52 protein-coding genes and 2 pseudogenes (1 of these 54 only partly in view) are annotated in these 56,556 nt (G+C 63.9%); 26 read left to right on the forward strand and 28 right to left on the reverse strand.

Annotated features, from left to right (window positions below):
* The 4 genes from VSR34_RS19225 to fdhA form a co-directional block, all read left to right on the forward strand.
* On the forward strand, nucleotides 1–947 hold a 947-nt coding region (locus tag VSR34_RS19225; RefSeq protein ID WP_342963207.1), incomplete at its 5' end, for an aminomethyltransferase family protein.
* Complete coding sequence (locus VSR34_RS19230) at nucleotides 937–1,572, forward strand: sarcosine oxidase subunit gamma (protein ID WP_028212540.1); 636 nt, start codon at nucleotides 937–939, stop codon at nucleotides 1,570–1,572. The genes VSR34_RS19225 and VSR34_RS19230, both read left to right, overlap by 11 nt.
* Nucleotides 1,569–2,039 carry a dihydroneopterin aldolase gene (locus VSR34_RS19235; RefSeq protein WP_042293109.1) on the forward strand — a complete coding sequence of 157 codons (471 nt, stop codon included), beginning with the start codon at nucleotides 1,569–1,571 and terminating at the stop codon, nucleotides 2,037–2,039. The genes VSR34_RS19230 and VSR34_RS19235 overlap by 4 nt, the downstream gene beginning before the upstream one ends.
* A gap of 159 nt (nucleotides 2,040–2,198) precedes the next feature.
* Nucleotides 2,199–3,395: a formaldehyde dehydrogenase, glutathione-independent gene (gene fdhA / locus VSR34_RS19240; RefSeq protein WP_028212542.1), complete on the forward strand. Its 1,197-nt coding sequence runs from the start codon at nucleotides 2,199–2,201 to the stop codon at nucleotides 3,393–3,395.
* A gap of 671 nt (nucleotides 3,396–4,066) precedes the next feature.
* Here the strand turns inward: fdhA and VSR34_RS19245 are convergent.
* Nucleotides 4,067–5,089 carry a GlxA family transcriptional regulator gene (locus VSR34_RS19245; RefSeq protein WP_028212543.1) on the reverse strand — a complete coding sequence of 341 codons (1,023 nt, stop codon included), beginning with the start codon at nucleotides 5,087–5,089 and terminating at the stop codon, nucleotides 4,067–4,069.
* A 459-nt stretch (nucleotides 5,090–5,548) separates the two neighbouring features.
* Here VSR34_RS19245 and VSR34_RS19250 point away from each other — a divergent pair, with 459 nt between their 5' ends.
* The 13 genes from VSR34_RS19250 to VSR34_RS19310 all read left to right on the forward strand — a co-directional run bounded on the left by VSR34_RS19250 (nucleotide 5,549) and on the right by VSR34_RS19310 (nucleotide 21,201).
* Complete coding sequence (locus VSR34_RS19250; RefSeq protein ID WP_028212544.1) at nucleotides 5,549–6,832, forward strand: serine hydroxymethyltransferase; 1,284 nt, start codon at nucleotides 5,549–5,551, stop codon at nucleotides 6,830–6,832.
* Nucleotides 6,833–6,883: 51 nt separating this feature from the next.
* Complete coding sequence (locus VSR34_RS19255; protein ID WP_028212545.1) at nucleotides 6,884–7,855, forward strand: dipeptidase; 972 nt, start codon at nucleotides 6,884–6,886, stop codon at nucleotides 7,853–7,855.
* A gap of 101 nt (nucleotides 7,856–7,956) precedes the next feature.
* Nucleotides 7,957–8,490, forward strand: a complete 534-nt coding sequence (locus VSR34_RS19260) for a DUF5943 domain-containing protein (RefSeq protein ID WP_342963208.1) — start codon at nucleotides 7,957–7,959, stop codon at nucleotides 8,488–8,490.
* 62 nt (nucleotides 8,491–8,552) lie between these two features.
* Nucleotides 8,553–10,616 (forward strand): NADH:flavin oxidoreductase, encoded by a 2,064-nt coding sequence (locus VSR34_RS19265; RefSeq protein ID WP_028212547.1) that lies wholly within the window; start codon nucleotides 8,553–8,555, stop codon nucleotides 10,614–10,616.
* Between the two features lie 3 nt (nucleotides 10,617–10,619).
* The gene (locus VSR34_RS19270; RefSeq protein ID WP_342963209.1) at nucleotides 10,620–12,548 is read left to right on the forward strand and encodes a (Fe-S)-binding protein; all 1,929 of its coding nucleotides are present in this window, start codon (nucleotides 10,620–10,622) and stop codon (nucleotides 12,546–12,548) included.
* A 4-nt stretch (nucleotides 12,549–12,552) separates the two neighbouring features.
* Entirely contained in the window at nucleotides 12,553–13,722 is a 1,170-nt protein-coding gene (locus tag VSR34_RS19275) for an electron transfer flavoprotein subunit alpha/FixB family protein (protein ID WP_342963210.1), read from the forward strand.
* Nucleotides 13,719–14,522 (forward strand): electron transfer flavoprotein subunit beta/FixA family protein, encoded by an 804-nt coding sequence (locus VSR34_RS19280; RefSeq protein ID WP_342963211.1) that lies wholly within the window; start codon nucleotides 13,719–13,721, stop codon nucleotides 14,520–14,522. The genes VSR34_RS19275 and VSR34_RS19280 overlap by 4 nt, the downstream gene beginning before the upstream one ends.
* A 50-nt stretch (nucleotides 14,523–14,572) precedes the next feature.
* Nucleotides 14,573–15,814 carry an aromatic ring-hydroxylating dioxygenase subunit alpha gene (locus VSR34_RS19285; protein ID WP_342963212.1) on the forward strand — a complete coding sequence of 414 codons (1,242 nt, stop codon included), beginning with the start codon at nucleotides 14,573–14,575 and terminating at the stop codon, nucleotides 15,812–15,814.
* 34 nt (nucleotides 15,815–15,848) lie between these two features.
* Nucleotides 15,849–17,003: a hybrid-cluster NAD(P)-dependent oxidoreductase gene (locus VSR34_RS19290; protein ID WP_028212552.1), complete on the forward strand. Its 1,155-nt coding sequence runs from the start codon at nucleotides 15,849–15,851 to the stop codon at nucleotides 17,001–17,003.
* Nucleotides 17,004–17,115: 112 nt separating this feature from the next.
* Nucleotides 17,116–17,976, forward strand: a complete 861-nt coding sequence (locus VSR34_RS19295; RefSeq protein ID WP_028212553.1) for a glycine betaine ABC transporter substrate-binding protein — start codon at nucleotides 17,116–17,118, stop codon at nucleotides 17,974–17,976.
* Between the two features lie 137 nt (nucleotides 17,977–18,113).
* Entirely contained in the window at nucleotides 18,114–19,283 is a 1,170-nt protein-coding gene (locus VSR34_RS19300; protein ID WP_028212554.1) for a glycine betaine/L-proline ABC transporter ATP-binding protein, read from the forward strand.
* Nucleotides 19,276–20,172 (forward strand): choline ABC transporter permease subunit, encoded by an 897-nt coding sequence (gene choW / locus VSR34_RS19305; RefSeq protein ID WP_028212555.1) that lies wholly within the window; start codon nucleotides 19,276–19,278, stop codon nucleotides 20,170–20,172. Before VSR34_RS19300 ends, choW begins: the two co-directional genes overlap by 8 nt.
* Before the next feature lie 36 nt (nucleotides 20,173–20,208).
* Entirely contained in the window at nucleotides 20,209–21,201 is a 993-nt protein-coding gene (locus tag VSR34_RS19310) for a GlxA family transcriptional regulator (RefSeq protein WP_028212556.1), read from the forward strand.
* A gap of 515 nt (nucleotides 21,202–21,716) precedes the next feature.
* On the opposite strand, the gene VSR34_RS19315 is transcribed toward VSR34_RS19310, so the two are convergent.
* The 3 genes from VSR34_RS19315 to VSR34_RS19325 form a co-directional block, all read right to left on the reverse strand.
* Complete coding sequence (locus VSR34_RS19315) at nucleotides 21,717–22,925, reverse strand: GNAT family N-acetyltransferase (protein WP_342963213.1); 1,209 nt, start codon at nucleotides 22,923–22,925, stop codon at nucleotides 21,717–21,719.
* Nucleotides 22,926–23,633: 708 nt separating this feature from the next.
* Complete coding sequence (locus VSR34_RS19320) at nucleotides 23,634–23,933, reverse strand: leucine zipper domain-containing protein (protein WP_081723395.1); 300 nt, start codon at nucleotides 23,931–23,933, stop codon at nucleotides 23,634–23,636.
* A gap of 180 nt (nucleotides 23,934–24,113) precedes the next feature.
* Complete coding sequence (locus VSR34_RS19325; RefSeq protein ID WP_342963214.1) at nucleotides 24,114–25,232, reverse strand: GlxA family transcriptional regulator; 1,119 nt, start codon at nucleotides 25,230–25,232, stop codon at nucleotides 24,114–24,116.
* A 255-nt stretch (nucleotides 25,233–25,487) separates the two neighbouring features.
* Between VSR34_RS19325 and VSR34_RS19330 the strand changes: the two genes are divergently transcribed.
* Complete coding sequence (locus VSR34_RS19330) at nucleotides 25,488–25,877, forward strand: hypothetical protein (RefSeq protein ID WP_342963215.1); 390 nt, start codon at nucleotides 25,488–25,490, stop codon at nucleotides 25,875–25,877.
* Here VSR34_RS19330 and purU read toward each other — a convergent pair.
* Nucleotides 25,770–26,651, reverse strand: coding sequence for a formyltetrahydrofolate deformylase (gene purU, locus VSR34_RS19335; protein WP_028212559.1), 882 nt, complete (start codon nucleotides 26,649–26,651; stop codon nucleotides 25,770–25,772). The genes VSR34_RS19330 and purU overlap by 108 nt on opposite strands.
* A 224-nt stretch (nucleotides 26,652–26,875) precedes the next feature.
* Nucleotides 26,876–27,475: a LysE family transporter gene (locus tag VSR34_RS19340; RefSeq protein WP_342963216.1), complete on the reverse strand. Its 600-nt coding sequence runs from the start codon at nucleotides 27,473–27,475 to the stop codon at nucleotides 26,876–26,878.
* 138 nt (nucleotides 27,476–27,613) lie between these two features.
* On the opposite strand from VSR34_RS19340, the pseudogene VSR34_RS19345 reads away from it, so the two are divergent.
* Nucleotides 27,614–28,323 (forward strand): annotated as a pseudogene (locus VSR34_RS19345) (beta-ketoacyl synthase N-terminal-like domain-containing protein); the annotation flags it as partial.
* 35 nt (nucleotides 28,324–28,358) lie between these two features.
* Entirely contained in the window at nucleotides 28,359–28,811 is a 453-nt protein-coding gene (locus VSR34_RS19350) for a signal peptidase (RefSeq protein WP_342963217.1), read from the forward strand.
* Nucleotides 28,812–28,815: 4 nt separating this feature from the next.
* On the opposite strand, the gene VSR34_RS19355 is transcribed toward VSR34_RS19350, so the two are convergent.
* Nucleotides 28,816–29,580 (reverse strand): class I SAM-dependent methyltransferase, encoded by a 765-nt coding sequence (locus VSR34_RS19355; protein ID WP_342963218.1) that lies wholly within the window; start codon nucleotides 29,578–29,580, stop codon nucleotides 28,816–28,818.
* A gap of 172 nt (nucleotides 29,581–29,752) precedes the next feature.
* Here VSR34_RS19355 and VSR34_RS19360 point away from each other — a divergent pair, with 172 nt between their 5' ends.
* Nucleotides 29,753–31,018 carry an NAD(P)/FAD-dependent oxidoreductase gene (locus tag VSR34_RS19360; RefSeq protein ID WP_342963219.1) on the forward strand — a complete coding sequence of 422 codons (1,266 nt, stop codon included), beginning with the start codon at nucleotides 29,753–29,755 and terminating at the stop codon, nucleotides 31,016–31,018.
* A gap of 57 nt (nucleotides 31,019–31,075) precedes the next feature.
* Here VSR34_RS19360 and VSR34_RS19365 read toward each other — a convergent pair whose 3' ends face one another.
* The 8 genes and pseudogenes from VSR34_RS19365 to VSR34_RS19400 form a co-directional block, all read right to left on the reverse strand.
* Nucleotides 31,076–31,351, reverse strand: coding sequence for a DUF883 family protein (locus VSR34_RS19365; protein ID WP_028212579.1), 276 nt, complete (start codon nucleotides 31,349–31,351; stop codon nucleotides 31,076–31,078).
* 160 nt (nucleotides 31,352–31,511) lie between these two features.
* Nucleotides 31,512–32,099 (reverse strand): YSC84-related protein, encoded by a 588-nt coding sequence (locus VSR34_RS19370; protein WP_342963220.1) that lies wholly within the window; start codon nucleotides 32,097–32,099, stop codon nucleotides 31,512–31,514.
* Between the two features lie 640 nt (nucleotides 32,100–32,739).
* The gene (locus VSR34_RS19375; protein ID WP_342963221.1) at nucleotides 32,740–33,486 is read right to left on the reverse strand and encodes a glucose 1-dehydrogenase; all 747 of its coding nucleotides are present in this window, start codon (nucleotides 33,484–33,486) and stop codon (nucleotides 32,740–32,742) included.
* 171 nt (nucleotides 33,487–33,657) lie between these two features.
* On the reverse strand, nucleotides 33,658–34,299 hold the full coding sequence (locus VSR34_RS19380) for an HD domain-containing protein (RefSeq protein ID WP_028212582.1): 642 nt from the start codon (nucleotides 34,297–34,299) through the stop codon (nucleotides 33,658–33,660).
* A gap of 36 nt (nucleotides 34,300–34,335) precedes the next feature.
* The gene (locus VSR34_RS19385; protein ID WP_342963222.1) at nucleotides 34,336–35,805 is read right to left on the reverse strand and encodes a catalase; all 1,470 of its coding nucleotides are present in this window, start codon (nucleotides 35,803–35,805) and stop codon (nucleotides 34,336–34,338) included.
* Between the two features lie 260 nt (nucleotides 35,806–36,065).
* Nucleotides 36,066–36,917 carry an AraC family transcriptional regulator gene (locus VSR34_RS19390; RefSeq protein WP_342963223.1) on the reverse strand — a complete coding sequence of 284 codons (852 nt, stop codon included), beginning with the start codon at nucleotides 36,915–36,917 and terminating at the stop codon, nucleotides 36,066–36,068.
* A gap of 385 nt (nucleotides 36,918–37,302) precedes the next feature.
* The gene (locus VSR34_RS19395; protein WP_342963224.1) at nucleotides 37,303–37,644 is read right to left on the reverse strand and encodes a hypothetical protein; all 342 of its coding nucleotides are present in this window, start codon (nucleotides 37,642–37,644) and stop codon (nucleotides 37,303–37,305) included.
* Nucleotides 37,645–37,708: 64 nt separating this feature from the next.
* Nucleotides 37,709–37,976: pseudogene (locus VSR34_RS19400) on the reverse strand (SDR family oxidoreductase); the annotation flags it as partial.
* A gap of 93 nt (nucleotides 37,977–38,069) precedes the next feature.
* On the opposite strand from VSR34_RS19400, the gene VSR34_RS19405 reads away from it, so the two are divergent.
* Entirely contained in the window at nucleotides 38,070–38,522 is a 453-nt protein-coding gene (locus VSR34_RS19405) for an AraC family transcriptional regulator (protein ID WP_342963225.1), read from the forward strand.
* Between the two features lie 361 nt (nucleotides 38,523–38,883).
* Here the strand turns inward: VSR34_RS19405 and VSR34_RS19410 are convergent, their stop codons facing one another.
* Together VSR34_RS19410 and VSR34_RS19415 are read right to left on the reverse strand one after the other, a co-directional pair.
* Nucleotides 38,884–39,426, reverse strand: a complete 543-nt coding sequence (locus VSR34_RS19410) for a cysteine hydrolase family protein (RefSeq protein ID WP_342963226.1) — start codon at nucleotides 39,424–39,426, stop codon at nucleotides 38,884–38,886.
* 391 nt (nucleotides 39,427–39,817) lie between these two features.
* Entirely contained in the window at nucleotides 39,818–40,303 is a 486-nt protein-coding gene (locus VSR34_RS19415) for an ASCH domain-containing protein (RefSeq protein WP_028212586.1), read from the reverse strand.
* A gap of 675 nt (nucleotides 40,304–40,978) precedes the next feature.
* Here VSR34_RS19415 and VSR34_RS19420 point away from each other — a divergent pair.
* Nucleotides 40,979–41,194 (forward strand): DUF3820 family protein, encoded by a 216-nt coding sequence (locus VSR34_RS19420; protein WP_028212589.1) that lies wholly within the window; start codon nucleotides 40,979–40,981, stop codon nucleotides 41,192–41,194.
* Nucleotides 41,195–41,569: 375 nt separating this feature from the next.
* Nucleotides 41,570–41,980, forward strand: a complete 411-nt coding sequence (locus tag VSR34_RS19425) for a hypothetical protein (protein ID WP_028212590.1) — start codon at nucleotides 41,570–41,572, stop codon at nucleotides 41,978–41,980.
* Between the two features lie 68 nt (nucleotides 41,981–42,048).
* On the opposite strand, the gene VSR34_RS19430 is transcribed toward VSR34_RS19425, so the two are convergent.
* From VSR34_RS19430 to tssB, 11 genes are all read right to left on the reverse strand, one after another.
* The gene (locus VSR34_RS19430; protein ID WP_028212591.1) at nucleotides 42,049–43,035 is read right to left on the reverse strand and encodes a GNAT family N-acetyltransferase; all 987 of its coding nucleotides are present in this window, start codon (nucleotides 43,033–43,035) and stop codon (nucleotides 42,049–42,051) included.
* 260 nt (nucleotides 43,036–43,295) lie between these two features.
* Nucleotides 43,296–43,691, reverse strand: a complete 396-nt coding sequence (locus VSR34_RS19435; protein ID WP_028230800.1) for a DUF4280 domain-containing protein — start codon at nucleotides 43,689–43,691, stop codon at nucleotides 43,296–43,298.
* Between the two features lie 36 nt (nucleotides 43,692–43,727).
* Nucleotides 43,728–44,273 carry a toxin-antitoxin system YwqK family antitoxin gene (locus VSR34_RS19440; RefSeq protein WP_342963227.1) on the reverse strand — a complete coding sequence of 182 codons (546 nt, stop codon included), beginning with the start codon at nucleotides 44,271–44,273 and terminating at the stop codon, nucleotides 43,728–43,730.
* A gap of 13 nt (nucleotides 44,274–44,286) precedes the next feature.
* A complete protein-coding gene (gene tssI / locus VSR34_RS19445) occupies nucleotides 44,287–46,275 on the reverse strand; it encodes a type VI secretion system tip protein TssI/VgrG (protein ID WP_342963228.1) in 1,989 nt (662 codons plus the stop codon).
* Between the two features lie 67 nt (nucleotides 46,276–46,342).
* A complete protein-coding gene (gene tssH, locus VSR34_RS19450; protein WP_342963229.1) occupies nucleotides 46,343–49,027 on the reverse strand; it encodes a type VI secretion system ATPase TssH in 2,685 nt (894 codons plus the stop codon).
* Nucleotides 49,024–50,142: a type VI secretion system baseplate subunit TssG gene (tssG, locus tag VSR34_RS19455; protein WP_342963230.1), complete on the reverse strand. Its 1,119-nt coding sequence runs from the start codon at nucleotides 50,140–50,142 to the stop codon at nucleotides 49,024–49,026. The genes tssH and tssG overlap by 4 nt, the downstream gene beginning before the upstream one ends.
* Nucleotides 50,106–51,893, reverse strand: a complete 1,788-nt coding sequence (gene tssF, locus VSR34_RS19460; protein WP_342963231.1) for a type VI secretion system baseplate subunit TssF — start codon at nucleotides 51,891–51,893, stop codon at nucleotides 50,106–50,108. Before tssF ends, tssG begins: the two co-directional genes overlap by 37 nt.
* Entirely contained in the window at nucleotides 51,877–52,371 is a 495-nt protein-coding gene (tssE, locus tag VSR34_RS19465) for a type VI secretion system baseplate subunit TssE (protein WP_051390944.1), read from the reverse strand. Before tssE ends, tssF begins: the two co-directional genes overlap by 17 nt.
* Nucleotides 52,372–52,383: 12 nt before the next feature.
* On the reverse strand, nucleotides 52,384–52,890 hold the full coding sequence (locus tag VSR34_RS19470; protein WP_028212597.1) for an Hcp family type VI secretion system effector: 507 nt from the start codon (nucleotides 52,888–52,890) through the stop codon (nucleotides 52,384–52,386).
* A 133-nt stretch (nucleotides 52,891–53,023) separates the two neighbouring features.
* The gene (gene tssC / locus VSR34_RS19475; RefSeq protein WP_342963232.1) at nucleotides 53,024–54,499 is read right to left on the reverse strand and encodes a type VI secretion system contractile sheath large subunit; all 1,476 of its coding nucleotides are present in this window, start codon (nucleotides 54,497–54,499) and stop codon (nucleotides 53,024–53,026) included.
* A gap of 21 nt (nucleotides 54,500–54,520) precedes the next feature.
* Nucleotides 54,521–55,114: a type VI secretion system contractile sheath small subunit gene (gene tssB / locus VSR34_RS19480; RefSeq protein WP_028230805.1), complete on the reverse strand. Its 594-nt coding sequence runs from the start codon at nucleotides 55,112–55,114 to the stop codon at nucleotides 54,521–54,523.
* Between the two features lie 545 nt (nucleotides 55,115–55,659).
* Here tssB and VSR34_RS19485 point away from each other — a divergent pair.
* Both VSR34_RS19485 and tssK read left to right on the forward strand, forming a co-directional pair.
* Nucleotides 55,660–56,151 carry a hypothetical protein gene (locus VSR34_RS19485; protein WP_342963233.1) on the forward strand — a complete coding sequence of 164 codons (492 nt, stop codon included), beginning with the start codon at nucleotides 55,660–55,662 and terminating at the stop codon, nucleotides 56,149–56,151.
* Between the two features lie 35 nt (nucleotides 56,152–56,186).
* Nucleotides 56,187–56,556: the start of a type VI secretion system baseplate subunit TssK gene (tssK, locus tag VSR34_RS19490; RefSeq protein ID WP_342963234.1), read on the forward strand. The gene runs 998 nt beyond the window's last position; 370 of the gene's 1,368 nt are visible here — the first part of the coding sequence; it begins with the start codon at nucleotides 56,187–56,189; its stop codon lies off the right edge, out of view.

The raw sequence follows: 56,556 nt of genomic DNA on the forward strand, positions 1-56,556 counted from the left end.
CGTGGCTCAAGCTCGAAGTGGGCAAGTGCCGCTATGGGCTGATGCTCGACGAAAACGGCATGGTGTTCGACGACGGCGTGACGGTGCGCCTCGGTGAGCAGCACTACATGATGACGACCACCACGGGCGGCGCCGCGCGCGTGCTCACGTGGCTCGAACGCTGGCTGCAGACCGAATGGCCCGACATGAAGGTGCGCCTCGCTTCGGTCACGGATCACTGGGCGACCTTTGCTGTGGTCGGCCCGAAGAGCCGCAAGGTGCTGCAGAAGGTGTGCAAGGACATCGACTTCGACAATGCCGCGTTCCCGTTCATGTCGTACCGCAACGGCACGGTCGCCGGGGTGAGGTCGCGCGTCATGCGCATCAGCTTCTCGGGCGAGCTGGCCTATGAAGTGAACGTGCCGGCCAACGCGGGCCGCATGGTGTGGGAAGCCCTCATGGAAGCGGGCGCCGAATTCGACATCACGCCATACGGCACGGAAACGATGCACGTGCTGCGCGCGGAGAAGGGCTACATCATCGTTGGGCAGGACACGGACGGTTCGGTCACGCCATTCGATCTCGGCATGGGCGGCCTCGTCTCGCAGACGAAGGACTTCCTCGGCCGCCGCTCGCTCAAGCGCTCGGACACGGCGAAGGAGGGACGCAAGCAGTTCGTCGGACTGCTGACCGATGACGCGCAGTACGTGCTTCCCGAAGGCGGACAGATCGTCGCGCCCGATGCGCAAGCGCGGTCCGACGGCACGACCGCGATGATCGGCCACGTGACGTCGAGCTATTACAGCCCGATTCTGCAGCGCTCCATCGCGCTCGCGGTCGTGAAGGGCGGCCTGAACAAGATGGGCGAGCGCGTGGTGATTCCCATGGCCGATGGCCGGCGCGTCAGTGCGCAGATCGCAAGCCCGATTTTCTACGACACGGAAGGAGTGCGTCAGCATGTTGAATGATACGAAAGACCGCTTGCAGGTCGCTGAGCGCATCGTCGGCGTGCGGCTGGAGTCGCCGCTCGTTGGGGCCGCGAATCTGCTGAAGGCGCAGGAGGGGCGCGCCTCGAAGGCGTTCGCCATGCGCGAGCTGCCGTTTCGCGACCTCGTGAACGTGCGTGGCGAACTGGGCGATCCGGCGTTCGTCGCGGCGTTCGCAAGCGTCGTGGGCTGCCCGCCGCCTTCCACGCCGAACACCGTCGCGCGCAGCGACCAGTACGACGTGCTCTGGCTCGGCCCGGACGAGTGGCTCGTGCGCTCGCTCGCGCCGGTACAGACCGGCATGCTCGAAGCGAAGCTCGTTGCCGTGCTGGGCGAGGCTTATGCGGCGGCCGTGGATGTGGGCAGCGGCTACACGGTTGTCGAGATCGAAGGCACGCGTGCGCGTGACGTCCTCTCGCGCGGCTGTCCTCTCGATCTGCATCCGCGCATGTTCCAGCCCGGTCAGTGCGCGCAGAGCGTCTATTTCAAGGCATCGATCGTGCTGATTCCGACGGGCGACGACCGCTTCGAGATCGTCGTGCGCCGCAGCTTCGGCGACTACTTCTGCCGCATCATGGTCGACGCCGCGGCGTCGGTCGCGCCATGAAGATCGTCGACGCGGCGTTCGAGCCGGCGTCGAGGGCGCTCGATGCGTTCGGCGAGCCGCGCGGGCGCGGCTGGAGCGTGTTCGTCGAGGGCTTGAGCGTGCCGGCGTGCATCGGTATCTATCCGCACGAACATGGCGCGCCGCAGCCGGTCATGATCGACGCGCAGCTCGGGTATCGCTGCATGCCGCGCGAGAACGACGAAGAGAGCGGCTGGATCGATTACGACGGCTATTGCACGCGCATAGCGGACTTTCTCGGACGCAAGCCGCACACGCGGCTGCTCGAGACGCTGGTGGCGGATATCGCGGCGTTCTCGTTTCGCGAATGGGCGGCGCTGGACACGCTCAGGATCGAGGTGCACAAACCGAAGATCCGGCCGGGCACGCGGCGCGTGGGCGTGGCGCTCGAGTGGACGCGTGGCGATTATCGGCAGTGGATGCTGGGTGACGGAGGCAAGCGGCCGTAACGCGCATAGCGCCTGCCCGGATGGCGGTGCCGGTCAAACGCGCGTCGTTTTTTGCACATCTTCGGTGGGGAGCGGCAGGCTACGCTGGGAACATCGTTGCGTCGCGTGATTGATCGAGGCAACGGGTTCCAAGTCAAGCATCGAAAAGGAGACAGCGAGATGAGCGGTAATCGAGGCGTTGTGTATCAGGGACCGGGCAAGGTCGAGGTGCAGAAGATCGCATATCCGAAGATGGTCGATCCGAGCGGGCGCGCCATTGGCCATGGTGTCATTCTCAAGGTGGTCAGCACCAATATCTGCGGTTCGGACCAGCACATGGTGCGCGGGCGCACCACGGCGCCGCTCGGACTCGTGCTCGGCCACGAAATCACGGGTGAAGTGGTGGAGGTGGGCGGCGACGTCGAAACATTGAAGATCGGCGATCTCGTTTCCGTGCCGTTCAACGTGGCCTGCGGGCGCTGCGCGATGTGCCGTGAGCAGCACACGGGCGTGTGCCTGAACGTGAATCCCTCGCGCGCGGGCGGCGCTTACGGCTATGTCGACATGGGTGGCTGGATCGGCGGCCAGGCGGAATACGTGCTCGTGCCGTATGCGGACTTCAACCTGCTCAAGTTCCCGGACCGCGACCAGGCCATGTCGAAGATTCGCGACCTCACATGTCTCTCGGACATTCTGCCCACGGGTTATCACGGTGCCGTCACGGCGGGCGTGAAGCCTGGATCGACCGTTTATATCGCGGGCGCGGGGCCGGTGGGCATGGCGGCGGCCGCTTCGGCGCGGCTGCTTGGCGCGGCGTGCACGATCGTTGGCGACATCAATGCCGAGCGTCTCGCGCATGCGAAGGCCATGGGTTTCGAAGTCGTCGATCTGTCGAAAGACGCGACGCTCGGCGAGCAGATCGAACAGATTCTCGGCAAACCGGAAATCGATTGCGCCGTGGATTGCGTGGGGTTCGAGGCGCATGGGCACGGCGCTTCTGGCCATGCGGAGGAAGCGCCGGCAACCGTGCTCAATTCACTCATGGAAATCACGCGGCCTGCGGGCATGATCGGTATTCCGGGGCTTTATGTGACCGACGATCCCGGCGCACGGGACGTGGCCGCGCAGCATGGGAGCCTGAGCATTCGCTTCGGCCTGGGCTGGGCGAAGTCGCATACGTTCCATACGGGGCAAACGCCCGTGCTCAAGTACAACCGCAATCTCATGCAGGCGATTCTTTTTGACCGGTTGCCGATTGCCAAGATCGTTAATGTCACGGTGATTTCGCTTGATGAGGCGCCTGAGGGCTACAAGAAGTTCGATGGCGGCGCGCCGCGGAAGTTTGTGATCGATCCGCATGGGTTGTTGGCGGCATAGGTTCTATTTTTGCGCTTCGCGGCGCGTGCTTGAACCTTGTTTTCGCGCCGGTATATTAGCGTTGCCCCTGTGCGGGGCGGCACCTACTTTTCTTTGCCGCGGCAAAGAAAAGTAGGCAAAAGAAAGCCGCTCACACCGCCAGCGCCAGCCACCATTGAGATCTCGCCGTTCATGGTGAATGGCTCCGGAGCGTCCGTCACCACTCGCCCACAGACGGAGTGACAAGGCGCTCATCCTTCCGGCGGCGCTGCGCGCCCCGAAGGGCATAACGAAAACCATTGGGGCGCGTGCGTTCTCGTGACACTAGCCATGCCCCACTGTTTCCCATGCAGACCCTTCCGCAGCGCGCGTAGCGAGCAGCGGGATGAATGAGCGCCTTGTCACTGGCTTAGAAGGGTGCGAGGTGACAGACGCTCCGGAGCCATTCACCAACTACGACGAGAGGTGAATGGTGGCAGGCATTGGCGGTGTGAGCGGCTTTCTTTGCCTACTTTCTTTGCCGCGGCAAAGAAAGTAGGTGCCGCCCCGCACAGGGGCAACGCTAATAGACCGACGTGAACACAAGTTTCAAGCGCATGCGCCGCGTTCTTGGCCACTGCAAAGCAAAGCAAAGCAAAGCAGGCGCCGCCTCGCGCAGGGCGAACGCTAATAGACCGCCGCGAAAACAAGCTTCAGGCATGCACCGCTGCAGAAACAGCAACAACCGCAGGCGAATCCAACCCAGAAAGCGGCGCGATCCGCTTCCGCCGTTCCCCGGTAGGCGCACTGCCAAACGCATCCCGATAGCTCTTGCTGAAGTGACAAGCCGACTGAAAACCGCAGGCCATCGTGATCTGCATGATCGACATATCGGTCTGCAACAACAGCTCACGCGCACGCCGCAAGCGCAGCGTCAAATAGTAGTGCGTCGGCGTCATCCCGAGATGCTCGTGAAAGAGCCGCTGCAACTGCCGCTGTGACATGTTCGCAAGCCGCGCGAGCTCCTCGCGCGAAAGCGGCTCTTCGATATTGTTCTCCATGAGCGAGATGACTTCGAAGAGCGATTTGTTCGCCGAGCCGAGCCGCGCGACGAGCGGCATGCGTTGCTGCGCGGAGGTGTCGCGCACGTGCTCGACCACGAACTGCTCGGCGATCTGCGTGACGCGAGCGGTCCCCACGCGCGGCGTGATGAGATGCAGCATCATGTCGAGCGGCGCGACTCCGCCAGTGCAGGTCACGCGGTCCCGATCGATGACGAAGAGCTCCTTCAAAAAGCGCGTGGAAGGAAACTCTTCCTTCAGCGCCGACATGTTTTCCCAGTGAATCGCGCACGCATAGCCGGCCAGCAGGCCGGCCTTCGCCAGTGCATAGGTGCCCGTGCACAGGCTGCCGAGCGCTACGCCCATGCGCGCGAAACGGCGCAACGCGGCCAGATGCGCCGGCGTGGTGGCGCGCTGCACGTCGATACCGCCGCACACGAACACGATATCGGGCTGCCCCACGCACTCGGCCGGTCCGGTGTCGATGGAAAGGCCGTTGCTGGACGTGACAGGACCGCCTTCCGGGCTAATGATCGACCACCTGTAAAGCGGCTGGCCGCTCAGGTAATTAGCCATACGAAGGACTTCGATCGCGTTCGTGAAAGCGATCATCGTGAAGTCGGGCAGCGGCATGAACGCGAAGTGCGCCAGCGACGCTGTGCGATCCGGCAGCATGGGGAACGATTCCTTGTGATCAACGGCTTCTCGGCCGGTTCACCGGCGAGGCCCGGAGGCCGGGCGGGGGGCCGGCAACGCTACCGCAATTTTCGAATTTCGCGGGCCCAGTGTGCCATGCGGCAAAACCCTGAGTCATCTGGACAAAAATGCCGGCAGGAAAAAAGAACGAGAGTGCGGGATTGGTGCATCGCAATGCAGGGTAATTATTTCGGCTCGGGAAGCACGGGCGAACGGCGAACCGCCAATGGGCGAAGGCCGGCCACTTGTGAAAAATGGACGCGGATGGCGGAAAAGGAAAAGAACACGTCTGAATTTCGACGTTGGGCGCTTATTCGAACGACAAGAATATAACCGTCGGTCCCAGTCAGGCCAGCCGGTTTCAAAGGGCGTCAAAGCCAGTCACGACGGGGCCTCCAGCACTACAGGCAGTCTTTCATTCATCGTCACGGAAGCCCTATGTCGAACACTCAACCCTTCTTTTCGCAAACGCTCGCGCAACGTGACCACGCCGTGCGCAACAGCATCCTGAAAGAACTCGAGCGGCAGCAGTCCCAGGTCGAAATGATCGCGTCCGAAAACATCGTGTCGCGCGCCGTGCTAGAGGCCCAGGGCTCGGTGCTGACCAACAAGTACGCGGAAGGCTATCCGGGCAAGCGCTATTACGGCGGCTGCGAATTCGCCGACGAGGTGGAAGCGCTCGCCATCAGCCGCATCAAGCAGCTTTTCAACGCGGGTTTCGCCAACGTGCAGCCGCACTCGGGCGCGCAGGCCAACGGCTCGGTGATGCTCGCGCTCGCTAAGCCGGGCGACACCGTGCTCGGCATGTCGCTCGATGCGGGCGGCCACCTCACGCACGGCGCGAAGCCCGCGCTCTCGGGCAAGTGGTTCAACGCCGTGCAGTACGGCGTGAACCGCGAAACCATGCTGATCGATTACGACCAGGTCGAGGAACTCGCGCAGCAGCACAAGCCCAGCCTCATCATCGCCGGCTTTTCCGCCTACCCGCGTGCCCTCGATTTCGCGCGCTTTCGCGCCATTGCGGACTCGGTGGGCGCGAAGCTGATGGTGGACATGGCGCATATCGCGGGCATCATCGCCGCGGGGCGCCATCAGAACCCGGTCGAGCACGCGCACGTCGTCACGTCCACGACGCACAAGACGCTGCGCGGCCCGCGCGGCGGCTTCGTGCTCACCAATGACGAGGAGATCGCGAAGAAGATCAACTCGGCGGTGTTCCCCGGCCTGCAAGGCGGCCCGCTCATGCACGTGATCGCCGGCAAGGCCGTGGCGTTCGGCGAAGCGCTCGAAGATAGCTTCAGGACCTATATCGACAGCGTGCTCGCCAACGCGAAGGCGCTCGGCGAGGTGCTGAAGGCGGGCGGCGTGGACCTCGTGACAGGCGGTACCGACAACCATCTGCTGCTCGTCGATCTGCGCCCGAAGGGCCTCAAGGGCAATCAGGTCGAGCAGGCGCTCGAGCGCGCCGGCATTACCTGCAACAAGAACGGCATCCCGTTCGACACCGAAAAGCCCACGGTCACTTCCGGCATTCGCCTCGGCACGCCGGCAGGCACGACGCGCGGCTTCGGCGTGGACGAGTTCCGCGAAATCGGCCGCCTGATTCTCGAAGTGTTCGATGCACTGCGTACGCACCCGGAAGGCGACGCCGCTACCGAGCAGCGCGTACGCCGCGAGATCTTCGCCTTGTGCGAGCGCTTTCCGATCTACACGCAGGCTTGATTCGTCACACCACCGCCTTTCAATTCAATACGCGAGATCCGGAGCTGGCTAATGAGCACTCTGCACGACAACAGCATCATCATCGACGGCCTGAACATTTCGAAATTCGAGCGCTCGGTGTTCGAAGACATGCGCAAGGGCGGCGTGACGGCCGTCAACTGCACGGTTTCCGTCTGGGAGGACTTCCAGAAGACCGTGGACAACATCGCGCAGATGAAGCAGCAGATCCGCGAGTACAGCGAGATCCTCACGCTCGTGCGCACGACCGACGACATTCTGCGCGCCAAGAAAGAGAACAAGACGGGCATCATCTTCGGCTTCCAGAACTCGTATGCGTTCGAGGACAACCTCGGCTATATCGAGGTGTTCAAGGAACTCGGCGTGAACGTCGTGCAGCTTTGCTACAACACGCAAAACCTGGTCGGCACCGGTTGCTATGAACCGGACGGCGGCCTCTCCGGCTATGGGCGCGAAGTGATCCAGGAGATGAACCGCGTGGGCATCATGGTCGATCTTTCGCACGTTGGCGGGAAGACTTCCTCGGACGCGATTGCCTGCTCGAAGAAGCCGGTCACGTATTCGCACTGCTGTCCTTCGGGCCTGAAGGAGCACCCGCGCAACAAGACCGACGAGCAGCTGAAGGAGATCGCCGACGCGAACGGTTTCGTGGGCGTGACGATGTTCGCGCCGTTCCTCAAGAAGGGCGCGGATTCGACCGTCGAGGATTATCTCGAAGCTATCGAATACGTCGTCGATCTGATCGGCGAAGACCGTGTGGGCATCGGCACGGACTTCACGCAAGGCTACAGCACCGAGTTCTTCGACTGGATTACGCACGACAAAGGCCGTTACCGCCGCCTCACCAATTTCGGCAAGGTCGTCAACCCCGAAGGCATCCGCACGATCGGCGAATTCCCGAATCTCACGGCGGCGATGCAAAAGGCGGGCTGGAGCGAGTCGCGCATCAAGAAGGTGATGGGCGAGAACTGGCTGCGCGTGTTCGGCGAGGTCTGGGGCGGTTGAGCGTCGGGGCGTAAAGCCCCGAGCGCATCGCACAGAAGATCCAATCCAGCTACTTAGAAACCCTAAATAATTCGCTCACTGAATCACTGGAGCCCCACGAAATGCAACCGCAACTGCCCATCGATGTCGATCCCGCCACCGGTGTCTGGACCACGGACGCGCTGCCGATGCTGTACGTGCCGCGTCACTTCTTCACCAACAATCACACCGCGGTAGAAGAGGCGCTCGGCCGCGACGCGTATGCGGAGATTCTCTACAAGGCCGGCTACAAGTCCGCATACCACTGGTGCGCGAAGGAAGCCGAGAAGCACGGCATCGAAGGCATGGCCGTGTTCGAGCATTACCTGAAGCGCCTTTCGCAGCGCGGCTGGGGCCTCTTCACGATACGCGAGTCCGACCCGGCCGCGGCGCGCGCGAAGATCGAGCTGCGCCATTCGTCTTTCGTGCTCGCGCAGCCGGGCAAGGAAGGCAAGCTTTGCTACATGTTCGCGGGCTGGTTCGCGGGCGCGATGGACTGGGTCAACGACACCACGGCAAACGGCAAAAATGCGCCGCGTGCCCAGTCGAAGGAAGTGCAATGCGCCGCCGAAGGACACGCGCATTGCGTATTCGAAGTCTCGCCGATCGCTGCCTGAACGACCGCGCGCCCCGTAATACAGGACTTACCGAAAGACACGAACGCCAGAGGTCTTCTGCGATGCGCTACCCGAATCTCTTCAAACCCTTGACCCTCAATCAGCTCACGCTGCGCAACCGCATCGTCAGCACGGCTCACGCCGAGGTCTACGCGGAGCCGGGCGGCTTGCCGGGCGACCGCTACATCCGCTACTACGAGGAAAAAGCCAAGGGCGGCGTGGGCCTGGCCGTGTGCGGCGGGTCGAGCCCGGTGTCGATCGACAGTCCGCAGGGCTGGTGGAAGTCGGTGAATCTCGCGACCGACAAGATCATCGATCCGCTTGCGCGTCTCGCGGAAGCCATGCACCGGCACGGCGCGAAGATCATGATTCAGGCCACCCACATGGGCCGCCGCTCGGCGTTTCATGGCGAGCACTGGCCGCATCTGATGTCGCCTTCGGGCGTGCGCGAGCCCGTGCATCGCGGCAACGCGAAGATCATCGAAGTCGAGGAGATCCGCCGCATCATCGGCGACTTTGCGGCTGCCGCGAAGCGCGTGAAGGATGCGGGCATGGACGGCATCGAGATTTCGGCGGCGCACCAGCATCTGATCGACCAGTTCTGGAGCCCGCGCACGAACTTTCGCACCGACGAATGGGGCGGCTCGCTCGAAAACCGTCTGCGCTTCGGCGTCGAGGTGCTCAAGGCCGTGCGTGAGGCGGTGGGCAAGGACTTCTGCGTCGGCCTGCGCATGTGCGGCGACGAGTTCCACGAAGACGGCCTCGATCACGAGCAGTTGAAGGAAATCGCGCAGGCGATGGCGGAAACGGGGCTCATCGATTATCTCGGCGTGATCGGCTCCGGCGCGGACACGCACAACACGCTCGCGAACTGCATGCCGCCCATGGCACTGCCGCCCGAGCCGTTCGTGCATCTCGCGGCGGGCATCAAGTCCGTGGTCAAGCTGCCGGTCATGCATGCCCAGAGCATTCGCGACGCGGGCCAGGCCGAGCGCCTGCTCGCGAGCGGCATGGTCGATCTCGTCGGCATGACGCGCGCACAGATTGCGGACCCGCACATGGTCATCAAGATCCGTGACGGCCGCGAAGACGAAATCAAGCAGTGCGTGGGCGCCAACTATTGCATCGACCGCCAGTACAACGGCCTGGACGTGCTGTGCGTGCAGAACGCGGCGACCTCGCGCGAGGCGACCATGCCGCACGTCATCGAGAAGTCGCGCGGGCCGAAGCGCAAGGTCGTGGTGGTCGGTGCGGGCCCGGCCGGGCTCGAGGCCGCCCGCGTGGCGCGGCTGCGCGGCCATGACGTCGTGCTGTTCGAGAAGAACGACGCCGTGGGCGGCCAGATTCTGCTGGCGGCGAAAGCGCCGCAGCGCGAGCAGATGGCGGGCATCGTGCGCTGGTTCGACATGGAGACGAAGCGCATTGGCGTCGATCGCCGCCTTGGCGTGAGCGCCGACGAAAAGACGATTCTCGCGGAGAAGCCCGACATCATCGTGCTCGCCACGGGCGGGTCGAGCTTCACGAACCAGGTTCCGGCATGGGGTGTGGAAGACGGGCTCGCGGTCAGTTCGTGGGACATTCTGAGCGGCAAAGTCGAGCCGAAGCAGAACGTACTGGTCTACGACGGTGTGAGCACGCATGCAGGCGCCGGTGTTGCCGATTTCATTTCGAGCCGCGGTTCGAAGGTCGAAATCGTCACGCCCGACGTGAAGGTCGCCGACGATGTGGGCGGCACGACGTTCCCGATTTTCTATCGCCGTCTCTACGCGCAAGGCGTGATTCATACGCCGAATTACTGGCTCGATCGCGTGTACGAGGAAGACGGCAAGAAGATCGCGGTGCTGCGCAACGAGTACACCGAGGAGCAGGAGGAGCGCGCAGTCGATCAGGTGGTGATCGAAAACGGCAGCACGCCCAATGACAGCCTGTACTGGAAGCTCAAGCCCGAATCGGTCAACCGCGGCCAGGTGGACGTGCACAAGCTGTTCGCGGCCGAGGCGCAGCCTTGTCTCTCCGAAGAGCTCGGCAATGGCCGCTTCCTGCTGTTCCGCGTGGGCGACTGCATCTCCCTGCACAACATCCATGGCGCGATTTACGACGCGCTGCGGCTCGCCAAGGACTTCTGAACCATGAATCCGACCTGGCTCATTACCGCGCTGCTGTGGCTTTCGATGGCGGGGCTCGCGTTCGCGGTCGCGAAGCGCTCAGCCTGCTGGCGGGTGGGGCGCGCCGCTGTGCCTGGCTCCGTCGGCGTTGGCAAGCTGTTCAGCATCCCGAAGCGTTATTTCGTCGACCTGCACCACGTGGTGGCGCGCGATCCGTATATCGCGAAGACGCACGTCGCCACGGCGGGCGGTGCGATCGCGGCGCTCGCGCTCGTGTTCGTCAACTATGGGCTCGCGATCTATTCGCCGTGGCTCGACAAGCTGATCTTTCTCGCGGCGCTCGCCATGTTCATCGGCGCGGTGTTCGTGTGGCGCCGCCGTCATGCGAAGGATGTGCCGGCGCGGCTGTCGAAAGGTCCGTGGAATGCGCTGCCGTGGCTGCTCGGCTCGTTTGCGCTCGGGCTGATGCTGTACACGGTCGTGCCCGCGTCGGCGATGTCAAAGGCGTTCGCGGTGAGCTGCGCGGTCCTGATCGGCATTGGCGCGTTCGCGATGACGTTTGGCGCCGCGAAGGGCGGCCCGATGAAGCACGCAATTGCCGGCCTGCTGCACCTTGCATTCCATCCGCGTCAGGAACGCTTCGCGGCCACGCGCGAAGGCTGGACCGGCAACGGCACGGCTACGCCGCCGACGGCGCTGAAGCTCCCCGACATCGGGGAGAAGCAGGAGTATGGCGTGGCGAAGCCCGTGGAGTTTCGCTGGAACCAGTTGCTGAGCTTCGACGCGTGCGTGCAGTGCGGCAAATGCGAGGCCGCGTGCCCCGCGTTCGCCTCGGGCCAGCCGCTCAATCCGAAGAAGCTGATTCAGGATCTCGTGGTGGGCATGGCGGGCGGCACCGACGCCGCCTATGCGGGCAGCCCCACGCCGGGCATTCCCGTGGGCCAGCATCGCGGTGCGCCTGAAGGCCCGATCGTCTCGGGCCTGATCGAAGCGCAAACGCTGTGGTCGTGCACGACCTGCCGCGCCTGCGTGCAGGAGTGCCCGATGCTGATCGAGCACGTCGATGCGATCGTCGACATGCGCCGCAACCAGACCCTCGTCCACGGCGAAGTGCCGGGCAAGGGGCCGGAAGTGCTCGCGAACCTGCGCGAAACCGGCACGGCGGGCGGCTATGACAAGGCCGCGCGCTACGACTGGTCAGTCGATCTCAGCGCGCCCGTCGCGCAACCGGGCAAGCGCGTGGATGTGCTCGTGGTGGCGGGCGAAGGCGCATTCGATATGCGGTATCAGCGCACGCTGCGTGCGCTCGTGAAGGTGCTCAACAAGGCGGGCGTGGACTATGCGGTGCTGGGCGCGCGCGAGACGGACACCGGCGACGTGGCGCGCCGCCTCGGCGACGAAGCGACGTTCCAGCACATGGCGAAGCAGATGATGGCGACGCTCGCCACGCTGAACTTCGCGCGCATCGTCACCGCCGATCCGCACGTCATGCACAGCCTGCGCAACGAGTACCGCGCGCTCGGCGCGAGGTACGAGGTGCTCCATCACACGACTTTTCTCGCGGAGCTCGCCGCAACGGGACGCATCGCGCCGAAGGCCGTGCAGGCGCTCGCCGAAAAGCGCACGACGTACCACGACCCCTGCTACCTGGGCCGCTACAACGGCGAGACCGAAGCGCCGCGCAAGCTGCTGAAGACGATCGGCATCCAGGTCGTCGAGATGGAGCGTCACGGCATGCGCGCACGCTGCTGCGGCGGTGGTGGCGGCGCGCCGCTCACCGACATCCCCGGCAAGCAGCGCATTCCCGACATCCGCATCGCCGACGCCCGCGCGGTCCAGGCCGATGTGGTCGCCGTGGGCTGCCCGCAGTGCACGGCGATGCTCGAAGGCGTAGTCGGCCCGCGCCCTGATGTGCTCGACGTGGCCGAACTCGTGGCCGCTTCGCTGGAGTGAATCGATGAACAACCTCAAACGAGTCGATCCGCGCCGCCCATTCGTCGTCACGGCGGCCGGTCTCAGGCGCATCACGCTGGGCGAAACCGGCAGCGCTGACGCAAGCGGCGCGCACTGGCCGGCGCAACACGGCCACTCGAGTGCCGCGAAGCCCCGTCGTCTGATTAGCGATCCGAAGCATTACGTGCTCGTGGCCGCACATCCCGAACGCGGCGCACTCGACGATCACGCATGCCAGGCCATCGCGGCCGCCGCGCTGATTGCCGATGCGCAAACCGAAGTGGCGCTCCTCGTGTTCGGCGAACTGAAGGACGACGCAGCGGCGCTGGGCGTGGACAAACTGATCGAACTGCCCGGCTTCGATCGCCGCACGTTCGCGCCGGAAAGCGAACTGCGCGCGTTGCAGGCCTGCGCGGCGACGCTCGCACCGAAACATGTGTTCCTGCCCGACAACGCGAGCGGCGACGGCGACCTGGGCCGCCGTTACGCGGCTTCGGCCGGGGCGAGTGTGGCGACGCATGTGGTCGAGATCGATGCGAAGCATGTGGGCGTATTCGAACAGGCGAAGCGCGCATGGGCGTCGCGTTCGCTGCCCGACGTAATCCTGCTCGCGCCGAGTGCCGTCGATGCGAAGCTGCCGTTCGTCGGCGCCGGCGAGCGCCTCGCGGGCGATTTCATCCGGCCAGCGAACGACGTCGCGTCGCCATACAGGGATCTGGGCCTCGAAGCCATCGACGCCGCCCAGGTCGCGCTCGAAGAAGCCGATTTCATCGTGTCTGCGGGCAACGGCGTGACCGACATCGGCGCGTTCGAGCAGCTCGCGGGCACCTTCGGCGCCGCGATCGGCGCGAGCCGCGTGGCCGTCGACAACGGTCACTTCACGCGCGACAAGCAAGTGGGCGCGACCGGCAAGACGGTCGAGGCGAGCGTGTATATCGCGTTCGGCATTTCGGGCGCCGTGCAGCATCTGCAGGGCATCAAGGATTGCCGCCATGTGATCGCCGTGAATCTCGACGGCAGCGCGCCGATCGCGAAGCGCGCCAACCTGACCGTGGTTGGCGACGCGCAGGGCACGATCGCCGCCCTGATCGAGCAGGTGCAAGCGGCCCGCGCGAAACGTGGCGGGGCGAGCGCCGTAAGTGACGTAACGCATTCCGCAGGAGTCGCCGCATGAACGCGCGCAATTATCCTCAGCGCCGGGTCGAGCGCATCGCGGTGCTCGTCTCCGTCGGACGCCACCCCGTGAGCGGCATGCCGCGCTACAGCCGCAACGACGCGCTGGCGCTCGATCTCGGACGCACGCTCGCCGGGCGCCACCACGCGCGCCTCGACGTACTGCACGCGGGCGACCCCGCCGATCCCGCGCTCGCCGAATATCTCGCGCTCGGTGCACACGAAGTCGGGGTGCTCTCATGCACGCCGGCCGACGACGCGGCCCGCATGCTCGCCGAACGCGTGCGCGGCTACGACCTCGTCCTGACCGGCACGCGTGCCGAAGGCGCGCACGACAGCGGCATGCTGCCGTACCGCGTGGCGGCTGCGCTCGGCGTGCCGATCGTTGGCGGCGCGGTCGATATCGACGTGGACGAGGCCGCCGGCGCCGCCGTGGTCAGGCAATTCCTGCCCAAAGGCTTGCGCCGGCGCGTCCAGACGGCGCTGCCCGCCGTGATCGCCGTGCATCCGCTCGCCAACGCACAGCCCCGTTACGCCTATGCGCGCCTTCGTGCCGGCACGATAAAGCGCCAGGGCGCCACGCCCGTGAGCGCACACGAAGCCGCCGCATGGACGGTGGGCGCAGTCGAGCGCAAGCCCGTGCGCCTCGCCGCCGCGGAAAAGCGCTCGGGCCACGCACGCATGCTCTCGGCGACCACGACCGAAAGCCGGGGCGGAAACGTCGTAATTGAGGGGAGTTCGGTCGAAAAAGCACAAGTGATCCTCGCGTATTTGCGCGAGCATCAACTCATCGATTACTGATTTCACTGGTCTGTCGGCAACGAACTTGGATGAAAAATCCGGAGCATACGATGAAAGTATCGGCAGAAATTCGCGCGCTGATCGAGCGTCGCAAAGAGGGTTACAGCCTGGAAGCCCCTTTCTATTTGAGCGAGGAGATTTTCGCGCTCGATATGGAGGCGATTTTCCGGCAACACTGGATCGAGGTCGCCACGGAGGCGGAAATTCCGGAGCCGGGCGACTATGTGACCGTCGAGCTGGCGGGAGACTCGATCCTGATCGTGCGCGACGACGACATGCAGGTGCGCGCGTTCCACAACGTATGCCGCCACCGCGGCGCACGCCTGTGCAATGAAGACAAGGGCTCGGTGGGCAATATCGTCTGCCCGTATCACAGCTGGACCTACAACCTCACGGGCGAGCTGATGTTCGCCGAGCACATGGGCGAGCAGTTCGACCGCTGCAAGCACAGCCTCAAGCATGTGCATGTGGAGAACCTCGCGGGCCTGATTTTCGTGTGCCTCGCCGAGAATCCCCCCGACGACTTCGCGCTCATGCGCGCCGCGATGGAGCCGTATCTGCTGCCGCACGACCTCGCGGGCTGCAAGGTCGCCGCGCAGGTCGACATCATCGAGAAGGGCAACTGGAAGCTCGTGATGGAGAACAATCGCGAGTGCTATCACTGCGTGGCGAACCACCCCGAGCTCACGATCTCGCTCTATGAATACGGCTTTGGCTACGCCCGCACGGCCGCCAACGCGGAAGGCATGGACGCCTTCGTGCGCACCTGCAACGAGCGCGCGAAGCAGTGGGAAGCGATGGACCTGCCTTCGGTCGAAATCGAAAAATTGCTGGACGTCACCGGCTTTCGCACGCAGCGCCTGCCGCTCGACCGCTGCGGCGAATCGCAGACGCTCGATGCGAAAGTCGCCTCGAAGAAGCTGCTCGGCGAATTCCGCTCGGCCGATCTCGGCGGTCTCTCGTTCTGGACGCAGCCCAATTCGTGGCATCACTTCATGAGCGATCACATCGTTTCGTTTTCGGTGATTCCGCTTTCGGCCGGCGAAACGCTCGTGCGCACGCGCTGGCTCGTCCACAAGGACGCACGCGAAGGCATCGACTACGACGTGGATAACCTCACCGCCGTCTGGAACGCGACCAACAACCAGGATCGCACGCTGGTGGAGTATTCGCAGCGCGGCGCCGCGAGCAGCGCCTACGAGCCGGGACCGTATTCGCCGTACACGGAAGGGCTCGTCGAAAAGTTCTCGGCCTGGTATGTCGGCCGTCTCGCCGCGCAGATCGGCGCATGACGCAGCGTGCAAAGCAAAGGAAGCGGAGTTTGACATGATGCGAGATGCGGCCCAGTTTGACCCGCGCGACCCACTCGATCACCGCGAAAGCCGCGTGACGCGCCCCGCGTTCTGGGGCGCGCTGCCCGAGCGGTGGACGAGCGAAGTCGAGGAAACACTCGTGTGCTGCCACGTCTGGCAGGAAACGCACGACGTGAAGAGTTTTTTCCTGCGCTCGCCGCAGGGCCGCGCGTTCTCATTCGAGCCGGGGCAGTTCCTCACGCTCGAACTCGAGATAGACGGCGAACCGGTCAACCGGTGCTACACGATTTCGTCGTCGCCCGCGCGGCCCCATACGATCTCGATCACGGTCAAGCGCGTGCCGGGCGGCAAGGTCTCCAACTGGCTGCACGACAACCTGCGCCCAGGCATGGCGCTGCGTGTGCTCGGCCCGGCGGGCGAGTTCACCTGCGCACGGCATCCCGCGCCGAAATATCTGTTTCTTTCCGCGGGATCCGGCATCACGCCGCTGATGTCGATGAGCCGAGCGCATCACGATCTCGCGGAGGACCGCGACATCGTTTTCGTGCACAGCGCGCGCACGCCCGACGACATCATCTTCGCTCGTGAACTGGAGCTGATCGCGTCGAGCCGCGCGAACTTCCGCACGTCGTTCGTGTGCGAGCGGGTAGGGGGGCGCACCGGCTGGTCCGGCGTGACCGGGTTTCTCTCGCTGCCCCTGTTGAAGCTCATTGCGCCGGATTTCATGGAGCGCGAGATCTTCACCTGCGGCCCGGCGCCCTACATGAAGGCCGTGCGCGATCTGCTCGACGAAGCGGGGTTTGCGCGCGAGCACTATCACGAAGAGAGTTTTTCATTCGAATCGCTCGCGGGGCCAGGCGAAGCACCGGCTGCGTCGCCCACGGCGGAGTCATCTGTCGAAGCGGCGAGCTTCAAGATCACGTTCGCGAAGAGCCGCCGCGAGATTGAATGCGGCGCCCAGCAAACGGTGCTCGACGCGGCGCGTCAGGCGGGCGTGCGGCTCGCTTCCTCGTGCAGCCAGGGCATGTGCGGCACCTGCAAGGTCAAGCTGGTTTCCGGGCAGGTGGAAATGAAGCATAGCGGCGGCATTCGCCAGCGGGAAATCGATCAGGGCATGGCGCTGCTGTGCTGCTCGAAGCCGCTGTCCGACCTCGTCGTCGATAAATAGCGCGCGCGTCGCGCAACGACAAGAAGACGTCGTAAATCGACGCTAGCGGCAGATTGTGGCGGGCGAATCTGCAGATGCACGGGGCGCTTGCCCATATCACAGGAGATCGACCATGAAGCTGGCAGGAAAACTCTTTTGGACCGGTGTGTTTTCGGCGATGGTGAGCTTGAGCGCCCCGGCGTTCGCGGACGGCAAGCCGACCGTGAAGATCGGTTATGTCGAAGGCTGGGATGACAGCGTGGCGACCTCGAACGTGGCCGCGCGCGTCATCGAGAAGCGCTACGGCTATCCGGTGCAGCTCGTGCCCGTGGCCGCCGGCATCATGTGGCAGGGCGTGGCGCGCGGCGACCTCGATGCGACGCTTTCCGCCTGGCTGCCGGTCACGCACGCGGCTTACTACGACCAGTTCAAGTCGAAGGTCGAAGATGTGGGCGTGAACTTCCCGGATGCGAAGATCGGCCTGATCGTGCCGGCGGATCTGCCGGAGAACAGTATTCCGGATCTGGCGAGCCGTAAGGCGGACTTCGGCGGTCGCATCGTCGGTATCGATGCCGGGGCCGGCGTGATGAAGAAAACGGATGAGGCGATCAAGGCGTACAACCTCGACTATCAGCTGATGCCGAGCTCGGGCAGCGCGATGACCTCGGAACTGGCGCGCCAGATGCACGCCAGCAAGCCGATTATCGTAACCGGCTGGGCGCCGCACTGGATGTTCGCGAAGTGGAAGCTCAAGTTCCTCGACGATCCGAAGAAGGTCTTCGGCGGTGCGGAGCACGTGGATAGCGTGATCAACCCGGATCTCAACAAGAAAGCGCCGCCCGTCGTGGCGTTCCTCAAGAAGTTCCAGTGGAAGCCGGGCGAGATCGACAGCGTGATGCTGGCGATCCAGAACGGCGCGAAACCGGACGCCGCCGCCGACACCTGGATCGCCGCGCATGGCGACCGCGTGAACGATTGGGCGGGTGCGCAGTAAGCGTTGAGCGAACGACGGGCGCCATGTCGCTTTTGCGCAGGCGTCTGTCGCAATTCGCCATCCCGGCAGGCTTTTTTCTGGCAACCATGTAGACGTACCGTGCGGGCCGGCGCCTGCCGTTCGAGGAGACGGAGTCGATGAAATCCCCCAAGATCGTGGTCGAAAGACTATGCAAGGTGTTCGGTCCCAACCCGAAGCTCGCACGCGAGCTGCTCGCGAAGGGCGCGACGAAGGACGAGCTGTTCGCCAAAACCGGCTACGTGCTCGGCGTGAACAACGCCTCGTTCGAAGTGCAGGAAGGCGAGATTTTCGTGTTGATGGGGCTCTCCGGCTCGGGCAAGTCCACGCTGATCCGGCTCATCAACCGCCTCGTCGAGCCCACGGCCGGCAAGGTCGTGATCGACGGCCGCGATATCGCAGCCGTGAAGCGCTCGGAGCTGGTCGCGCTGCGCCGCACCGACATGAGCATGGTGTTCCAGTCGTTCGCGCTCATGCCGCAGCGCAGCGTGCTCGCGAACGCCGCGTTCGGCCTCGAGGTGGCGGGCGTGGCGCGCAAGGAGCGCGAGCGCCGCGCGCTGGCGGTGCTGGAGCAGGTGGGTCTCGCGGCGTTCGCGCAAAAGCTGCCCGCCGAGCTTTCGGGCGGCATGCAGCAGCGCGTGGGCCTCGCACGCGCGCTGGCCGTGAATCCTTCGCTCATGATCATGGACGAAGCGTTTTCCGCGCTCGATCCGTTAAAGCGCAAGGAAATGCAGAACGTGCTGCTGCAACTGCAAAAGGAGCAGCGCCGCACGATCATGTTCGTCTCGCACGACCTCGAAGAGGCACTGCGCATCGGCAGTCGCATCGCCATCATGGAAGGCGGTCGTATCGTGCAAATCGGCACGCCGCAGGAAATCATCAGCAATCCTGCCGATGACTATGTGCGCGCGTTCTTCGACGGCGTGGACACGAGCCGCTACCTGACCGCCGGCGACCTGATGCAACGCGAGGCTGTGCCGCTCATCCGTTCGCTCGATGCAGCGAGCGTGGCTTCATCGCTCAACGGCAGCGCGAATTATGCGTTCGTGCTCGATGCGCAACGCCGCATCAGCGGGTTCGTCACGCGCGACTCGATTGGCGTCGCGCAGCCCTCGCTCAAGAAGGTCGAATGCATCACGCTCGGCACACCGCTGGAGCAAGTCGTCTCGCGTGTGTGCGCGAACACGACGGCGCTGCCCGTGGTCGACGATGAAGGCCGCTATTGCGGCTCCATCGATCAGGCCGCCGTTCTGAAGGTCATTACGCGCAATCGAGGTGCCCATGTCTGAGATCATTCCCATCGGCCACTGGGTCGATCAGTCGGTTCACTATCTGCTCGACCACGACGCTAACAGCTTCGACGCAGTCGGCCGCGCCATTGAAGGTTTCGCTGGGCTCGTCGAGCATGGTTTGCAGGCCATCCCCATGTGGGCGCTGATGGCGTTTTTCATCGCGATCGGCCTGTGGCGCGTGGGCTGGCGCTTCGCGATCTTCGCCACCTGTTCGCTGTTGCTGATCTACGCGACAGGCTTCTGGGACCAGACCGTCGTGACACTCGGCCTCACGCTCTCGTCCACGGTCATCAGCCTCGTCGTCGGCATTCCGCTGGGCATCTGGACGGCCAAGAGCAAGCTCGTGCAAACCATCGTACGGCCCATTCTCGACCTGATGCAGACCATGCCGGCGTTCGTCTACCTGATCCCGGCCGCCATGCTGTTCGGCCTTGGCCGCGTGCCCGGCATTCTGTCCACCGTGATCTTCGCGATGCCGCCCGCCGTTCGCCTCACGAGCCTCGGCATCAAGCACGTGAACCGCGAGATCGTGGAAGCCGGACAGGCATTCGGCTGCACGCCGTGGCAACTGCTGTACAAGGTGCAGTTCCCGAATGCGCTGCCCTCCATCATGCAGGGCGTGAACCAGACCATCATGATGGCGCTCTCCATGGTCATCATCGCCTCGATGGTGGGCGCGGGCGGACTCGGCAACGACGTGCTGGCGAGCATCCAGCGCCTGGACATCGGTCTTGGCTTTGAAAGCGGGCTGTCCGTCGTGTTGCTCGCGATCATCCTGGACCGCATTACCGAGAGCTTCGGCCGCGCGCCGGGCGCCGTGAAAGCGCCGCTGTTCGCAGGGCTCAAGCAGTTGATGCGCGTTCGCCCCGCAGTCGTCGAGGCGTAAGGCCGACCACCACCGTCGTCTCCTGAGGAGCGCAATGTGACGACCGAGATCGCCGTGCCCGCCGCCGAGGTGCGCACGGCATCGTCCTTCCGGCATTTCGGGTTCCTGACGTTGCAGAACTTCTCGATGATCGCGTTTTCAAGCGCGGTCGAAGTGCTGCGCATGGCCAACTACGTGGGGCGCGCGGATCATTATCGCTGGTCGATCTATTCGCTCGACGGCGCGCCGGCGCGCGCGAGCAACGGCATCGCGGTGCGGCCGGCGCAGGCGCTCGATCCTGCGTGTCTGCCCGACGTGCTGATCGTGTGCGGGGGCATTCGCATCCGCGAGATCATGAACGACGGCGTGCGCGCCACGCTCGCCATGCTGGCGCAGCGCGGCGTGCCGCTTGGCGGCATCTGCACGGGTGCTTACGCGCTGATGTCGAGTGGGCTGCTCGATGGTTATCGCTGCGCCGTGCATTGGGAAAACCTCTCGGTGTTGCACGAGGAGTTTCCGCGCGTGCGCTTTGCGGACGAGCTGTTCGTCGTCGATCGCGATCGGCTCACGTGCACGGGCGGCACCGCGCCGCTGGATCTGATGCTGGAGCTGGTCGGCGCGCGCCTCGGGCAAGCGCTGGCCGCGAAGGTGTCGGAGCAATTCATCCTCGAGCGCATTCGCGGTTCGACCGATTTGCAGCCCATTCCCGTGGATGCGCGTGTTGGCTTTTCGCGTGCCGAGCTGGTGGAGGTCGTGCGGCTCATGGAGGCCAATATCAAGGAGCCGCTTTCGCTGGAAGAGCTGGCGCGGCTGGTGCGGCTCTCGCAACGGCATTTGCAGCGCATGTTCAAGGCGTATCTGAACGTGTCGCCTACGCATTATTACTTGACCTTGCGGCTCAAGCGCGCGCGCGAATTGCTGCGCACGACCGATACTTCTATCGCGCGTGTTACCGCGATTTGTGGCTTCAATTCTCCTTGCCATTTCAGCAAGGCGTATCGGGTGCAGTTTGGGCATGCGCCCAGTCATGAGCGACGTGGAGGGGAGTGAGGGTTTGCTTTTTTGCCGTTCGGCTCGTTGCTTTGGCCTTTCCTTGCATTCGCGTCGGTCCATTAGCGTTGCCCCCGTGCGGGGCGCACCTACTTTTCTTTGCCGCGGTGATATTGAAGCGCGAATGATCATCGATGACCGTCAGCGACGAGCAGCGCCCGCTCTCCAGGGTCTGGAAATCGCCCTTGAAATCCATTGTGCGCGGTAAAGTGCGCCAGGGCGCCCAGGCACGTCAGCCTTGCTCGCTCACGGGCCAGTGCCAGCCCACGCGCAGATCGCCGTTGATGGATGGCGAACTGCCGTCCGATCGCGTCCGACACCTAGTCTTCAATCCAAGGCCGCGCGCGGTTCCAGTCACATGTGACTACAACGACGACTAGCGCCGTGACCGCCAGCGCGACAATCACGGCGAGCTACCCGGCCGCCATGCCGACAGTGCGGGCAAGGCGCATCGCTCACCGCAGGCGATGAGCAATTCCCGATTCCGCTCGACGATCACCGCGGCATTGGGCGGATCACGGCGATCTCATGCCCTCGAGTAGCCGCATGGCATATTCCGCGCACTTTCTCCGCACTCGAACGAGTTGCCCGAACAACAACGAAAATTCCGCCAAACGGCCACGTGCGCGAAGCATGACGACACGTGTTTCGTGCCATGTCCGCCGATTTGCCCAGCTCGCCTTATATTCGGCATCGAGAGGGCGAAAATCGAAATCACGACCGTTGGCGTGAGACCATTTGACGAGGAATTCTGCAAGCAGCGCTCCAACCGAACACCCAGCAAATGCCTCGTCATACGTCGTCACGAAGCCCTCGACGGTTCGAGATCCCACCAGGTTTACCGACGCGGCGACGGTCACGCCTTCCACCTTCACGAAGGCAACGAGCGGAACCTTCGACAGATCCGTTCGCCGTGCCAGCGCGACAAAGAAGTCCCGTACCCGATCGTCCTTCAAGTAGGCAACGCTCACGCCGCGGCGCTCGGCCCAACGGCGTTTGGTGCGGAATAGCCAGCTCAGAACGGCGACAGCGTCCGGTATCGTTCGGCACCAGCCGAATTCGACATGGCCTCGTGCTTCGAGCCGCTTGTGCCGATTTCTCAACGTGCCGCGAAGCGCCTTCGACCGCGTCGATATGAAGTCGTCCCACCGCGGAACGTCTCGCAGCACGATCGAAAATCCGGGCAGGCCGCGCCACCGTGCGGGCACGCGCGCGAGCACCCAGGAGTGGGGGACGTCCTCGAGCGCCTCCTGCAACAGGCTGTCGTGACGAACGAGCGGTATCTGCAGAACGTCCGCATCGACCCGCCTGATCGCTTCGACTGCAGCGGCGTAGACGGCTCGGCTGGCGCCCGCCCTCACCAGCGGCTGTCCATACTCTTCGCTGGTTCCGCAGGTCAGCCCCTTTGCAATGCGCACAATGCCACGTCGGACGATCGAAACAGGCCACAGCGCGAGCAATTCCCCGTCGCCATACACCATCGCCACGCTGACGCTTTCCCCGTCGGTCAATGCATGCGAGGCGGCAAGCTCGCAATACTCGAAGGTCATATGCCCAGGGCAGTCCTCGGCACCGGCAGCGAGCGCGCGCCACACTTCGCGCAGCGACGCCAGCGCCGAAAGCGATTCAATTTCCCGGACTTCGCTCGTGTGCGCCGCTTTCGTCGATCGGCTTGTCCATTCCACTGCCGCCGCGGTCGGCATAAGATGCCCTGGCTCGTTCATGCCCCAATACCCTGTCTTTGAATCCCGGCTAACGGACTCACGGTTTCCGACACGGGGTCGCAATCCTGCCGCCTCCCTGGCTTGTAAGACTTGCTTGCAAGCCTTACTCGCTTCTCCCAAGCAATCGTGCAGGCATCGCTATTGAGTCGAGAGCACGGCTGAGGCCGCCCCGCAATGAGCGCATATGACCTGCACGCAGTAGGGGATTGCACGATCACCGCTCCGGATATTGTGCCGCCGGGAGTAGACTCGTCGCTGCATGCTGGGTGATGAGGTCCCGTGCAATCGGGCTCATTTTGGTCTCCGTCGCGGTTTGCTCAGGTCAGAGCTACTTAATGGCATCCTGCAAATGTTGCACATGGGCTGGCTCGACGCACGCTGTGCATTCCGGCCCACCTGGCTGAGCCTCGCTTATCGGGCGCAGTTGCTGTACCTGATCCGAAGCGGGAAACGAATGCAAGGTGCAGCGTGCGCGAGGCAACAGCAGCTACGCGGCATGAGTCCGCTTCCCGGAGTATTACCGCCATTCGAGGTACGGACCGACCTACGCCGATCCGCCGGACGCAGCGCTAATACAAGGCGGTACAGTTCAGCGCGAAGCTAAGGGAAAACGCGGAATGTGCACCGTGAAAGTCGTGCCCCTTTTTGAGGACTCGACCTCGACAGCGAGCGCCCACCACAGTGCAGGGCTTGACGAATCGCGCCGGTTTACTGGGGGTTAATGTGGATCTCCGTCGACTCCATCTCGCCCCAGCCGTACTCCCGACGCAGCGCCAGTACGCGTTCAACGAGGGGGTCGGGCGAGCGTGTGGGGCTGTGATGCGGACGACGCGAGCGGTCGGCCAGAACCGCCGAGCCTTCGTCGCGGTGGCACTCCAGCCACTTGTAGCCGGTCTGGCGGCTGATGTTGAAGCGTCGGCACAACTCACTGAACGGCAGGCTCTGCGCGGCCGCCAGGCTGACGAATTCCTGTCTGAGGCTCATGGTGTCTTTTACGTTCCAGGGCATGGATGGATTCGGGCGTTGGGATGCCCAAAAGTGTCAACCATGTTCCCGTACACCTGTCAGCCATGTCCCCGGTCTGTACACCGCGGCAAAGAAAGTAGGTGCCGCCCCGCACAGGGGCAACGCTAACGGACCGACGCGAACACAAGGAAAGGCCAAAACGGCAAACCAAAACCCAAACCATCAATGCAGCGAAGCGCGAACACCACCGCTATCAATTTCCGCACCAACCAGCGGACGTTCACTAAGCAGCAGCGCATCGAGATCCACCAACTGCGAAGCCTCTTGCCCGCTACGCTGCTCGCGAAACATAACAGGCGGCACGCCAAACTGCTTGCGAAATTCGCGTCCAAGATGGGACGCATCCGAAAACCCGCAGCTAGACGCGATGTCCGCCACGGTGCGGTCCGAGCTCGTGAGGAGCCACGCAGCAGTGCGCAGGCGCAGCACATTCGCGAACGCGCGCGGGCTCTTGCCCGTTTCCGCCTTGAAGAGCCGTTCGAGCTGACGCGGCGAAAGATTCAACTTGTCGGCCAGCTCTTCGAGCGGCACGTTGCGGCCCACCTGTTGCTCCATCAGCAGAACGGCGCGCTTGACCTTCGGGTGCGTGGCGGGTTCGAGTCCGGGCGGGTGGGGCTGAGGCGCATTGCCCTTCTGCATTTCGCCCACCAGCAAGATTCGCAGCGCTTTCTGCACGGTCGCATGCTCGAAGTGGCGCAGCAAAATGGCAGCGGCGACGTCGATCGACGCGCGGCCGCCCGAGCAGGTAATGCGGCGCCGGTCGATCGCGAACAGGCGGTCGGCGACGATGGCGTCGGCATTGACGTTGGGGAAGCGCTCGATGAAGTCCCAGTAGTGGAACCAGCTGACGCAAATGCGATGTCCGTCGAGCACACCGGCGCGCATGAGCGCGAACACGCCCGTGCAGATGCCGACGACCGTCGTGCCGCCGCTGGCCGCGCGGCGGATGTGCTGCAGCGTGGCTTCGCTTGCCTGGGGGCCGGAGTGCAGCAGCCCGCCGACCACCACGAGATAGTCGACCGGCTCCGCATCGGCGAACGTCTCCCAGGGCGAGACCTGAATGCCGCAGCTCGCTCGGACCGGCGCGAGCGTCTCGCCGATCACGCACCACGAACAGCGCACCGGCTTGCTGTAGTCGCCATCGTCGGCGGACAGCCGCAGCATGTCGACGAATCCGGAGAACGCGGTCAGCGTGAAGTTCGGCAACAACACGATGCCAAAGCGAATGCGCCCCTTCGCGGAGGCGTCGATGGGGACGGCGATAGGCAGTGTGTCGGACATGGAAGCACCGGAAGACAGCGAACGAGGTTACAGCCAAGCTTCGCCGGTATGGCCCCCTGGCGCTTGCGGTTTTCCGCCATCGACCATCGCAAAAGCGAAATCGGCGCCCGGTGGGCCGCATGGCGCTACGGTTCCGCCGCGCTGACGCATTCATTCTAGCAACACCGACTATGCATTTGGTCAACTGGCTGCTTGAGCCGCATGCGTCAGTGGGACATTCGTTCCACGCCGATTCCATCCACGAGGCCTCGTTTCATGCCGCGCGCCAAAACCGTCGAACTCAACCAACGCGCCTGTCACGGCGATGCCGCCGCCGCGCTCGCGCTGCTGGAGCAGAGCATGGCGCGCGGGCACGGGCGCATCGGCCTGCTTCGCTATCTGCAGGCCCGCTGCGTGGGCGCCGCGCTCGCGCGGCAGCATCACGACTACGCGCGCCAGGTGGCCGGCAACATGAGCGACGACGCACTCGCGGCGCTAGCGGCGCAGGCGCAGCGCCGTCACGGCGCCGCGGGGGCCCGCAACGGGCCGCGCGGTCCGTCACAGCACGACGGTGCGCCCGTCGTTGATGAAGACCCGCCGCTCGAGAAACGCCTTGACGGCGCGCGCGAGCGTCACGCATTCGACGTCGCGCCCGACGGCCAGTAGGCGCTCAGGGTCGAATGTATGATCGACCCGCTGCACTTCCTGCTCGATGATCGGCCCTTCGTCGAGATCGTCGGTGACGAAATGCGCGGTCGCGCCAATCAGCTTCACCCCGCGCACGTGCGCCTGGTGATAAGGGCGTGCGCCCTTGAAACCGGGCAGGAAGGAATGGTGGATGTTGATCGCGCGCCCGGCCAGCCGCTGGCTCGTCTCATCGGAGAGTATCTGCATGTAGCGCGCGAGTATCAGCAGCTCCGAACCGGTCGAGGCAAACAGGTCGAGAATGGCGTCCTCCTGTTGACGCCGCGTTTCCGGCGTGACGGGAAGATAGTGGAACGGCAGGTCGTGCTGCCGCGCGAGCGGCTCGAAATCGCGGTGATTCGAGGCAATGCCCGCAATGTCCATTTGCAGCTCGCCCATGCGCCAGCGAAACAGCAGATCGGCAAGGCAGTGCTCGAGCTTCGAGACCATGATGAGCACTTTGGGGCGCACGCGCAGGTCGTGAATCGCCCACGTCATGTCGTGCCGGCTCGCGACGGACGCGAACTCGTCCCTCAGCCCCGCCAGGTCGAAGCGCTCGGCCGCGCCCGGCTGCAAGACCTCGTGAAAGACACAGCGCAGAAAGAAGCGCGTGCTGATGTCGTCGTCGAAAACCGTCAGCTCGTCGATATAGCCGCGATGAGCGTCGAGAAAGCTTGCGACCGCGGCGACCTGGCCGGCGGCGCTGGGGCATGCGAGCGTGAGCACATAGCGGTGCTGCGGTTCTGCGGTGGACATGCGGTTCTCCTCGTGTCGTGATGCGCCAGGTGCAACGCGTCATGCGCGGTGCGAGCCAGGCGCTGGCGTGATGGCGAAAGTAAGCCATCAATCGGCACGCGGCACATAGAATCCACACGCTGTATCGCGAGTACGAAACCGCCAACATGACAAAGGCGCCGAACGCATTGCGCCGCACTGGCTTGCGATTCATTCGCGAGGGTGACGCGAGGTCCCCCTGAACGCTAGCGCGCGAGCGCCCACATCAGCGAAACGGAGAACGCCGCCACGACCACCGAAGCGCAGCGCTGGAACAGCGCGGGACGAACGAACGGCAGGCGCCCGCTGCGAGGCGCCGCGCCAATGGCGATCCAGGCTAGGCCGATCGGTATCAGCAGGCACGTGAAGATCGCCATGGCTTCGAGCCACGCTGCGAAACTCGCAAAGGCCGCAGGCGGAAAGATCGAGCCCGCGAACAAAATGGCCTTGGGGTTGAGCACCGTCGCGCTGAACAGCGTGCGCGCGGTGACGACGCTCGCCGCCGAGGTCTCGATCGAGTTCGCCGTGAGCCACAGGCGGATGGCGAGCCCCGCAAGATAGAGGCTGCTGGCAAGGCGCAGGATCTTCGGCAGCCAGCTCAGGGACTGGGACGCGTGCGCGAAGCAAATGCCCCAGAGGGAAATCGACACCAGATAGCCGGCCAGCTCGGCGCCGGTGAGATGCACGGAGCGTCGAAGTCCCTGCCTCAGCCCGGCGGCGGCGAGCAGGGTGTTGGTGGGCCCCGGCATGAGCAGCACGATCGCGCAGCCCGAAACCATCAGCGCGGCGGTGGAAAGGGAAAGCATGAAATGACGACCGGAAGAATGCTGCCTCGGATTATCGGAAATTCGAGCCGGGGCGCGATTAGGGCCAATGGCGGAGCGCTCCAGCGGGGTGCGCATATTTTACGGCGTAGTCGGGTGCGCGCTTGATTTGAGTTTGCCAAAGCGATGCAGCTCATCCAGACGGGGCGCCAGGACATCGTGCTCGCGGGCGGCAGCGAAGCCTTGCACGACAACATGACGCTGATGTTCGACGCGATGGGCGCGCTGTCGCGCGGCTTCAACGAGATGCCGGAACGGGCGTCGAGGCCTTATGACGCCCATCGCGACGGTTTTGTGATCGGTTCGGGTGCCGGGGTACTCGTGCTCGAGTCGCTGGCGCATGCGCAGGCGCGCAACGCGCCCATTCATGCGGAACTGACCGGCTTCGGGCATGGCACCGACGGCGCGCATATGGTCGCGCCGCAGGCGGGCGGCATTGCGCGCGCGATGCGCGCGGCGCTCGAAGAGGCCGGCTGCCGGCCGGACTACATCAATACGCACGCGCCTTCCACGCCATCGGGCGATATCGAGGAATTACTCGCACTGCGCGCCGTGTTCGGCGACGACGTGCCCGCGTTCTCGTCGACGAAAGCGCTCAGCGGTCATCCGCTAGGGGCATGCGGCGCGCACGAAGCGATCTACACGTTGCTGATGATGCGCGATCGCTTCATCGCGGGCGCCGTGTGCATCGATACGCTCGATGCACATGCCGCCGGCATGCCGCTCGTGCGCGAAACGCGCGCTGCGCGCATCGAGACGGCGAGTCCGTTTCATTCGGGTTCGGCGGCAGTTGCGCCAGCCTGGTGTTTCGCGCCTGGAACGAGGGCTGATGTTTCGGGCAACCTTGAAAATAATGAGGATTCCAATGAAAAAGACGTGCCTTACGCTCGGTTCGGCCGCCGTCGTCAGTCTGATGCTGGCCGGTTGCGGAACGCAACTCGAGTCGCTGCCGATCCAGCCGGTGGCCTCCCTGGCAAAGCAAAAAGCGGTGCTCAGCACGGACCCCGCATCGAAAATCGCCGTGTATTTTGGCGCACAGGCGCATCCGGACGTCGTTCGCCGCGTGGGCAACGCGTCGCATTCCGTGCGCGTCGCGCGCGCGACCGATGGCGCCGAGGCTTCGTGCGACAAGGCGCTCGCCACCGCACTCGACAAGCTGCGTGCTGACGCAAAGGACGAAGGCGCCAACGCCGTCGTGAACACCACCACGCGCTTTCACGGCACCGAAACCGCTTCGGCCACCGAGTACATCTGCGGCGTGAGCCCGAGCGCGGCATCCATTGCCGTCAAGGGCGATTTGGTGATCCTCGCAAACTGAAGCCTCAGCCCAGCTTCATGGCCGCTACGTTGACCAGCGTTTCGCGCCGTTTGCCGGGCTTCGGACGATGCAGACCGAGACGCTCGAAAAGTCCGAAGTCCGCCGCGCGGCTCCACCACAGATAGGGGAGCGAAACGTTACGGTCCGCGAAGCGAAAGCCCGCGTCGCGGATCATCGCGAGGTAGCCTTCGGCGCTCTTCTGCACGTGCATCGGATGGCGGAACAGCAGACGGATCACCCAGGAGCGGATATAGGCTTCGGTCGACTCGGCGAACAGCAGGACGCCGCCCGGCTTGAGCACGCGGTGGAACTCCGCGAGCGCGCGCTCCTGCTCGACCAGGTGATGGAAGGTCTGATGGCAGAACACGATGTCCGCGCTGGCCGTGGGTAGCGGCAGGCGCGCGCAGTCGCCGTGCAGCAACTCGAACTTCGTTCCCGTGTGCGGCGAATTCTGGTGGCTGCGGGGAAAACTGGGCTCGCACGCGCGCGCAGCAAGCGCCGCCTGTTCGAGCGAAGCCTGGTGATAATCGATCCCGATGATGCGGCGCGGGCGGAAAGCCTCGGCAAGCAGCCGCAGCGACTTGCCCTGGCCGCAACCCACGTCGACGATTTCGGGCGCGTCGGGCAGCGGCACGTCGATCAGGCGCGTGAGGTCGTTGATCGCCACGCGCAGCACGTGATGTTCCCACGTATGGGTGCGCAGAAACCAGATGCCGAATGCCGTTTCCGGCACGAACGGCGGCACGCAATTTGATTCGGAAACCGACATATTTTTTACCCGATGCGAGTGTAGTCGTGGACGAGAATCGGCATTGTAAATGCAAGGGCGCCGCGAGGGGTGTCAGAATCACGTTCTCACACAGCGCCGTACGCTTGCATTGAACCTACAGTGCGTAACAAAACGTAACGGGGCGTTCGGACGCACAGAAAGGATGGAACCTATGGAACAGAGCCTCGCAGAAGCAGTGACAGCCCCTTCCACGCGGCGCGAAGACGTCGATGTGGCGATCATCGGCGCCGGCCCGTCGGGCGCCGTTGCTGCAGCCCTTTTGCGCAAGGCCGGACGATCGGTGCTCGTGCTCGAGCGCCAGCACTTCCCGCGCTTTTCGATTGGCGAGAGCCTGCTGCCGCAAAGCATGGCGTACCTGGAAGAAGCCGGCATGTTGCAGGCGGTGGTGGAGGCCGGCTTTCAATACAAGAATGGGGCGCACTTCGTGTGGCGCGATCAGGCCTCGACGTACGACTTCCGCGACAAGCATTCGGCGGGCTGGGGCACGACCTATCAGGTGGAGCGCGCGAAGTTCGATGAACTGCTGATCGGCTGCGCCGCGCAGCAGGGCGCCGAAGTGCGCTTCGGCCACACCGTGCTCGGCATGAGCACGGGCGCGGCGCCGGTGCTGGACGTCGCCGACGAGAGCGGAGCGCAGTATCGGGTGCATGCCCGTTTCGTGCTCGATGCGAGCGGCTTCGGCCGTGTGCTGCCGCGGCTACTTAACCTGGAGGCGCCGACTGGCCTGCCGACGCGCGCCGCGATCTTCAGCCATGTGCGCGACGGGCTGCCGCTCGACGCCTTCGATCGCAACAAGATCTGCGTGGCGACGCACCCTGAGCGCCGCGATGTCTGGTTCTGGATGATCCCGCTCGCAGGCGGGCGCACGTCGGTAGGGTGCGTTGCCGAAGCGGCTTTCCTCGATGTGCCGGAAGCGGAGCGCGAGACGCGGCTGCGCGCGCTGGTTCGCTCGGAACCGACGCTGAATCGGTTGATCGGCGACGCGCCGTTCCTCATGCCGGTGAACCGGATCGGCGGCTATTCGGCCAACGTGGAGCGCCTGCATGGACCGGGCTACGCGCTGCTCGGCAACGCGGGCGAGTTTCTCGACCCGGTGTTTTCATCGGGCGTCACGATCGCGCTGCGTTCGGCTCACCTGGCTGTGAAGGTGCTCGTGCGGGCGCTCGATGGCGCGCAAGTGGATTGGTACGCGGAATACGACGTGCCGTTGCGCAAGGGCATCGACGCGTTCCGCGCTTTCGTCGAGCGCTGGTACACGGGCGAGCTGCAGGACATCATTTACTACCCGCGACAGACGCCCACGATCCGGCGCATGATCAGCGCGGTGCTCGCGGGATACGCGTGGGACGAGAGCAATCCGTTTGTGGCGGACCCTGTGCGCAGGCTCAATACGCTATATGAGGCATGCAAGCCCTGAGCGCAGGGCGTTGGTTTCGGGCGACGCGTGGATTGCCTGCAGTGCGAAAGCCATCTGTCAGTCGCGATTGATCAGCAGACCGATCAGCACGCCGACACCCGCTGCAATCCCGATCGACGCCCACGGACGCTCGTGGACGAAGTCGTCAGTAATGTGCGCAGCCTGCTTGCCCTTTGTGACCACGACGACCTGCACGTCCGCTGCCTTTTTCCTGGCTTCGTGCAGTCGTTGCAGCGCCAGTTCATGCAGCTTTGGAGTCGCTTCGCTGCTGGCGCCTTCAGGCTGCGGGGGCTGATTCCCGAGATCGGCGCGCTCGGCATTGGTATCAGACATCGGTCTCTCCTTTCATTCCTGCGGTGGTGTTTCAAACCATTGTTGGCCCGGCCAGCACACGGCGATAGCGCGCAACGAGCTTCTTCAAACGCGCACCAAAGTCAGCGGCCCCTGCAGGCGTGATGGCGGGGCCGGGCCGGCCACGTCAGTACGATCGACATCAGATTTTCAGCCGGGAAATCTTGGCGCCTGACAGCGAAACATCGCCCATCAGTCCGGCATTGGTCATCACAATGGCTTGAACGGGAGCGCTAGCCGTTGTCGTATCGATCTGGCCATTCGCGCCGACCTTCAGCAGCGCAACCGATCCTTCGCCACCGACCGACCAGCCTTTCGAGTTGCGGAAGGAGGTGAGCGCGTCATGCGTCATGAACAGGAAGATGACCGCCTTCGATTGCGCACCTGCCTGCAGGCCAAATGAGCCCGCCGCCGTGCTGTAGTACCCGACCGTCTTGCCGCCTACCCGCAGAGCGCCTTGACCGTATTCTCCGCCCGCGACGAAACCGGCTTTGATCACGGACGGAAATACGAGGACGCCGTTCGCCTTGCTGACTAGCTCTTTTGAGCCTTCGACTGTCGCGTACAACCGCGACAGCGTCTCATTGACCTTCGCATCGATTTCATGACGCTTCGCCGCGTTGGACTCTGCCGCGACCGCTTCATTTATCCCCGACGGGATTCTGGTCAGCGCCAGCCCCACGATTGTTAGCGTTGCGGCACCTGTCCTCAAAAAAGATCTTCTGCGCATGATCACCTCCATCAAGGGTTACGGTCGAATTCACTTCCTTTGGTAACTAGCCGGCACGCGGCCTTGCAATCAATGCGTTCGCTTTGTTGAGGGCATGACATAGTGGGACTGAACGTTATTCGATCGAGCTGATCCAGCCGGGCTCCCGATTCGTCGTCCTGCCAACAATATTTGGCAGGCTCGCGCGTTGCGCAATAGGACTTAGGTCCAATAGGCGGGTCGCAGCTGCTGGCAGAAATGCGTCGGCGCTCCTGCCGCAATCGGCTACCGCCGCGTTCGGTGTCGCGAAGGCTGGCGGCTTACTGAATTACTTCAGACGTTTGAGTGTGCGTGCGACGGGGATTCGTGTCGGTGACCGTCTATGAATGACGAAATGCTTTCAACGATGTGGACTCGACCCGGGGCCCGATAGCAACCATTGAGGTTGAAGAAGACCGGCAAGAGAATCTAGCCCGGTCCGCGAACACGGAGTCTCTGAGAAGTTATCAAACTGGGCCGCTCGCGCATAATCGACGACAAACCGTCGGATGTACGTTGCTTCATCTCGATGCAAACAGACACGTCCGCTTCTGCCGAACGTGCCTGTCAGCCTCGAAGCAGGTCGCCCACTAGCCGGGCTGGCTGGCAGCACCCGCAGATCTCACCGCATGCCGCCACTGGCGATGATATGTTCGCCCGTCAACCACTTTGCATCGTCCGACGCGAGGAAAACCGCGATCGACGCTACGTCTTCCGGTCTACCCACGCGTCCGAGTGGCGTCTGACTGACCGCTGACGTCTCGAAATCCGAACCGATGACCCCGGCGCTTTCTGCGCCCTCAGTCACGATTACGCCCGGATTGATCGTATTCACACGTATCTTGCGCGGCCCGAGTTCGCGCGCGAGCGCGCCGGTGATCGAATCGACTGCGCCCTTCGTGCCGCTGTAGACGGCGGTCGTAGCAGGCGTGATCGTCGAGACGACCGAGCTGACATTGATGATGCTGGCGCCCTCGCCAAGATGCCTGGCGGCCGCCTGCGTGGTCAGCAGGACGCCGAGCACGTTGACGTCGAATTGCTTGCGGTATTGCGCTTCCGTGAACGCTTCGATGGGCGCGAACTCGTAGACGCCCGAGTTGTTCACGAGGATGTCGAGACGGCCATACGTTTCGATCGTCGCGTCGACGATGCCTTTTGCGTCGGCTGCCTTCGACACGTCGCCGCCCACGGCAATCGCCTTGCCGCCTGCGGTGGTGATGGCGGACACAACGGCGTCCGCGCCGGTCTTGCTGCTCGCGTAGTTCACGACGACCGACGCCCCTTCGGCCGCGAGCGCCTTCGCGATGGCGGCGCCGATACCTTTCGACGCGCCGGTTACGACGGCCACCTTGCCTGTAAGCTTGCTCATGATCTTCACCTCAGTATCAATGAATCCGTTGATGGAAGCCGGCGTCGCGTCGCGCACGATGCGATCGCCAGTGTTTTCTACCAATGCGGTCATTTGTGCCGGTGCTATAACGAAGCGCTGAACGCATGGCGCGGCGCGAGTCGTCTCGCATCGAACCGCAGGATTTTTTCCTTAGCCTGGCCACGGCGAATTACGGATCACGGAGCAGAAATTCCCTCGGTGGAAATGCGGCTCCTTGTCGGCGATGACGTCTGCTTTCACGTTGCCGAAGGTGGTTTCCGGTTTGCGTTTGATGCCGTCATAGAACGCCTGCAGGATGTCTTCCTTGAAATGCGGCGGGCGAGGATGTGCGTGGGTCACCGCCTCGCGTTCTTCGGCGGAGAACTCGTGGTAGGTGAGCCCGAGCACATCCATCTCGACGCCTGCGGTCACGAGAGCGACGATCGGGTGCATATGGCGCGGAATTCCCGGCGTGGTGTGCAACGCGATCGCGGTCCAGACGAGGTCGATGTCGGCCGCCGTGATACCCCGCGCCGACAGGAAGTCGCGGGCGGCATTGGCGCCATCGACTTCGAATCGTTCCGTCGCGCTGCTGTAGCCATCAACAAGTCCCACGTCATGAAACATCGCGCCCGCGTACAGCAGTTCCGGATCGAACTTCAGCCCGCGGCGGTTTCCCTCCAGAGCACCGAACAGGAACACCCGGCTCGAATGATGAAACAGCAGCGAGCTTGAAGTGTCGCGCACGAACTCGGTAATTTCCCGTGCAAGTTGACTGTCGGGCACTTTCACATCCTGAATGAACTGTGACATCGAGCTTTCTCCTTCAAGGTTCGAATGGGTAAGACGCTAGCGCGTTGCTGCCGGTCCACCGAGCTTCGCCAGGGCTTCGCGAATGCCCGCGCCGTATTCCGGGTCGGCTTTCGCACAGTTGGCAATGTGGCGGTCCTGGATATGCGCGTGGACACCGGCGATCTGGCGGGCGGTGTTGTCGAACAGCACCTGCTGCTGTTCTTTGCTCATCAGACGGAACAGATCGCCGGGTTGCGCGAAGTGATCCTCGTCCACGCGGTGATCCCAATGCGCCGCGTCGCCTTCTATTCGCAGCGCCGGCTCATGCAGGCCGGGCTGAACTTCCCCCTCGTGGACACTGTTCGGGTAATAGGACGGCGTGCCGCCGAGGTTGCCGTCGGTGCGCATCGCGCCGTCGCGGTGATAACTGTGAACGGGGCACTTCGGCGCGTTGACGGGGATGTGATTGAAGTTCACGCCGAGCCGATACCGTTGCGTATCGCCATAGGAGAACAGGCGCGCCTGAAGCATCTTGTCGGGCGAGAAGCCGATTCCGGGGACCACGTTCGCCGGCGAGAACGCCGCCTGTTCGACCTCGGCGAAGTAGTTATCGGGGTTGCGGTTCAGTTCGAGAACGCCGACTTCGATCAGCGGAAAATCGCCCTTCGGCCAGACCTTGGTGAGATCGAACGGGTTGAACGGCAGCGACTTTGCCTGTTCGTCGTTCATCACCTGGACATGGAGCGTCCAGCGGGGAAACTCGCCGCGCTCGATGCTCTCGAAAAGATCGCGGCCATGCGTCTCGCGGTCCTTCCCCACGAGATTTTCGGCTTCGGCGTCGGTGAGGTTCGCGATGCCTTGCTGGGTGCGCAGGTGAAACTTTACCCACGTCCGCTGGTTCTCCGCATCGACAAAGCTGAACGTGTGGCTGCCAAAGCCGTGCATGTGGCGATAGCTGCGCGGAATGCCTCGATCGCTCATGACGATCGTGACCTGGTGCAACGCCTCCGGCAGGAGCGACCAGAAGTCCCAGTTGCTGTTGGCGTTGCGCAATCCCGTACGTGGGTCGCGCTTGATTGCGTGGTTCAGATCGGGAAAGCGCAACGGGTCGCGGAAAAAGAACACAGGCGTGTTGTTGCCCACGATGTCCCAGTTTCCTTCTTCCGTGTAGAACTTCACCGCGAAGCCACGGATGTCGCGTTCGGCGTCGGCGGCGCCACGCTCTCCGGCCACGGTCGAGAACCGCAGGAATACCGGCGTCGTCTTGCCGACCTCGGAAAACAACTTCGCTTTCGTGTAGCGCGTGATGTCATGCGTGACCGTGAACACGCCGTGCGCGCCCGATCCTTTGGCGTGCATGCGCCGCTCGGGAATAACTTCGCGGTCGAAGTGCGCGAGTTTCTCGATCAGCCAGATGTCCTGCAAGAGCGCCGGACCACGCGGTCCAGCCGTTTCGATGTTCAGATTGTCGACAACGGGCGCACCCGTTGCGTGACCAAGACGCTCAGACGTATCGCGATTTGTCATGCGACGACTCCAGGAGGGATGGGCAATGCAGGCGCAGCGCCGTAGCGTTTCGCGAAGGCGCGCGAGCGAAGCGCTACGGACAATCAGCGTGCTATTTCTGCGGGCGTCACGAAGCGACGTGTTTCGTAACGTTGGTCACTCGATCAGCGGGTGATGAGCGGCCGGAGACATCGATTTTTCGATGTGGAGACAGCGTACCTGTTTGGGGCAGGGCCGATCTTGGACAAAACAACGATTCGATGGATAAAGCGCGTGCGGTGCTAGCGTGACCGGTTGTGCAGACGCCATTCCTTCGGCCCACATCCTTCGAGGCGCGAAAACACGCGTGAAAAATGGCTCTGGTCGAAAAAGCCGCAGTCTGACGCAATGGTCGCAAGGCTCGCATCCGATTCGCGCAATTGGGATTTGGCGCGTTCTATGCGGCGCTTTAGCAGCCACTGATGCGGCGTACTTCCGGTGGTTTGCTTGAATGCCTCACTGAAGTGGCTCGTGGAGAAACCGCACTGGCGCGCGAGGTCGATGATCGATGGATTGCCGTGCAGGTGAGCGGCGAAAAAATCCTCAATGCGCCGCATCTGCCAGGGCGCGAGGCTGGCGCGGCGCGTGCGGATCGATGGATCGGCTTTGCCGTAGCGGATGATGACATGCTCGCAAAAAGCGAGGGCGATGTAATCGACAAATAGCGAACTCGTCAGATCGGGCTGCTGGAGAACGGCCTGTAGCGTGTGCGCAAGACGAAACAGCACCGGGTCGCTTGCACCGAGAGTCGCCTGCACCAGCCCGCCGATGCGCCGCCGCCCTTTCTGATCGGTGAATTCTTCGATCGCGCTCTGGGCGAGAAAGAGCCGCATCGTATCGAACGGCATGTCGAGGCGACGCGTGGGCGCCGAGCGCAGGTCGAGCAGATAGCAGGCACCGGGCCTGCACGACGTTGAAGCATCGAGATTGCCGCTTGAACTGCGTATGCCCGGATCAGGGCTCAAAATAAGTGGCATCTGGAAGACGAATGCTTCCTCCGGTTGCGGCGTCAACGAGCGTCCCGGTTGCGGCCGCATGTTGGTGAGCCGCGTGAACGAGATTGGCTGTCCCTGCGAAAAGACTTCAGCTCGCACGGTGGGCGCTTCCCGCAGTAGAAACCGTTTGGCGAGGGTGTCGTCTGGAGAAGGCTGCCCAGGATTAGCAGAACTCCGGTGGTTCATTCGTCGCGCCTGTGAGTGCCCCCGTGCAAGCGTTGATGCCGTTGCCTGGCGGCTGGATCAAATGAAAGCAGGCCTAATCTAGCGCAGTTTGGTGACTGCCGCGCGACCGGTGACTCCGCGCACAACAATGGTGCACGCTGGGCATTCGAGATCCCACAATGTGCGCAATCGAGGTCCTTACAAAGCTTTTTTGGTGCTGCCAGATGCTGCATCCTTCGCGGCCGAACGTGAAGAAAGCGTCTTGCCCGTCTGAAGCGACTGCGGATCCCAACCACCCGAGCGCGCCTTGGGTTCTCAGTCAGAGGATCGGCGGCCCGACGATGTCGATCCCGTGTCGCGCGGCCGTGCGTGTGAGCGCTTCGATGAATTCGGGTGTCGGGACAACCCTCTCGGGCAGAGTCTCGGCGCCGGCAGGACGACTCAGGGCTCGCATCATGGCCTCGAAACCCGGCCCGGTGATGATTGTCAGAAGCCTTACGCCAGACGCTGACTCGACGCGGAAGGTCTGAGGGATACCTTTCGGCGCCACGATGGTGTCCCCCGCGCCTGCGGTAAAGTCACGGTCTCCAACGCGCAAGCGCATCACTTGCATCCTCGAGCAGATGAGGTGGGCCGATAGGCGCGAGAGCGATACCGTCATGCATAAGTGTCCTGAGCAGCGACTTCGCGCCCGGCCTCGAGCTGCGGCGACTAGTGAAGACGAGTCAGATGTGAATGCCACCCGCCACTTCTATGCGCTGCGCGTTTACCCAACCAAAGTCATCCGACAAAAGACCGGCAATCACTGGCCCCACATCCGACGGCAGTCCCGCTCGGCCAAGAGCGGTTGTCGGCGACGGCCTTGTTGACCTGCGGATTGTCCCGTACGACGCCACCACTAAAGTCCGTCGCGATTGCGCCTGGCGCTACGACGTTGACCGCGATCCGGCGCGGCGCGAGTTCAAGGGCCATATAGCGCGTCAGCGCTTCAACTTCCGACCGCGTCCGGGGTATCCAGCAAGCGTACGGCCCGCACCGCGCAATCGGCCAGCGGGCCATCGAAGTCCGCAACGAACACGCCGCGACTTGCGTCTCCTGCCGCCACAGGCGGCGGCGACATCTCAGATTTGTTATTGGTTGTTAAGAGGTCAGAAAGGCCCCGAAATCGCAAAGCTGGCGTCGAGCGGGAGTGCCTCGCACGGCGTTCTGCGCGCGATGGAAAAATTAAGAGCTCAGTTCTCGCAGCCAGTGCGTGTGGAAGATCTGGCTGAAATCGCCCAACTAAGTCCGTCGGCGTTTCACCGGCAATTCAAGGCGCTGACCGGACTCCCCCCGCTTCAGTATCAGAAGCAATTGCGCCTATTGGAGGCCCGCAGGCTGCTGCTCTCACAGTCGATGAGCGTCCAGGCCGCCTCGTTTGAGGTGGGATATGAGAGCCCCTCGCAATTCAGTCGGGAATACGCGCGGATGTTTGGCGCACCATCCAAAAGAGACAAAGAGGAGTCGACCAATGCGAAGACAATGCGCGATGCTGCTTGAGTTACCCCGGGGGATTCGAGGTTCCCACTTCATGAGCCCGCGCATCGCAACGTAGGCGTGGTGCCATCGACCCGCGCCAGTCGGAGAGTGCCAGTTTCAATGGGGACGCCTCTAGCACGGTTCCTGCATGGAAGGCTGCTGTTTGGCACTGGCGCGACCATTCTGCGTTTCCATGATGATCTCCTTCCATTTGAAGGGAGATCCACGGTGCAGTCTAGCGGTGGTAGCGATGGTCGCTGCTCGAGCCACAACTGTCGGCCGTACCTGCGCGTGGTCGAAGACCGTTTGCAAGCCTTAACGGTCACACGGAGCCACGCGCACCCCTGCAAATTCCGGCGACCGCACTCGCCATCAACGATCGCTAGAACTCGCATTCCGCCGTGCTCACAAGCCTCACGAACGGGCCATTCAATGTCCAATTGTGGTGGTCGATAATGCTTTGCGCAGACAACACCGGCGTATCCATGGAGGTGTGCGCGTCGGCCACCAGCACGGGTCGGAGACCCAGATCCGCTGCTGCCCGACAAGTTGCGTCGATGCAGTATTCCGTTTTCATCCCGACGATCACCAACTCGTCAACGGATGCTGCCCGTAACGAGTCCGCTAGTCCGGTCCCCAGAAAACAGTTAGGCCGGGTTTTGTCGAACACGGTGTCCGCCATCGCATCAACGGCCAAATCCGGCAACAGTTGTGTAAGCGGGCTGCCGGGCTCAATGGGCGAACTTTTGGGGCCCGTATGTCGCGCAACGAAGATTGGAGCACCGACTCGGCGAGCCTTTCCGATCAGCTCGTTAATGTTCGCAAGAACTTGCGCCCCGTCGTGAGGCGTCTCTGGACCATTAAACAATCCGACTTGCATGTCAACGATCAAGAGGGCGCGGCGTTGAGGCTTGGGACTCCGCATTGCGTTTCTCCTTGAATGTTGCCAGTAACGCACGGAGAAACTTCAAGGCCCCGTCCATCACTGGCGGGGCCTTGGGGCGATACGGTATTTGAAGCTCACGCACCGACCTCACGGGCCGCCATAAGCGGTCGTGGTAGTAGTGGTAGTGAGCGTGAGGAAGTTCATACGGAACATAGTGCAGTAACCGCTTCAAGACGTCAACGATCGTTGCATGACTGGCAGGCTCGGTCGATTAGACTGGCTGCTGGCGACAGGCCAGGATGGCGCTATAACTGCCGTTTAAATGTAACCGATAGGCAGGCCGCGAACGACGCTTCCTGGCCGCGGACTACAGCCTGACGCGCATGCCCGCAGGCGACCGACAAGAGACGATGAGCGTGCCTGTGAGCGGTCATTCATTTTGGGTAACCGATGCTAGCGTATAAAGAACCTCGAATCTTTCGCACACGACCGGCATGGACTTATCGACATCGGCAGTCCGTCCGATTCGCTGACACTCTTCGACGAAGAATCGCCAATGCTCCCGTTGCCAATACCTCAGCGAGCGATCGCCTTCTCCTTCGCTGGCTGCGAAATCAGGGGGCACACAATCGAACGCAATAATCTCGACGTTCGTGGTTCGACGAATCAGAGTCGGTTGACCACTCCAGTCAAGCACAATCTCGATATCTCCGACCTTCGGAACTTCCTCACCTTCGAACTGCCACGACCAGAGTAGGCTGGATGTGCCATGCTTCGCGCCCGCGAGAATAAGACCGATGAGCGAATCTGAAAGTGCTTTTGAGTCACCGAAGCCACCAATTCGAACGTCACCATGCGGTAGATGTACGTTCCGTTCGGCCAACCTGTCGATTAACGACTGTACACGCGTATCCATTCTCGCTTGTCCGTTATCTAGCTCTTGATCCGTAGGGTCATCGTGAGGTCGTCAACTGAGCGCCCGGAAATACGAAACCTGTCATTGCGTCGTCCAACTTCTTCAAAGCCCAAAGATCGATAGAGGCCGCTCGCAGCATGGTTGTCGCTGAAGACAGATAGATCTATCCATTCGATGTGGTTATGCGTAGCGAATTCTATGGCTCCTTGCATCAACCGCCGCCCCAAGCCCCTCCGATAAAAGCTCTCCTCGACGCCGATGCCGAGACTGGCTCGATGTTTCTCTGACGGTATGCTCGAGCCGGTCAGGTCAAGATGTGCGACGAAGCGTGAGTCGGGACTTTCCATCGCCCACACTCTCATCCACGTTGGCTGAGCAGATGTTCTGCCCAACGCTTGAAGTCGGCAGGCGTTAGAGAAACGATCCTTAGCATCCTCGGCGCCTTGAATGGTTGACACGAGCTGGATTGTCGCCGTTTTTGGCCGCGAGACCGATGACCGCTCCGCCGCCCCCCGGCCTGACGCCATAGCGCGGCGATCACCCCAAGCGCGCTCCCGTGAAGGAGGCACGATCCGCCCCACCGATCCTACGACATTCAGCCCCAGCGGATCGCTCACAACACTGTGGAATGACCGTGCCGCTGCGCGGAAACCGTAAGCCGTGCACAATCACCCTATGCAAGCCCCCGACCTCGAACGCCTCGTCACGCTCACCATGCCCTTCGGCAAATACAAAGGGCGACTCATTGCCGACCTGCCTGGGCATTACCTCAATTGGTTCGCCCGCGAAGGGTTCCCGCGAAACGAACTCGGCAGATTGCTCACGCTGATGCACGAGATCGACCATAACGGCCTGCGGGGTTTGATCGATCCGTTGCGCAAACGCGGATAACGCCAGTCAGGCGCCATGAAACGTCGCGCTCGTTTGGACGATGTCGCGAACGCTTAACTTCGCATCCTCTTTGCCGTAATCACGGACTAAGCGGCGGTCTTGCCAACGCCGTGAGTTCCATTTGCCAGTCAGAACGCGAGCGGGGCCACTCATTGATAAAACGCAGCAGGCCCAGGGTTTGCCCCGATTAAAATATGCAAGATGCATTCCGTAATACAGGATTCCCACCCGGAGGCCAGCCTTTTGCACATGAAACCGCTAACGTTTGCGCAGAGATTATGGAGAGGGGCCACACCCACGCCTCGCCCAAGCACGGCTGAAGAGAACATTCGACGCGAAGACCGCAGGCTCGCTTTCCTTGGCAATGGTGGCCGCGTGACGGTGGCGGCTTTTGTCTGCATCCTCGCAGCATGCGGAAATAACGTTTCCGATTCGGATATCCAGTTCATCACGGCTGGCATGCCGCCGCAGTTCGAGGCGCTCCGCATGTACGGCGCGGTCCCCCATCACGACGGCTCGATCGGCACGTCCTCTCATGGACTCCAACAGGGCTGCGAAGCGACCATACGCGAGCCCGGCGGTCCTTTTCGCGAGTCTGTGATTCTGGATAGCCAGTCGGCCGAATACTTCGAACTCGAAGTTTCCCGCACGCCAGACGGATGGTCCGTCACGACGGACGGCCTCGCCGCACCGAGCGGCAATTCCGTGGGGCTTCGCACCCAGTTCACGAACTGTCTTGCCGCAATCAAGGACAAGTACCGGGCAGAACCGGACAAGGTCAAGTGAGCCTTGAAATCCAGGCTCCTCGTAACGTGCTCAGCGCGCAAACCCGCTCATAGCGCCACGCGCGTGCACTAACGCAGTTCGGACTCCGACGGTTCCAGCACACTGCGCAGTTTGCCGAGGAGCCAGTTGATCAACGCGTTGTTATGCCGGTAATGATTCCACGTGGGTATCTGACGCGCACCGAGAATGCGTTTGAACTCATAGGACGTCGCGCCCAGCTCGATTTGCGCATAGCCTTCACGAATGCCGAAATCCACCGTGCGAATGAACATGGCGAAGTACAAGCCGTAGTCAAGGCTCCTTGCGTAATCCAGCCCTATGTAGCGGTTGACCAGGTGGCGCCCTTTGCCGATCAACTGCGTGAACCCGATCAGCTCGTCTCCCAGGAAGAACAGCAAATAATGGCTGAGACTGCGGGTATTGGCGAAATATTCCGGCGTCAGCTTTTCGAATTTCAACTCGGCTTTTTGCCAGGTGTTCAGATATAGCTGATACACCTTGTCGACCAGATGATCGGGTAAACCGGCGCACTCTTCGTAGCGGAGCGCAGCGGCTTTTTTCAGCTTGCGCTTGAGCAGATTTCTGCGGTCGCTCTTCATCGCCGCGTAGTAGTCCGGGCCGATTTCCAGCACGGGAACGGGCAGGCCTTTTGCCGCCACGAAACCCCGCAGCGGCAAGTGCTCTTCGAATCCCTTATAGGCGAGCAAACTGCCTTTTTTCGCGAGCGCCGTGCTGATGGCTGCGAGCGTCTCCTCGGAGACTTCGCCGTGAATGCGGCCCGCGTCCACGGTCGGGTGCCCGATACAGGCCAGCTTGAAGCGGATCCAGCTCAAACTGCGCTTCAGCCAGCCGTTGGGAAGCAGGGTATTGAGGCGGAAATCCATAACGAAGTAGGGAGCCACGGTGACGATCGTGCCTTCGCGGTAGACGGCGAAATAACCGAAGCTGAAATCGTCCAGCCGAGCCGTCTGGAAGGCCTCATAAAACTCGGCCCCTTCCGGCTCGTCGCGCAGGAACCCTTCTGGCGGGGTCGTCAGATCCTCGATGTGCAGCATGCGTGGCCGTCCTCTTTCTGATTGCATGCTGGCTTGCGCCTCGCAACTTATGTAATGGGAAACGCCGACAGGGCGTGCACCTCGCGGCAATCCCGGTTGCCGGGCACCGATTGTCTGCGATCTTCAGGGCGTTGTCGAATCAGGCGGTCTGGCCGCAAGCCGCCGTGGCGGTCCTGCCTCGGCGGGTACGCAATCGAAGCTTGCGTGCGCCCGCAGCGTCGCGCGAGATCGCGCGGCGGCTATCCTTCGCGCAGAAAGCGCTATGGAATGAGCGTGGACACCTGCGCTGGCTGAACGATCTTGATGACGCCGCCCCACAGGCAAACGAGCGTGGCCTCGGCGTCCAGCGCCGGCATCGCGCCGAGCGTCACGGTCGGCGGCCCGCCGGGAATCCATGGCGACGGTGTGGCCGGCAGGCAGGGCATGGGCGTGAATACGCCCAGCTTCGCGGCCGTGGCGGCGATCACAGTCGGGTTCGCTGCGCTCTGGCAGAGGCCGAACGGCGTGACGTTGGCGATGGGAATGGAGTCGGCAATCGTCGCTGCGGGCGCCCCCCCAACCAACACGCGATTGACGGGGATGACATTGAGCGCACCCGGCGCGCCGCCGAAGGAGCACTGCAGCATGGCGCCGGCACAGACTTGCGGACTGGACATGGTGAAGCTCCTTGCTGGTTGCGTGCCCGCTGCGGGTCAAGTGGACGACGGATTGACTAGCGCTTGCCACCATTGCTTCCAGCGCGCCAGCGGTTTGCCGTCGGCCGCGATCGGGCGGCCGTCGTCGGTGTAGCGCTTCGCTGCCTCCATGGGCTTACCCGCACTGAACGGCTGTCGCAGCGAGAGGCACCCATTCGGATGGAAGCGCTGCAAGACACCGTGCAACTTGCCGTTGCGGTAGTGCGCCTCCTCGAGCAGCGTGCCGTCGGGCAGCCAGGTGCGCGAAACGCCGTGCAGCGCGCCGGCCGCGTAGTGCGCTTCGCGCTGGACCTTGCCGTCGGGGAAGTAGAAGAGCGTCTTGCCGTCGAGCTTGCCGTTTACGTACTGCGCTTGCGCCGACGGGTTGCCTTCGGGATAGAAGTAGGTGGCGGGTCCGCTCAGCACACCATTCGCATAACGAAGCGTTGCGATAGCGCGTTGGTCCGATTCGATGCGCACGGGACCATGCAGTGCGCCACCGAGTGTCGCGCCTTCGATACGCGCGCCGTCGCGTTCTATCGTGAGGGGCTGGATGGTCTCCATCGTCTGCATTGTCTCAGTTGATCTGCACGATGCCGCCCTTGACCACGAGCACGCCGCCTCCGTCCACGGTCTGCTGGACAGCGCCCTTGTTCGTCACACTTTGCGCTTCGTTCGAGAGCGTGCCGTCCGACTTGTTCGTCAACGAGGTCCCGGCCTGGTTCGTGAGCGACAGGGCCGCCTGATTCGTGATCGATGCGTCGCTCTTCGCCGTGAGGTTGCCGGTGCTTTGCAGCGTCAGCGTGCCGCTCACCTTGATGGTGAGATTGCCGTCCACGGTGAGCGTCATGTTGCCCGTGATCGTCTGGTCGAGATTGCCGCCCACCGTGCGCGTTTCGTTGCCGCCCGCCTTCACGGTGCGCGCCCCCTTGATATCGACGGTTTCGTCGCCGGTCTTTACGGTCGTGCTCCGGTTGCCCTGTTCGACCACCAGTGTGTCGTTGCCCTCCTTGACCGTATGCGCGCGGTCATTCTTGATCGTGCTCGTTTCGTTGTGGTCGATGGTCCATGTGGCGTCGTTGATCACTTTCGCATTCAGGTTCTTTTGTGCCTGCAGGTAAATCTCTTCGTTATCCTGCTTGTCTTCGAAGCGCAGCTCGTTGAAGCCGTTGCCGCCTTTGGACGTATTCGTCTTGATGCCGGACTGCGTCTGGTTGTCGGGAAGCGCATAGGGCGGCAGGTTCGCGCCGTTGTACACGCTCCCCGTGATGAGCGGGCGGTCCGGATCGCCGTCGATAAAGCTCACCACGACCTCGTCGCCCACGCGCGGCATGAACTGCATGCCGAACCGTTTGCTGGCCCAGGGCTGCGCCACGCGAATCCAGCAAGAACTCTGTTCATCGTTCTGGCCCTCGCGGTCCCAGTGAAACTGGACCTTCACGCGGCCATACTGATCGGTCCACACTTCCTCGCCGCGCTTGCCTACCACCGTCGCCGTTTGCGTCGGCATGAAGGGGCGCGGCGTCGCGCGAGCAGGACGCCAGGTCGTCGCGAACGGAAACGCTTCGAAGCGGTTCCGGTAGCGATTGTGATCGGCTTCGTGAATCACGCTGCGCACGACCCATTCGATATTCGCATCGCTGGATTCGTGATCTGCCAGCGTGAAGCGGCAACCCGGCGCGAGCGCGCGGCAGTCGCTTTCGCCCGCCAACATCCGCGTGGGCGCCCGCAGCGCGTCCACGCGGTGCTTGGAGCGCGTGGAGCCGTCGCCGCTATTGGCGTATCGCCCGGGGTATTCGTACACGGTGTGTCCATTCGACGCCGCCTGCGCCTGCGAATAGAGTTGCGCGGCGGGCGTCTCCCAGGCGTAATCGGAATGCGCGAAGCGGCCGGTGGCCGTCTCTTCCACGATCTCGCAGCGCAGAACCTGGGTGGTCTCGCGCGCACCGCTCGTGCCGCCCGTGTAATGCAGCGTCGCGTCGCCGGACAAACGCGTGAAGGCGTCGTTACTGTCGGCGATGACGAGCGTATGGCTGCCCGTTGCGTGCTGGAAGAAGTAGAACCAGCCTTGCTCTTCGCAAAGGCGGCTCACGAACGCGAAGTCGGACTCTGCGTACTGCACGCACCATTCGCGCGCGGCGTCGGCGCCCGTCAGCGAGAACGAATAATCGGTGATGCCGTGGCCCGCAAACACGGCCTCGATGATCGCCTGCGTGGTTTTTCCCTGAAAAATGCGGTTGTTCCTCGATAGCGTGAGCAGCCATAGCCACGAACGCAGTTCCAGGGCGAAGTGGCTGGCATCGACCGTCGAGGGCAACTGGGCGGCGCGCGTGCAGACGCCGTCGATGAGTCGCGGCGACTCGCCCCAGGCGAGCGAGAGCGTCGCGTGATTGCCCGTCATGCCGCTGGGCGCGGGCGGCGGCAATCCGCCATGCGCGTGAAGGGTCAGCGTGGCGGGCGCGTCCAGCGCCTCGCGCGCTTCGAGGCGCGCGGGAAAGAGCGTGCTGAAGGCGGAGCCGGTGAGGCTGAGGCGTGCGTCGGTGTCGGCGGAAACGGGGCGGTTCATTGGGTGGAGAGAATTCGACTCAAAGTGGGTTGAGCGCGAGCCGCGTGGCGGTCCTCGATGAGCATCGTCATTCGAGTGCCCACTGGGCGAGCGTGCCGATCAGCTCGTTCATGAGCACGTTGTCGATCTCGCGCGCGCCGCCCGCGGAGCGGCAGCGTGCGAGCACCGCATCGATGATCCGGCTGTCGAATGCGAACTGCTTGCCGGTGGCGTCGCGGTAGCGGGTGCGCAACTGTTCGAGCTTCTTTTCGATGATCGCGCGCAGCACGCTGTCGTCGAGCGCGGCATAGGGCACGGCAGTCATGCGCGCGAGGAAGGCAGGGCGGAACGCGCGCCGCAGTTCCTCGTGGAGCCGCCGCGTGAAGGCGTCGCTCGCGAGCGACGCGGCTGGCGTATTGAGGAGCAGTTCGGCGCCCACGTTGCTGGTGGCGAGGATCACGGTGTTGCGAAAGTCCACCACCAGTCCGGTGCCGTCCTCCATCACGCCCTTGTCGAAGACGTTGTAGAACGCTTCGAGCACGTCCACATGCGCCTTCTCGATCTCGTCGAGCAGCACCACAGTATAAGGACGCCTACGCACTGCTTCCGTGAGCGTGCCGCCGCTCGCATGGCCCACATAGCCCGGTGGCGCACCGCGCAGCTGCGAGACGGCATGCGCTTCCTGATACGCGGCGAGGTCGATGACGATCAGATTGCGTTCGCCGCCATAGAGCGCGTCGGCGAGGGCGTAGGCCGTTTCGGTCTTGCCCACGCCGGTCGGCCCCACGAGCAGAAATACGCCGACCGGGCGCAACGGGTCGGCGAGCCCCGCGCGCCACGCCTGAATGCGCATCGCAATGCGGTCGAGCGCGGCGTCCTGCCCGACGATGCGCTGGGCGAGACGGCCCTTGAGCGTGCGCACGGCGTGGGCTTCGTCGGCGAGCATCTTGCCGACGGGAATGCCGGTCCAGCTCGCGATCACGGCGGCGATGGTCTTCGAGTCCACGCAGACAGGAACCATGGGGTCATCGTCGCGGATCGCTTCGAGCCCGCTCTCGAGGCGCGAGAGTTCGGCCGCCAGGTCTTCGCGCAAGTCGGGCGCATCGGCCCCGTCTGCGGCGTCACCCGGTTCCGCGCCTTCGGCCTCGTCCGCACCGTCACCCGGTTCGGCGCCGTCGGCCTCGTCCGCGCCGTCGCGCGGCTGGGCGTCGAGGGCCGCGAGCCGCGCGCGCAGCGCAAGGATCTCGCGCACGGTGGCCGCCTCGTCGCGCCAGCGGGCCTCCAGCCTTTCGACGAGCGCGGCATTGCGAGCATGCTCGGCCGCAAGCGTGGCGAGCCTGTGCGTATGGTCCGCGCCCATCACCATTTCCGTGCGCAGCCGCAGCAGCTCGTCGTTCAGCGCGCGCTGGCGGTGCCTGGCGGCTTCGAGCTGCGGCGGCGTGTCGTGCTGCGCGAGCGCGACGCGCGCACAGGCGGTGTCCAGCACGGCGATCGCCTTGTCGGGCAACTGACGCGCCGAGATGTACCGGTGCGAGAGCTTCACCGCATCGACGATCGCGGCATCGTGGATGGTGACGTTGTGATGCGCTTCGAACTTCAGCGCCAGCGCGCGCAGCATGACGATGGCGGTGGGTTCGTCGGGCGCCTCGATCTGCACGAGCTGGAAGCGCCGCGCGAGCGCCGGGTCGCGTTCGAAATACTTCTTGTATTCGAGCCACGTCGTGGCCGCGACCGTGCGCAGTTCGCCCCGCGCAAGGGCGGGCTTCAGCAGGTTTGCCGCGTCGCTGCCGCCTTCCGCGCCGCCGGCGCCGATCATCGTATGGGCTTCGTCGATGAAGAGCACGACCGGCCGCGGCGAGCGGCGTGCTTCGTCGATCACCGCACGCAGACGCCGCTCGAATTCGCCTTTCAATCCCGCGCCCGCCTGCAGCAGTGCGAGATCGAGCATGCGCAGCGTGACGTCGGCGAGCGGGGGCGGCACATCCCCGGCCGCGATGCGCAGCGCGAGACCTTCGACTACGGCCGTCTTGCCCACGCCGGGCGCGCCCACGAGCAAGGGGTTGTTCTGCCGCCGACGCAACAGGATGTCCAAGGTCTGCCTGATCTCCGCATTTCGCCCGATGATCGGGTCGATGCGTCCGGCCCGCGCTTCGGCGGTCAGGTCGAGCGTGTACTGGTCGAGCAGGGCAGGCAAGGGTGCGGCAGCGTCCATGGCGGCAGCGAGTGCGGGAACGCTCGCATGGGGGGCGCCGGTGTCCGCCGGCGACGCATGAGGCGTGACAGGATCGAGCGACGCGCCAGTCTCGACTGGCGCGAGCCAGACCGCGAAGTTCGCCCGTAACGCAGCGCTCGCCACGCGCAGCAGCAAGGGCGCGCCATGCACGGCGCGGGCGCGCAGCATGTCGTTTTCGAGCAGCGCGATGAGCAGCGTCGCCGCGCGCACCCGCGGTTGCTGGAGCACGACGGTCGATTGCACGAGCGCGTCCTGGAGCCACACGAGCAGTTCGGGCGCGAACGACGGCATGCCGGTGTTGCCGCGCTTGAAGCGCGCGATGGCCGCACGGAATTCGGCGGCGAGCGCGCCACGATCCACGCCGAAGTGCGGCAGCACGCACGCAAAATCGCCGCCCTCCGTTTCGGCGAGCGCGAGCAGCCAGTGCTCGACTTCGACCACGAAGTGGGTTTCACGCAAACATTGCTGCGCTGCGCGTTCGAGCGCTTCGCGCGGCTCGCGCTCGAGGCGCGCGACGAGCGTCTTGAGATCGAGCGTCACGGCGTGCTGCCGGCACGCGGGCCGGCGGTGTGCCGCAGCATGTCGGCGGGCGCAAGACGCGTGACGCGCGCGGGCGCCGATTGCGCCGCGCCGCTCCAGGCGGTCCAGCCCAGCCGCAGCGGCGCGTGCCGCGAGAGGCGCGCGCACGGCAGCTCGCCCGCCGCAAGCTGCAGTTCGAGATGCACCTGGAGTTCGGCGCCGAACCACGCGGCAGCCAGCGCGTGCAGCGCCTCGTGAGCGGGAGCGCCAGGCAGAAATGCTTCGTACTGCTCACGCCTGAGCGGGCCGAGCCGCACGCGTATGCCCTGATGCTCGTCCCAGATGCGCGTGCCCGCCACGGCATCCTTGCCGAGCCGCCGGTTGCGTCCGCCGGAGCCGATCGCCGTGCGGCTCGACGCGGGGAGCGTGCGCCAGCCGCCCGCGAACGGCGTGGAGCTCACGTGAACGCGGAAGTGATGCAGCACCATGACGTCGAAGCCCGCGAGCGAGCGGCGGCGGTTCGCGAACAGGCCTGCGCGCGCGAGCACGGCGCGCATGTCGAGCGGCTCCTGCGGAGCGGGCGGTGGCGGCGCCGCGCGTGCGGCGTTGCCCGTCAGTGCGCGCAGCACGACGTCGGCGGGGCGCTGGGCCGTTGCGGGCAGCGGCTCGGCGCTGCGGTACTTGCGCTGCGCGCGATAGAGGAGCGCCAGCAAGCGGTGCTGGAAGATGTCCAGAAACGCCGCCGCCGAACCGTCCTTGCGGCGGGCCCGGTCCTGCAGCCATTCCTGCCACGCGCCTGGCAGCGGCCCGTTCGGGCCGCCCAGCGAAAATGCGTTGACCTGCAGCTGCGGCGGGCCGGGGCGTGCATCGCGCCCGGCGAGCGCTTGCGGCGCGAACGCGAGCGAGCGGGGCAAGCTGCGCCGCAGCGGCCCGAGCGCGCTCGCCGGAAAGGCCGGCGAGAGATTGCCGCTCAGCGCCAGCGCTTCCTGCGCCGGATCGAGCCCGGTGCCGAGCGGTTGGGCGTGCGGCTGGAGCAACTCGAGCAGGCGCACCGCCTGCGCGAATTCGAACGCGTGCGGCTCATCGAACAGACGCTGCGTCAGAGAACGAGCGGGCTGCCCATCGTCGGCCGCCATGTGCGGATCTCCCGACCGTCGCGCACGAGCGAGGTCTGTACGAAACGGTTGACGCTCGCATAGAGCGAGAAGAATTGCGCCAGCACGCCCGAGAAGAGCACGGTGCTCGCGCCCACGAAGCTGGCGTCGTCGAGCTCGATGCGCACGCCGAGTCCATTGCGCCAGCCGCGCCAGCGATCGGAGCCGACGTGCGCGACGATGGGCTCGCTCGACACCGAGACGAGCCCCGCGATCTGGCGCTGCGCGGGCGCATGGGCGCCGAGATTGTGGAGCACCAGCATCTCGCGCAGCGCCTGAAGCGCCTGCGGGCCCTCCACGATCGAAGCATGGTTCAGCACGAGTTGCGAGACGAGGCGCCAGCGCGAGGTGCCGTCGAGCGTGGCCACGATCTGCGGCGTGGGCCGGTGCGCGATGCGCACGCTCGCCACCGGTCCCGGAACCTCGAACGAGAGCGCGGCGCCCGGCGCGAGCCGGTGGGCCAGATGGCGATTGGTACAGAGCAGCTCGGCGGTGAGCGTGCGCGCCGCGGGCGCGACCGGATCGAAGCGCGTGTCGACGAAGGTCAGCATGACGTCGCTGCCCGGACGCGACGGGTGCAGCCCGCTCACGCGCCGCGCGTACCAGTAGACAGCCGATGCTGTGCCGTGCATCGAGCCGTACCACGGCGGCACGTCCGTCACGGTGCGGCCCGCCACTGCGCGCACGTTGCGCACGGCGTAGATCTCCGTGCCCGATTCGCGGTGCGCATCGGGGCTCACGCGCATTTCGCGCGCCGTGCCGTCGGGCCGTAACGGTTCCGAGGTGCGCGCGAAGAGATTGAGCGCGGGTGCGCAGCCCAGCTCGATGTCGCGCGTGTGCAGCGTGAAGCGCCCGCGTGGCGCCGCGGTGAAGCCGATCACGAGGTCGATGCGCTCGCCCGCGTCCGCCGGCGGCTTGAACGGCAGGTCGAAGAACGCGAACTTCTCGGGAAACGCGAAGTATTCGACGAGCAGGCGGCACGCCGGATGCGCGCCGTCTTCGAGCGGCAGCAGCGCGTCTTCCTCGTCGAAGCCAACCGGCTGAGGCAAACCTCGTTGCGCGTGCAACGTTCCTCCCGGCGTCTGTAGCCAGGTCGCGGCGCTGTGTGCGCCGAGCAGGTCGTAGAGCGCCGCAGCGGTGACGGGCGAGCCCGCGAGCCGCACGCGCAGGCGCTCGATCGGCAACGCGCCGAGTGGGTGCTGGCCGGTACTGCGCAGCGAGAGCCGCAGCGCCGATTGCAGCGTTGCATTACCCGTGAGCGCCTGGGCTTCTTCCGCGTCGAGCAGTTGCGCGTCGGCGATCGCGAGCGGCCACAGCGTGACGTCGGCGCTCGTGCGCCAGTGGATCGTCGCGCCGCTCGCGTCGACGTGCATGAGCGGCGTGTCGCGCGGCACGCGATAGCCGGCTGCGATGCTGCCTTGCGTGGCGTCGGGCTCGAACTGCGCGATCGTCATCGAAGGCACCGGGCGCGACGCGTACGGGTAGAACTGCTCGAGCAGGCCGTCGGTGAGCGTCGTGTACTCGTCGTCGAGCGTGCGCTGGATGCGTGCCGTGAGCACCGCGAAGCTCTCGATCAGGCGCTCGACGTGCGGATCGGCGCTTTCCCCCGGGCCGAGTTCGAGCCGCCGCGCGATCTTCGGATAGCGCTGCGCAAAGCCCTCGCTCGCGCGGCGCAGATAACTGAGCTCGCGCTGATAGTAGTCGAGCAGCTGCGCGTCAAGCGAGTCGTTCATCGACGATTCCGATGGCCTGCGTTTCGCCGTCCTGCCCAGCGAGGTAGGTGACGACGTGCTCCACGCCGTCGCTGCCGCGCAGCGTGCCCCTGATGCGCAGGCAGAGGCGCCATGGTGCGCCTTCGTCAGGTTCTATCTTCACGCGCGGGTCGCGCAGGCGCGGCTCGAACGCGCGCACGGCTTCGGCCACTTCGCGCTCGATCACGGCGCGGTCTTCGGCGCGCGCCGCGCTTTGGCCGCTCCAGTCGGGCAGGCCGTAAAGCAGCACATCGGGCGCGCGCGGCAGGCGCGGCGTGCCGCGCCGGGTATTGAGCAGACGCAGCAGCTCGGCACGCACCGAGGCGCGCAAGCCGGCCGCATCGAGCGTACGAGCCGCGGTTTCGTCGACGGATTCCTGCGCGTCGAAGGGCGCGTCATCGGCCAGCCGCTCGAAGAGCGGCATGGGCGCGATGGCGATAAAGGCGCGGGCGTTCGCCACAGGCGGTGCGTGTTAGTTCGCCGCCTTGACGACCTTGTTCGCGGCCATGTCCCACGTGGAGGCCGCCGTGCCTTCCTTCGAGCCGTCGTCTTTCTGCGAGGTGAGTTCCCACTTGATCTTCGTGAAGTTCAGCGAGAGCGTTTCCACGGGCTTGCCGCCCGCGCCGCCCGACACACTGACGTTGCTCAGCACCACGTTGTTGAGGGTGTAGGTGATGAACGGCATGACCTTGCCGTCGCTTTCGGCGGCATTGCGGCCCACCACGATCGTTGCGCTCGCAATGGCCTTGCCGCCGCAGCAATACTCGTTGAGCGTGGGGGTGGCGACGTCCACGAACTTCGTGACGGTGAACTCGCCGACATGAGGCTTGCCCGACGTGCGCTCGGAGTTGCTGACGTCGTTGGTCACCTGCATCGCTACGTTATGGCTGTACGACATCAACTCGATCTTGTCGGTATAGCCCTCCAAAGTGCACTCGCCTTTGATGTCGCTGCCCAGATCGAGAATGATCGAATCCATGATTTGCTGCTCCCGAAGCAGTAAAGAAGCGCGCGGGCCGCGTACGCCGCGCCGCGCGAGTCCTGGAACCAGTGACGCCTATGCGCCGCCCGGCCGTCGTCTCTTCATCGAATCGCGGTCCACGCTGCGCGAATCAGGCGACCGCCGGCGGCGGCAGGGTAGCCACGAGCCGGATCGACGCGGTCAGCTCCTCGAGCTGGAAATGCGGCCTGAGGAACACCGTCGCGCGGTACGCGCCCGGCTTGCCCGGCACCTCGGTCACGTCCACGCGCGCCTCGCGCAATGGATATTGCGCCTTGATTTCCTGGGGGGCGTTGTCGTTCACGAGCACGTAGTCGGCGATCCACGTGTTGAGATAGCTGCGCACGTTGTCGCGCGTCATGAAGCTGCCCACCTTGTCGCGCATGATGGCCTTGATGTAGTGCGCGAAGCGCGACGCCGCGAGGATATACGGCAGCATGGCCGAAATACGTGCGTTCGCCGTGGCTTCGGGCGTGTTGTACTGGGCCGGCTTGCACGCGGTCTGGCCGCCGAAGAACACGGCGAGCCCCTCGTTCTTCTTGTGCACGAGCGCGATGAAACCGAGCGCATCGAGTTCCTTCTCGCGGCGATCGGTGATCGCGACTTCCGTGGGGCACTTCATGGCCTTGTCGCCGGAAGCGGTCTGGAAGATGTGGTCGGGCAGGTGCTCCACGGCGCCGCCGCCTTCCACGCCGCGAATCGCGGCGCACCAGCTGTATTGCGCGAACGCGTTGGTGATGCGTTGCGCGAGCGCATAGGCGGAGTTGCCCCATAGATACTTCGAGTGGTCGGTTCCGTCGACATCCTCGAAAAAGTTCATCCCCTCGACCGGATTGCTGTCCGGATGATAAGGACGCCGCATCAAAACATGCGGGAGCGTCAGCGCGACGTAGCGCGAATCTTCGCTCTTGCGGAATTCGCGCCAGCGCGCCATGTCGATCGTCTCGAAGACTTTGGACAGATCGCGCGGCACGCCCAGCTCCGTGAAGCTCGCCATGTCGAAGAGCTGCGGGTGCGCCGCCGAGATGAATGGCGCGTGCGCGGCCGCCGCCACCGAGGCGAGCTTTTCGAGCAGACTCACGTCGGGCGTCTGGCGCGTGAAGTAATAGTCGCCCACCAGCACGCTGAACGGAAAACCGCCGAAGGTGCCGTATTCCTCTTCGTAGATCTTCTTGAAGAGCGCGCTCGTATCGACGTCGATGGCCTTCTCGAGATCGTTCTGCAGATCCTGCTTCGAGGCGTTCAGAAGGCGCAGCTTCAGGCGCGTGCTCGTTTCCGAACCCTTCACCAGAAAGTGCAGACCGCGCCAGGACGACTCCAGCGCCTGCATGTCGGGATGGTGCAGCACCTCGTTGAGCTGCTCGCTGATCAGCTCGTCGATCTTGCGGATGTGATCGTTGATCATCGCCACCGTGTCGCGGCTGATGGTCATGTTCTTGTCGAGCACCTGCAAGGCGAACTCCGCGAGCAGTTCGCGCGCGTGTTGCTGCTGGTCTTCGTATTGCGCCATGCGGCCTTCGTGCACGATGCGATCGAGCAGCGTGACCGTCCCCGCCTGCGCCGTGGCGGCGGCCTGAGTGTCTGACATGATTGTCTCCTCGCGTTGGGCTCAGCTGGCCGGCGTGTCGCCGGAAGCTTCCGGGGCCGCGCCCGGAGCGGCTCCAGGATTGGCCCCCGGAGCTGGCGGCGGCAATTGCGCGGTGGGCGTGTCCTGCGGGTGCGCCGAGCGAATTTCGCTCAACCCCTTCGGGTCATGCACCACTTCCTGGAGGAGCTTGTCCAGTTCGTCGTTGCCGTCGAGTTTGGTGAGGAGGTCGCGCAGCCGCAGCCGTGCGTCGTACAGCTGCTTGAGCGGCGCGATCTGCTGGACGATGCTGACGGGATCGAAGTCGTCGATCTGATCGAACTTCAATTCGACATTGATCTTGCTGCCGTCCGCAGCGAGCGTGTTGTCGACCTGCAGCGCGACACGCGGCCCGATGGACTTCATCACGTCGTTGAAGTTGTCGCGGTCGATATCGACGAAGCGGCGCTCCGTCATCTTCGGCAACGGCTCGACGGGCTTGCCGGACAGGTCGGCGAGGATGCCCACGACGAGCGGCAGCTCGCGCTTTTCGATGGCGTTGCCCGTTTCGACGTCGTACGTGATCTGGACACGCGGCGGTCGGTTCCGTTCGAACCAGTGCTGGGTACTGTCGGCCATGGTCACCTCGGTGGCGGTGGTTCTTCTATTGCATTGTGTGATGGCGGAAGATGCGCGTTTTTCGTCAATCTGTCTTTTTGATGATGCTCTTTCTTTGAAGGCGGAAATAGCTTCGCAAATCGTAAATTAACGATTTACGTTTCCATACATGGTACTTCAGAAAATCAACAGGTAAAGCGTGCCAGCATTCCGTGGATGAGGGAATTCATGGCATCAAGATCGCGATGATCGCCGCGTGAACCCCGTCATCCTCGCGCGATTCGTGAAGATAGACGGTGAGGACTTTAGGACAGGAAACAAAAAAATTCAAAAAATATTTACGGAGCATATAGTCAATCGCTTTCAATCGTATTTATGCATTTTTGTATTGGGCGATTGACAAATCGTTATTGCAATGAGGCTGTCGGCGCTTGTAGACTACGCGCAAACCGCATTGCGCGGCAAAACATGCGTCATGACTAGAATTACGAACCAGCATGGGATCTCCTGCGCGCGGGCAGGAGGCATCGCAGACAAGAGGCGACGCACACGATGGGGATAGCGCAGTGACGACCACGTTCTCGCCCGCTGCCGCATGCGCGGGCGCCGGGAAGCCGTGCGCCTGGCGGCTCGCCGGCCTCGTGCTGCTGGCGCTCGCGGGGTGCTCGTCGCTGCCCAAGGTGCAGGTGGATACCCTGGCCATTGCCGTCTCCATGCAAGCGAACCAGGACACGCCCATTGCCGTCGACGCCGTGCTCGTACGCAATCCGCAACTGCTCGACGCCTTGCTCGGTTTGCCTTCGGCGAAGTGGTTCGCGCAGCGTGACCAATGGCGGCGCGATCACCCCGAGGACATCACCGTCGTGTCGTTCGAAGTCGTGCCGGGGCAGCAGATCGCGGCGGCGCCGTTTCCGTTTGGCGGCAAACGCGGCGCCGGCGTCGTGGTGTTCGCCGATTATCAGACGCCGGGTGCGCACCGCGTGAGGCTCGATACCGGTCCCGCCCACGCGCTGCTGCTGCTCGGCGACCAGGATCTGAGCGTGCAGGCGGCGCGCTGAATCACGAATCGCTTAGTGAAAGAAAGTCAATAAACATGCGCACTTCGTTTCCCGATGCGGTCTGCTGGTTCGACGGCATGCCGTTGCTGCCGCAGCATTTCCAGACTCAGGCCCTGCACGCCGCGGGGCACGCGGCGCTGCTCGCCGGCGCCGCTCGCGCGCTTTACTGGGGCGTGCTCTCGCTCGAACATGACGCCGCGGGGCTCGCGCAGGGGCTCGTGCGCATCAGCGCGCTCGAAGCGATTCTGGCCGACGGTCTCGCCATTCGCCACACGCCGAGCGACCCCGTGCTCGAGATCGACGTGAGCCGCGCGTTCAGCGAGCCTGACAGGGAGGTCACGATCTATCTCGCCGTGCCGCCGCTTTATCGCGGGGGTCAGCTCGATCCTCAGGCCGGGCGATACA

This window comes from Paraburkholderia sp. JHI2823, from assembly GCF_038900695.1.
Lineage (GTDB): Bacteria > Pseudomonadota > Gammaproteobacteria > Burkholderiales > Burkholderiaceae > Paraburkholderia > Paraburkholderia mimosarum.

Bases quoted from the DNA above. Each gene is read 5' to 3' on its own strand.
- VSR34_RS19230 (WP_028212540.1), top strand. From the start codon at position 937: ATGTTGAATGATACGAAAGACCGCTTGCAGGTCGCTGAGCGCATCGTC.
- VSR34_RS19235 (WP_042293109.1), top strand. From the start codon at position 1,569: ATGAAGATCGTCGACGCGGCGTTCGAGCCGGCGTCGAGGGCGCTCGAT.
- fdhA (WP_028212542.1), top strand. From the start codon at position 2,199: ATGAGCGGTAATCGAGGCGTTGTGTATCAGGGACCGGGCAAGGTCGAG.
- VSR34_RS19245 (WP_028212543.1), bottom strand. From the start codon at position 5,089: ATGCTGCCGGATCGCACAGCGTCGCTGGCGCACTTCGCGTTCATGCCG.
- VSR34_RS19250 (WP_028212544.1), top strand. From the start codon at position 5,549: ATGTCGAACACTCAACCCTTCTTTTCGCAAACGCTCGCGCAACGTGAC.
- VSR34_RS19255 (WP_028212545.1), top strand. From the start codon at position 6,884: ATGAGCACTCTGCACGACAACAGCATCATCATCGACGGCCTGAACATT.
- VSR34_RS19260 (WP_342963208.1), top strand. From the start codon at position 7,957: ATGCAACCGCAACTGCCCATCGATGTCGATCCCGCCACCGGTGTCTGG.
- VSR34_RS19265 (WP_028212547.1), top strand. From the start codon at position 8,553: ATGCGCTACCCGAATCTCTTCAAACCCTTGACCCTCAATCAGCTCACG.
- VSR34_RS19270 (WP_342963209.1), top strand. From the start codon at position 10,620: ATGAATCCGACCTGGCTCATTACCGCGCTGCTGTGGCTTTCGATGGCG.
- VSR34_RS19275 (WP_342963210.1), top strand. From the start codon at position 12,553: ATGAACAACCTCAAACGAGTCGATCCGCGCCGCCCATTCGTCGTCACG.
- VSR34_RS19280 (WP_342963211.1), top strand. From the start codon at position 13,719: ATGAACGCGCGCAATTATCCTCAGCGCCGGGTCGAGCGCATCGCGGTG.
- VSR34_RS19285 (WP_342963212.1), top strand. From the start codon at position 14,573: ATGAAAGTATCGGCAGAAATTCGCGCGCTGATCGAGCGTCGCAAAGAG.
- VSR34_RS19290 (WP_028212552.1), top strand. From the start codon at position 15,849: ATGATGCGAGATGCGGCCCAGTTTGACCCGCGCGACCCACTCGATCAC.
- VSR34_RS19295 (WP_028212553.1), top strand. From the start codon at position 17,116: ATGAAGCTGGCAGGAAAACTCTTTTGGACCGGTGTGTTTTCGGCGATG.
- VSR34_RS19300 (WP_028212554.1), top strand. From the start codon at position 18,114: ATGAAATCCCCCAAGATCGTGGTCGAAAGACTATGCAAGGTGTTCGGT.
- choW (WP_028212555.1), top strand. From the start codon at position 19,276: ATGTCTGAGATCATTCCCATCGGCCACTGGGTCGATCAGTCGGTTCAC.
- VSR34_RS19315 (WP_342963213.1), bottom strand. From the start codon at position 22,925: ATGAACGAGCCAGGGCATCTTATGCCGACCGCGGCGGCAGTGGAATGG.
- VSR34_RS19320 (WP_081723395.1), bottom strand. From the start codon at position 23,933: ATGCCCTGGAACGTAAAAGACACCATGAGCCTCAGACAGGAATTCGTC.
- VSR34_RS19325 (WP_342963214.1), bottom strand. From the start codon at position 25,232: ATGTCCGACACACTGCCTATCGCCGTCCCCATCGACGCCTCCGCGAAG.
- VSR34_RS19330 (WP_342963215.1), top strand. From the start codon at position 25,488: ATGCCGCGCGCCAAAACCGTCGAACTCAACCAACGCGCCTGTCACGGC.
- purU (WP_028212559.1), bottom strand. From the start codon at position 26,651: ATGTCCACCGCAGAACCGCAGCACCGCTATGTGCTCACGCTCGCATGC.
- VSR34_RS19340 (WP_342963216.1), bottom strand. From the start codon at position 27,475: ATGCTTTCCCTTTCCACCGCCGCGCTGATGGTTTCGGGCTGCGCGATC.
- VSR34_RS19350 (WP_342963217.1), top strand. From the start codon at position 28,359: ATGAAAAAGACGTGCCTTACGCTCGGTTCGGCCGCCGTCGTCAGTCTG.
- VSR34_RS19355 (WP_342963218.1), bottom strand. From the start codon at position 29,580: ATGTCGGTTTCCGAATCAAATTGCGTGCCGCCGTTCGTGCCGGAAACG.
- VSR34_RS19360 (WP_342963219.1), top strand. From the start codon at position 29,753: ATGGAACAGAGCCTCGCAGAAGCAGTGACAGCCCCTTCCACGCGGCGC.
- VSR34_RS19365 (WP_028212579.1), bottom strand. From the start codon at position 31,351: ATGTCTGATACCAATGCCGAGCGCGCCGATCTCGGGAATCAGCCCCCG.
- VSR34_RS19370 (WP_342963220.1), bottom strand. From the start codon at position 32,099: ATGCGCAGAAGATCTTTTTTGAGGACAGGTGCCGCAACGCTAACAATC.
- VSR34_RS19375 (WP_342963221.1), bottom strand. From the start codon at position 33,486: ATGAGCAAGCTTACAGGCAAGGTGGCCGTCGTAACCGGCGCGTCGAAA.
- VSR34_RS19380 (WP_028212582.1), bottom strand. From the start codon at position 34,299: ATGTCACAGTTCATTCAGGATGTGAAAGTGCCCGACAGTCAACTTGCA.
- VSR34_RS19385 (WP_342963222.1), bottom strand. From the start codon at position 35,805: ATGACAAATCGCGATACGTCTGAGCGTCTTGGTCACGCAACGGGTGCG.
- VSR34_RS19395 (WP_342963224.1), bottom strand. From the start codon at position 37,644: ATGACGGTATCGCTCTCGCGCCTATCGGCCCACCTCATCTGCTCGAGG.
- VSR34_RS19410 (WP_342963226.1), bottom strand. From the start codon at position 39,426: ATGCGGAGTCCCAAGCCTCAACGCCGCGCCCTCTTGATCGTTGACATG.
- VSR34_RS19415 (WP_028212586.1), bottom strand. From the start codon at position 40,303: ATGGATACGCGTGTACAGTCGTTAATCGACAGGTTGGCCGAACGGAAC.
- VSR34_RS19420 (WP_028212589.1), top strand. From the start codon at position 40,979: ATGCAAGCCCCCGACCTCGAACGCCTCGTCACGCTCACCATGCCCTTC.
- VSR34_RS19430 (WP_028212591.1), bottom strand. From the start codon at position 43,035: ATGCTGCACATCGAGGATCTGACGACCCCGCCAGAAGGGTTCCTGCGC.
- VSR34_RS19435 (WP_028230800.1), bottom strand. From the start codon at position 43,691: ATGTCCAGTCCGCAAGTCTGTGCCGGCGCCATGCTGCAGTGCTCCTTC.
- VSR34_RS19440 (WP_342963227.1), bottom strand. From the start codon at position 44,273: ATGGAGACCATCCAGCCCCTCACGATAGAACGCGACGGCGCGCGTATC.
- tssI (WP_342963228.1), bottom strand. From the start codon at position 46,275: ATGAACCGCCCCGTTTCCGCCGACACCGACGCACGCCTCAGCCTCACC.
- tssG (WP_342963230.1), bottom strand. From the start codon at position 50,142: ATGGCGGCCGACGATGGGCAGCCCGCTCGTTCTCTGACGCAGCGTCTG.
- tssF (WP_342963231.1), bottom strand. From the start codon at position 51,893: ATGAACGACTCGCTTGACGCGCAGCTGCTCGACTACTATCAGCGCGAG.
- VSR34_RS19470 (WP_028212597.1), bottom strand. From the start codon at position 52,890: ATGGATTCGATCATTCTCGATCTGGGCAGCGACATCAAAGGCGAGTGC.
- tssC (WP_342963232.1), bottom strand. From the start codon at position 54,499: ATGTCAGACACTCAGGCCGCCGCCACGGCGCAGGCGGGGACGGTCACG.
- tssB (WP_028230805.1), bottom strand. From the start codon at position 55,114: ATGGCCGACAGTACCCAGCACTGGTTCGAACGGAACCGACCGCCGCGT.